Raw genomic sequence first — 57,671 nt, 5'->3', positions numbered from 1 at the left:
GGACCGTCAGCGAACATCTGGACAGCATCCTGGGCCAGCTCGCCCCGCTCGACCCGATCGAGCTGCAACTGCTCGACGCCCAGGGGTGCGTCCTCGTCGAGGACGTCAGGGTGCCGGTCGCGCTGCCACCGTTCGAGAACAGCTCCATGGACGGATACGCGGTGCGGGTCGCCGACACCCAGGCGGCGACCGCCGAACACCCCTGCGTCCTCGACGTGATCGGTGACGTGGCGGCGGGCAGCGGCGACCTCCCCACGGTCGGCCCCGGCCAGGCCGCCCGGATCATGACCGGCGCCCCGCTGCCGCCCGGCGCCGAGGCGGTCGTCCCCGTCGAATGGACGGACGGCGGCACCGGCGGCGGGCCGGCCACCACCATGACGGCGCACAGCGTCGACCCCGCGGGCGCGGCGGGTGAGGTGCGGGTGCACCGCTCGCCGTCGGCCGGACAGTTCGTCCGGTCCCGGGGGAGCGACGCCGCCGCCGGTGAGCTGGCGCTGCCGGCCGGCACCGTACTCGGGCCGCCGCAGATCGGGTTGCTGGCCGCCATCGGCCGCGGCACGGTCACCGTGCGGCCGCGGCCCAGGGTGGTGGTGCTCTCCACCGGCAGCGAACTCGTGCAGCCGGACGAGGAGCTCGGCCCCGGCCGGATCCACGACTCCAACAGCTTCGCCCTCACCGCCGCCGCCCGCGACGCCGGGGCGATCGCCTACCGGGTCGGCGCGGTCACCGACGAGGTCGAGACGCTGCGCGCCACCATCGAGGACCAGCTCATCCGCGCCGACGTCATCGTCACCAGCGGGGGCGTCAGCGTCGGCGCCTACGACGTCGTCAAGGAGGCGCTGTCGTCGCTCGGCGACTCCTTCGGCGACGACGCGGTGGCCGCTGCGGGGCAGGTCGAGTTCCGCACGCTGGCCATGCAGCCGGGGAAGCCGCAGGGATTCGGGCGGATCGGCCCCGACCGCACGCCGCTGCTCGCCCTGCCGGGAAACCCCGTCAGCGCCTATGTGTCCTTCGAGCTGTTCGTACGACCGGTGATCCGCACCTTGATGGGAGTGGGCCCCGTCCACCGGGATGTGGTCCGGGCGGCATGCGTCGTCGCGGTCGAGCACTCACCCGAAGGAAGACGCCAGTATCTGCGCGGACACTACGACCGGACGTCCGGCACGGTCACCGCGGTGGGTGGGGCCGGCTCCCACCTGGTCAAGGCGCTCGCCTACTCCGACGCGCTGATCGTCGTACCGGAGGAGACCACCTCGGTCGCGGCCGGCGAGGAGGTCGACGTGGTGCTGCTGGGCTAGCTGAGGTGACCGGTACGGGGGCCCGGCCTGCGGGCCCGGGGTCCGTACGTACGCGCGGGCCGGTACGGTGTCTGCCCAGGAGACCGCACCGGGAGAACGATGAGCAGCGCCCAGCAGCACTTCACCCACCTGAACGAGGCGGGCGCCGCCCGCATGGTCGACGTCTCCGCCAAGGACGTCACCGCCCGCACCGCCCGAGCCACCGGACGCGTTCTCGTCGCCCCGCGCGTCGTGGAGTTGCTGCGGGGTGAGGGCGTGCCCAAGGGCGACGCTCTCGCCGTCGCGCGTGTCGCCGGCATCATGGGCGCCAAGCGCACCCCCGAGCTGATTCCGCTGTGCCACCCGCTGGCCGTCTCGGGGGTGACGGTCGATCTCACCGTCGCCGACGACGCGGTGGAGATCACCGCGACGGTCCGGACCACCGATCGCACCGGCGTCGAGATGGAGGCCCTGACGGCGGTCAGCGTCGCCGCGTTGACGGTCGTCGACATGGTGAAGGCGGTCGACAAGGGCGCGGTCATCACCGACGTCCGCGTGGAGGAGAAGACCGGCGGCAAGTCCGGCGACTGGCGGCGGTCATGAGCGGGCGGCCCGCGCCCCGGGCGCTCGCCGTCACCGCCTCCAACCGCGCCGCGGCCGGCGTCTACGAGGACAGCGGCGGGCCGCTGATCGTGGCGGGCCTGGCGGAGTTGGGCTTCACCGTGGACGGCCCCCGGGTCGTGCCGGACGGCGACCCGGTGGGGCAGGCGCTGCGCGAGGCGATCGCCCAGGGCTACGACGTGGTGATCACCACCGGTGGCACCGGTATCTCACCGACCGACCGCACGCCGGAGGTCACCCGCGCGGTGCTCGACTTCGAGATCCCGGGTATCGCGGAGGCGCTGCGCGCCGCGGGCCGCGAGAAGGTGCCGACAGCGGTGCTCTCCCGTGGCGTCGCGGGGGTCGGTGGCCGCACCCTGGTGGTGAACCTGCCCGGTTCCACCGGCGGGGTACGGGACGGGCTGGCCGTTCTCGCACCCCTGCTGGCGCACGCCGTCGACCAGCTGCGCGGGGGCGATCATCCGAACAACGCACCGGGGGACCGCCCGTACGATGAATCCCATCACCACCAGCCGCCCCACGAACCGCACGGCCGGTCGGACGGCGCGGCCGAGCCGCCGCCGCACGGCCGATCACCTGACCAACCCGACGATCATCCGAACTCCGTCACGGGGAGACCGAGCTGAACGGGTCCTGGCCGGTTGAGCTGGTGGACGGTGACATCACCCTCCGCCCGATCCGGATGCGTGACCAGCGCGCCTGGCGCGAGGTCAACCGCCGCAACCGCGAGTGGCTGCGGCCCTGGGAGGCCACCGTCCCGCCCGCGCCGCCCGGGCACATCGCCCAGCGGCCGACCTATCGTCAGATGGTCCGCCATCTCCGCGGCGAGGCCCGCTCCGGCCGGATGCTGCCGTTCATCATCGAGTACCAGGGGCGGCTGGCCGGTCAACTCACCGTCGCCGGCATCACCTGGGGTTCGATGTGCTCCGCCCATGTCGGCTACTGGGTCGACGAGGCGGTCGCGGGGCGCGGGGTGATGCCCACCTCGGTGGCGCTCGCCGTGGACCACTGCTTCCGCCGGGTGGGCCTGCACCGGATCGAGGTGTGCATTCGCCCCGAGAACGGTCCGAGCCGGCGGGTGGCGGAAAAGCTCGGCTTCCGGGAGGAGGGGCTGCGTCCCCGCTACCTCCATATCGACGGCGGCTGGCGGGACCATCTCGTCTTCGCGCTGACCGCGGAGGAAGTCCCGGAGGGTCTGCTGCACCGCTGGCGGCGGGCGCGGCCGGGTACCCCTCGGTAATAAAACAATAGTTCGAAATTCAGCGTAATCCGAAGAAATACTCGGCATATCAGCCAGATCGTGCGACACACCGAGCCGAATTGCCTATGGCGTGTCGCGATCACCCCTACCGTGTATCGCGTGAGCAGTAGTGGCCTCATCTACGCAGTCATCGTCGGGGCCTGGGCTGCCTATTTGGTGCCGATGTGGCTCCGTAGGCAGGATGAGCTCAACGAAGCGCGTCCGACCGAACGCTTCAGCACCGCCATCCGGCTTCTGTCCGGACGAGCGGCGATGGAGCGGCGGGTCGCGAAGGCGCGAGGCGAGAGCTTCGACCCCGCAGCCGACGAGCCCGGGTCCCCCGGATCCCCCGGATACGCGGACGACACGGACTTCGCGGGTCCGGTGGATGTCCGCGGCCTCGCCGTGCCCGCGACCGAGGTACGGCGCCCGCCGGCCCGGGCCGGTGCCTCGCCGTCCAACGGGGCCCATGGGGTCAACGGGTCCAACGCGTCCGGCGGTTCCGGCGGTTTCGCCGCTGGGCACGCGCCGATCGGCAGCCCCCGAGCGAAGGTGCTGGCCCGCCGGCGCCGCACCATCACGCTGCTCTTCCTGCTCTTCACCGTGGGCACGATCGTGGCGGCGGTCGGCGGTATCGCCCTGCTGTGGGTGCCGGCCGTGCCCGCCGTACTCCTCACCGCGTACATCGGTCAGATGCGCCGCCAGGAGCGCCGGCGGTACGAAGTCCGGCTCGACCAGCGGCACGCGGCCGAGGCGGCCCGGCGGCTGCGGGCCCGCTCCGAGGCGCCGGCCGCCGCGCCCGCCGCGCAGCACGACGAACGCCAGGCCGCGCCTGCCCGCCAGGGCGCAGCCGCTCGCCAGCCCGCCCCGGCCCGTCAGGCGCCGTCCTCGATGCCCGCCGCGCAGGCCGGGCCCACCCCTGCTGTACGGCCCGCCCCGGCCGTACGGCCGCCCTCGCCGCGTACCGCCGACCGCCGCGCCCTGGTCGAGCAGACCGACCACGCCGAGTGGGTGGACCAGCAGCGTGCCCAGCAGGGCGCCGAGGACGGCTGGGACCCCGTCCCGGTGCCGCTGCCCACCTATGTCACCGCCCCGGTCGCCCCGCGCACTCCGGGCGGTGTCGACGTGGGCGCGGTCGACACCTGGAGTTCGGCCCGCTCCGGTACGACGCCGACCGACCCCGCGGGGTCCCGCGAGCCGCGTGAGGCGCGCGCCGCGCGGGACGGCGAGGCGCGGCCGCGGGGCGGCCGGCCGCGCACCAGCCGGACCCCGCTCTTCGACCAGTACGCCGAGGGTGACCGCCCCCGCGCGGCCAACGAGTAGCAGCCGGCAACTGAGCGCCGTACCGGTCGATCCCGCGCGGACCTGCCGAAATCGCGTTCACGATCACCCTTGCCGGGATGCTAGAGTTTTCCTCGTCGCAAGGGCCTGTGGCGCAGTCCGGTAGCGCACCTCGTTCGCATCGAGGGGGTCAGGGGTTCGAATCCCCTCAGGTCCACACGGCGAGAAGGCGAGTCTTGTCCGCGGAAAGCGCGGACGGGTCTCGCCTTTTCTTTTTGCTCGGCTTCGCCTCGCGCGGCGGGGGCTTCGCCACCCGCACCCCCGCGTCGGTGGGCGCCGCTCGCCCGCATCCCCGAGGCGGGGCGGGGCGGAGGTCCGAGGGGGTGGGCCGGAGGTTCGAGGGGGGCGGCGTCCACCCGCGGCCGTCGGCGTGCGTCCGGCGCCCGGCGCCCGTATCCGTACCAAGGTCCGCGTCCCGATCCGCTTCTGACGGGAGACGTGTTCGGCTCCGGGCGCTGTGACTGCGGGCCGCAGGTGCGGGAGGCGGTGGAGCACATCGCCGGCACTGGCGGCTACCTGCTGTACCTGCGGCGGGAGGGCCGCGGTATCGGCCTCAACGCCAAGCTCGACGCCTATGCGAGTCGCGGCAGCTCGCGGAGCTCGGTGTCATGGTGGTCGAGCACGTGTCGACCGCTGGCCACGTGTCGCCGTCCAACGTGCGCTACCTGCGGTCGGAGGTCAAGCACACCGGACACACGCTGGCGCTTCCGGCTTGATCGCGGCGCGGCGTTGACGGCATGATCACCACGTGATGAGGCCCACGATCGAAACGGTGGCGTTTCGATTGTGGGTCGTCTAGTCTTATGTGTACGGGACCGTTTCGATCGCAGACAGGAGACAGGACATGACTCCTGAGGCGGCTGCCGCGCGGAGGACCCGCCTGACCCCCGAGCGGGAGCGCGAGCTCTACCAAGCGGTGATCGAACTGCTGCGGGAGGTCGGCTACGAGGCGCTGACCATGGACGCCGTGGCCGCCAGGACCCGCGCCAGCAAGGCCACCCTCTACCGCCAGTGGAAGGGCAAGCCGGAACTGGTCGCCACCGCGCTGCGGCACCACAAGCCGGGCTCGCTCGCCGACATCGACACCGGGTCGCTCCCTGGCGATCTGCACGAACTCGTCAGGTTCCACGACGAGAGCGAGGTCAAGCGCGACCAGGAGCTGATGCGCGGGCTCGCCCACGCCGCCTTCCGGAACGAGGACCTGTTCCGCGCGCTGCGCGAGCTGCTGATCGAGCCGGAGCTGGTCAATTTCCGCGATCTGGTGCAGCGGGCCGTGGACCGCGGTGAGCTGGCCGCCGACAGCCCGGCCGGCGAGTTCCTGCCGCACATGCTCTTCGGCGCCGCGCTGGCCCGCCCGATCATCGAGGGCGTCGATCCCGACCCGGAGTACAGCCACCGGTTCATCGACGCCGTGGTCGTGCCCGCGCTGCGGCTCTCCTGACGGGTCATGACACCCCCCGGACCCCTTGTTAACCGCCACGTCGGTCGGAGGACACCATTCCGTCGGACAGGACTGCCTGACTGTCGGTGACCGAACGGGCCCGCTGGTGGGCGCGGCGGCGTGACGGGGGAACTCATGGCATCCGAGAACGTCGCCCGGCTCCGTACGGCGCTGCTGGCCGCCGGGCTGACCGCGGTCGCCTTCTGCCTCGGGGACGCGGTGGCGCGGCAGTATCCCTTCGGGTCACGGACCCGGGACGTGAGCGACCTCGGCAATCAATACGTCCCCTTCCACGCCCACTTGTGGGATCTGCTGCACGGCGCCGCGGCCGGCGGGTGGCTGCTGAACTGGCAGTCCGGCTACGGCAGCAGCTTTCTGCCCGACTACGGGACGTATCTGTCGAGCCCGTTCGCGCCGCTGGTGGCACTTTTTCCACGTCATGACATCGATCTCGCCGTCTACGTGGTGACCGTGCTGAAACTGGCGTCGGCCGCCGCGGCGATGGCGGTGCTGCTGCCGGAGCTGCGCCCGGGACCGCGGTGGGCGGCCGCGATGCTCGGCGTCTCGTACGCGCTGTGCGGCTGGACGCTGATGCTGGCGTCCTACAACCCGATGTGGCTCGACGGCCTGATCGCCTTCCCGCTGCTGTGCCTGGTCGGCGAGTGGGCGCGGAAGGGGCGGCGGCCCGTGGCCGGCGTCCTCGTCGTCGCCGTCTGCTGGTTCGCCAACTTCTACACCGCCTACATGGCCACGATCGGCGCGGCCCTGGTCCTGCTGGCCCGCCTTCTCACCGAACCCGAAACCGAACCCGGGCCCGAACCCGGGCCCGAACCGGAACCTGGAGCCAGGCCCGGCGCCGCCGCCGTCCTGGCGCTCGGCCGGGCCGCCCGCACCACCCTGCTCGGTATCGGCCTCACCGCGCCCCTCCTGCTCACCGTCGTCAAAGGCACCGGCCTCGCCTACCCCGGCTCGCGGGCCGCGTTCGAGCCGCACGCCTTCGGCGACCTGCTGACGCGGATGCTGCCGGGCACGTACGGCTTCGGCACGCCCTCCACCTACCTCGACACGGCGGCGCTGCTGCTCGCCTTCGTGCTGCCCTTCCACCCCGCGGTGCCGCGCCGGACCCGCACGGTGTGGACGGTGCTCGCGGTCGTGGTCGCCCTGTCCTTCCGGTGGAAGCCGACCCACCTGATGTGGCACGGCTTCGCCACGCCCAACGGCAGCCCGTACCGCGAGACCTTCGTGCTCAGCGGGATCATGGTGATCGGCGGCTGGCTGGCGCTCGCGCACCGGCTGCCCGGACCGCGCCAACTCGGCTACGGCGCGGGGACGATGGGCGCTCTGATCGCCGTCGGGGTGCTCAGCGGGGATCCCGGGCTGACCGGGCGGGGTACGTATCCGCTGGCCGTGGTGGGTCTGCTCGCCGTGTTCTGCGCGCTGCTCGTCCTGTGGCGGCAGGAAGGGCCACGAACCGCCGGGTCGCGGCTCGGCGTGCCGGCGGTGATGGCCGTCGGGGCGCTGCTCGCCGCCCAATTGGGCCAGTCAGCGCTGAGCAACGCCTGGATCGACCGGAAGCGGCCGCCGCTGCTCGGCCATTCCGCGGTGTGGGGCCCTCGGCAGGCAACGGAACGCGCCACGATCGCCGGCGTGGACCACTGGCCGGACTACCGGACCGAGCCCGGCCGTGCGGAGACGGTCGCCAACGACCCACTGGCGGTGGGCGGGCAGGGCGCGCAGTACTACAGCAGCCTCACCGCCGACGTGTGGAGCCGCACCCTCGAAGCGCTGGGCGGCGGCTGGAGCTCACACGGCCGGTCGCTCCAGAGCCTGGACAACCCGGTCACCGACGTCATCTTCTCCGTCGGTGCCCGGCTGCGCTCCCAGGCGGTACCCCGGCCGCAGGACGCCGCCGGTCAGCCCGCTCCGCAGCCCACGGTGACCCGCCGCGCGGTACCGCCGCTGGTCACCGTACGCGCCGCCGCGCCCGCCACGGGGTACGGGCCGTCGCCGTACGCCAACCAGGAGTTGCTGCTCGGCAGCCGCGTCTACACCGCGGGGCGCATCGCCCAGGTCGCCCAGGACGGCGGGAAGCCGCTGCGGGCGCGGCACGGCAGCTTCTACGCCGCTCCGGGCGCGCCCGGCGGTCAGCCCCGTGTCTACCGGGCCGTCGTCTCCTGCCCGGCCGGCAGCCGGCCGTACTTCTGGGCGCCCGACTTCGACGGCTCGGCGCGGACCGCCGGGCAGGATCCGGTCCTCTACCGTGGCCGCCCGGCACGGGGGCAACGGGCGCCCATGGCACCGCTGGGAAACACCGCGCCGCGAGGAGGCCGGTTCTCCGTGCTGCTGCACCCGATGCGGGGCAGCGGCAGGGTGCCGGCCGACGCGGTCGGCTGCCTGGACACGGCACGGCTGGCCGCCGCGCAGCGGCGCCTCACCGCGACCGCCGCGACCCGGGTAGCGGTGACCGCGGACGGCGTCCGCGCTCAACTCCCGCCAGGATCAAGCGGATTCGCGGTGATCGCGGCGCCCGCGATCACCGGGTGGAACTGCTCGGCCGACGGCGGCCCGTCCCAACCGGCGTCGTCCTACCTCGGGTTGGTGTCGGTACCGCTCAGCGGCGGTACGGGCGAGGTCTCGTGCGCCTTCACCCCGCCGGGGCTCAGGACCGGCGAGGCGGTGGGTGGTGCGTCGCTGCTCGGCGTCGCGGCGCTCGCCGGGTACGGGTGGTGGCAGCGGCGGCGCCGGCGGAGTGGCCGGGGTGGCGCCGACGTGCCGGTGGGGCCGCTGGGACCGGCCGTGACACCGGCCCGACCCGGGCCGTGAAGCCGTTCACGACCGGGGCCGTGAGCCGTCCGCGCCCTGACGTCAGCCGCGCGGGGTCACATCAGGGTCGGCTGGGTGCCGCCGCGTTCGAAGTCGAGCAGCCAGCGCTTGCGGTCGAGACCGCCGCCGTAACCGGTCAGGCTCCCGTTGGCGCCGATCACCCGGTGGCAGGGGACGATGATGCTGATCGGGTTCTTGCCGTTGGCCAGCCCCACGGCGCGTGAGGAGCCCGGCTGCCCGAGGGCCGCGGCGAGTTCGCCGTACGACACGGTCCGGCCGTAGGGGATGTCGTTCAGCGCCGACCAAACGCGCTGCTGGAAGGGCGTGCCCGCGACGGTCATCGGGATCTCGAAGCGGGTGAGGTCGCCGGCGAAGTACGCCGCCAACTGCTCGGAGACATCGGCGAGTACGGAGATCTCGTCGGCCTCGACGTAAGCGCCGAAGCTCTCCGGGGCCGGGCGGTGCCGGTGGTCGGTCATGTAGAGCCCGGCGATGCCGTCGCCGCTGGCCACGAGGGTCAGCGGGCCGCAGGGGCTGTCCACCTGTGTGTGGACGGGGGTGGTCATCGTGAAGCACCCTTCTTGCTCGGGGAGGTGGCTGCCGGACGGGCGGTGGGCCCGCTCGGCGGAAGGACGTTGACGGGATGGTCGCCGGTCGCCCACAGGTACTGCGTGGCGTACGACCGCCACGGCTGCCAGGCGGCGGCGTGGCGGAGCAGCGCCGCGGGGGTGGTCGGCAGCCCCAGCGCGCGGGCCGCGTACCGGATTCCGAGGTCGGTGGGGAGGAAGGCGTCCGGGTCGCCGAGCGCCCGCATCGCGATCGTCTCCACCGTCCACGGCCCGAAGCCGGGAAGCTCGGCGAGCCTGGCCCTGGTCCGCCGCCAGTCGCTGCCGACGTCGAGGTCCAGCTCACCGTCCACCAGGGCCCGTACGAGGCCCGCCAGGGTCGCCTTGCGGGACTGCGGCATGGCCAGTTCCGCGGGGTCGTGGTCGGCGAGGGCTTCGGCGGAGGGGAAGAGGTGGGTGAGGCCGCCGGCCGGGTCGGTCACCGGCTCGCCGTACGCGGTCACCAGGCGGCCGGCGTGGGTACGGGCCGCCGCGGTGGAGATCTGCTGGCCGAGCACCGCTCGCACCGCGAACTCCGGCCCGTCCGCGACCCGCGGCACCCGCCTGCCCGGTGCCTTGGCGACCAGCGGCGCCAGCAGCGGGTCCTGGGAGAGCAGCGCGTCGACCGCCGAGGGGTCGGCGTCCAGGTCGAGCATGCGGCGGCAGCGGCTGATCGCCTGGGCCAGGTCCCGCCAGTCGGCGAGCCACAGCTGGCAGCCGATGTGGTCGGGCCGGGGCCGCAGGGCGACGATGCCGGTGCCGTGCGGGAGCCGCAGGGTGCGGCGGTACGCGCCGTCGTGCCATTCCTCGACGCCGGGGACGGCGGTGGCGGCGAGATGCCCGAAGAGGTTGTCGGGGGTGAGGGGGCGGCGGAACGGCAGCCGCAGGGTGATCATCCCGGTGGTGGCCGCCGGACGGCCCTTGGCGACGCGGGCCCGCAGTTCGCCGGGCGACAGCGCGAAGACCTCGCGGACGGTCTCGTTGAAGGTGCGGATACTGGCGAAACCGGCCGCGAAGGCCACCTCGCCCATCGGCATCGTGGTGGTCTCGATCAGCAGCCGGGCGGTCTGCGCGCGCTGCGCCCTGGCGAGGGCGAGCGGGCCCGCACCCAGCTCGGCGCGGAGCTGGCGTTCGATCTGGCGCTCGCTGTAGCCGAGGCGGGCGGCCAGGCCCGGGACGCCGGCGCGGTCCATCACCCCGTCGGCGATCAGCCGCATGGCGCGAGCCACCAGGTCGGCGCGCTCGTTCCACTGCGGTGAGCCGGGGCTGGCGTCGGGGCGGCAGCGCTTGCAGGCGCGGAAGCCGGCCTGCTGGGCGGCGGCCGCGCTCGGGTAGAACGTCATGTTCTCGACCTTCGGCGGCACGACCGGACAGCTCGGGCGGCAGTAGATGCGCGTGGTCAGCACCGCCGTGAAGAACCACCCGTCGAAGCGGGCGTCCTTCGACTGGACGGCGCGAACGCAGGTGTCGAAGTCCGTGTGCACCTCTCCAGCATCGCGCGTCGTCAGGGCGTCGGTCTGGCGAGAATCCGACATGGAGGTCGGGCGGCGGCGAGGTGGGGTGTGCCCCGTCCGGGCGCGGGTGTCGGCGGGGGCGCGGACAGGGCGCGGACAGGGTGCGGGCGGGCGGACCGGGCGGGATGGGGCGCCCACCCCCGCCCGGTGTGTGCCCCGAGAAAAACTAGTCGCTCACCCGGCTGCTCGGCTCGAAGCACAGCTCCTGGTACTCGGGGTGCCGTTCGATCCACCCGGCGAAGAACGGGCAGATCGCGACCACCCGCAGGCCTTGGGCGCGGGCTTCGTCGAGCGCGGTGCGGGCCAGCGCCGACCCCACGCCATGGCCTTCGTACCGGCCCTCGACCTCGGTGTGGACGAAGGCGATGATGTCCGGCGTCCGCATGTAGACCGAGAAACCGGCGGGATGACCGCCGATGGTCGCCTCGTAGCGGCGCGTCGCCGGCACGTCCTTCACCACGGGCTTTTCTTCGGTCCGGCCGGACCGGCCGGTGCGCTCACCGTCGCCTGGGGCGGCCGCCGGGCTGGCGTTCACGACCGGTAGTTCTCGACGGTCGAGGAGGGCCGGACCCGCGCGCTGCCGGGGTCCTCGCCCGCGTCGGTCAGGGCGCGGCGCTGGCGCAGCAGGTCCCAGCACTGGTCGAGCTCGCGCTCAAGCGCGGCCAGGCGCTCCTTTTCGGTCTCGCCGTCGATACCGCCGTCGGTCAGCAGATCGCGCAGGAGCTTCTCGTCGGCGACCATTTTGCTGATCCGGCCGAGGATGGCGTGTTCGGCGCCGGCGTCGTTGGGCTGTTGCACGGGAACCTCCGGGTCGGATGATGCGGCCACGCGATGGTGCTCTTTCAGTATTTCCACTCTTGCAGGTCGGGCGGTGGAATGCGCGGGGTGGGGGTCATTTCTCCGGCCCGCCCGGTTCCGCGCCCGCCCGCATCCATCCGTCGATCTCCCGGCGTACCCGGCGGTCCATCGCCAGCGACATCTCGGCGTCCACGATGTTCTTGGCCAGCGGACGCAGCCGCTGGAGCGACTCGGAGACGCGGTGCGCCTCGCCCGGCGGCAGGGCGTCCAGTGGGCCGATGACGTGCGTCTTTATCACCTGGGTGAAGAGTTCGGCCAAGGCGTCGGCGTGCTCCCGTACGGCGCGGCCCGCCGCGAGCACGGCCGTCAGGGGTACGCCTTCGCGGACCAGCGCTGCCGAGGCGTCGAGCAGCCGGCGGCTGACGTGCACGACGTCCTCGCCGTCGACGGCGATGTAGCCGATCTCAAGAGCTGTGGTGAGGTTGTCCGGGCTGACGTCCTCGCCGAAGTGGTCGGCGAGTTCCTGGGGGGTCAGCCGGACCGGGACCTCGTCGGACCAGGGGGTGGTGAGGGCGCCTTCGAGGCCGAGGTGTTCGGCGACGCCGTCGAGGGTGCGGCCGTGCTCCCAGGCCGCGATGAGTTCGGCGATGCCGCCGAGGGTGTGGCCGCGTTCCAGCAGGGCGGCGATGGTGCGCAGCCGGGCCAGGTGGTCGTCGGTGTACCAGGCGATGCGGCCTTCGCGGCGCGGGGGCGGGAGCAGGCGGCGCTCGCGGTAGAAGCGGAGGGTGCGGACGGGGATGCCGGCGGCCTCGGCGAGTTCCCCGACGCGGTATTCGCGGGGGGCGGGGGCCGCGGGGGCGTGGGTTCCGTTGTCGTCCACGAAGGCCACCTTATGCGGGGGCGCGAACGGCTCGTCCCTGGTGGGCACGGCCTGGTGCGGCAACCACGGCAACCACGGCCCCCACGGGCCGACCCCCTTCCTGCTGCCCGGTCGTTGATGCGGTGCGACCCCTACCGCAGGTAACCCGAATGCCCTAGAGTCCGATCCACGGACCGTGCCAGTGATTAGTGGCGCGGTTGGCCCGATCGGCGCGGCGGGCGAGCGGGACACCACAGCGGCACGGCGACACAGCGAAGGGCGGGTGCCATGGACGACGGACTGCACCACGTACGAGTGGCGGTGATCGGGTCCGGCTTCAGCGGTTTGGGGGCCGGGGTACGGCTACGGCGGGAGGGAATCACCGACTTCGTGATCCTGGAACGGGCCGACGCGGTGGGCGGCACCTGGCGCGACAACAGCTACCCGGGCTGCGCGTGCGATGTGCCCTCCCACCTCTACTCGTTCTCCTTCGCGCCCAATCCCGACTGGCCGCGCGCCTTCTCCGGTCAGGAACACATCCGCGACTACCTCGAAAGAGTGACCGACACCTTTGGGCTGCGGCCGCATCTGCGGTTCGGCGCCGAGGTGCGGCAGGCGCGCTGGGACGGGAACGCCCGGCGCTGGCGGCTGGATACGGCGGCCGGCGAACTGACCGCGGATGTGGTGGTGTCGGCGACCGGGCCGCTGTCCGATCCGAAGATCCCGGACATTCCGGGGATCGAGGGCTTCCCGGGGCCGGTCTTCCACTCCGCGCGCTGGGACCACGACGCCGACCTCAGGGGCAAGCGGGTGGCGATGGTCGGTACGGGCGCCTCGGCGATCCAGATCGTGCCGTCGATCCAGCCCGAGGTGGCACGGCTGACCGTCATCCAGCGGACGCCGCCCTGGGTGCTGCCGCGGGTGGACCGGCCGATCGGCCGGGTGGAACGCCGGCTGCACGCGACGGTGCCGGGCTCGGCGAAGGCGCGCCGGGGCGTGCTGTGGCTGATCAGGGAGTTCCAGGTCGGCGCCTTCGTGAAGCGGCCGGGACTGATGAAGGCGGCGGAGCGGATCGCCCGCGCCCACCTTCGGCGTTCGATCAAGGACCCGGGGCTGCGGGCCCGGCTGACCCCCGACTACACCATCGGCTGCAAGCGCATCCTGCTGTCCAACACCTACTATCCGGCGCTCGCGCGGCCGAACACCGAGGTGGTGACGTCGGCGCTGACCGAGGTGCGGGGGTCGTCGGTGGTCACCGCGGACGGCACCGAGCGGGAAGTCGACGCGATCGTCTTCGGCACCGGCTTCCATGTCACCGACATGCCGATCGGCGATCGGATCATCGGGGCGGACGGGCGGACGCTGCACGAACACTGGGCGGGCGGTATGGCGGCGCTGCGCGGCTGTACGGTCGACGGATTTCCCAACTTCCTCTTCATCGTCGGGCCCAACACCGGCCTGGGGAACAGTTCGATGATCCTGATGATCGAATCGTCGCTCAACTATCTGGCCGGCTATCTGCGCACGCTGGCCGGTACGGGAGGCGCGGCGCTGGACGCCAAGCCGGCCGCGGTGGCCGCGTGGAACGCGCGCGTGCGGCGCCGGGCGGCCGGCACCGTGTGGAACACCGGCGGCTGCGAGAGCTGGTATCTGGACGCCAACGGCCGCAACACCACCGCCTGGCCCGGGACGACGGCCGAATTCCGGCGGGCGACACGGGTGCTGGATCCATCGGAGTACGAGGTGCTCGCGGCGGTCGACGCCGTCGCGCCCGCCGTGGAGGTGGTCTCATGAGCCTGCCCTACGAGGCGGTGCCGGCGCGCCGCGAGGCGACCGCCGTCTCCGCCGACGGAACCCCTGTGCACATCGAGGAGTACGGGCGCGGCGACGGACCCGTCATCGTCCTGTCGCACGGCTGGACCTGCTCGACTCTCTTCTGGGCCCCGCTCGTCCGGCTGCTCGCCGACGACTACCGGGTGGTCGCGTACGACCAGCGCGGCCACGGTCGCAGTGGCGGGCCGGCCACCCGCAAGGGGTATGGCACCCACGCTCTCGCGGATGATTTGGAAGTCGTACTGGACACCGTCGTCCCCGAAGGTGAACGGGCGCTGCTGGTCGGGCACTCGATGGGCGGTATGACGATCATGGCGGCAGCCGGCCGGGACTCGGTGCGGGCCCGTACCGCCGCCGTGCTGCTGGCCAGCACCGGCAGCGGCCGACTGCTCGGGTCGACGGAGGTGCTGCCCACAAGGTTCGGATCACCGCGGCTGCGGCGGCTGTTCCACCGGCAGTTGCTGGTGTCGCGGTTGCCGCTCGGCCCGGTGACCCCGCTCTCCAAAGCGGCACTGAAGTACGGGATCCTCGGCCGGAACGCGTCACCCGAACAGGTCGACTTCACCGCGCGGATCGTGCACGCGTGCCGGGCCCGGCAGCGGTCGGCGTGGGGCCGGGTGCTCGCCGAACTCGACCTGGACGCCCAGGTGGCCCAACTCGTCGCGCCCACGGCCGTGCTGGTCGGCACCGCCGACAAACTCACCCCCGCGGCGCACGCCCGCGGCCTGATCGCCGAGGTGCGGCGGCCGGTCGGGCTGACCGAGCTGCCGGGTCTCGGGCACATGACCCCGATCGAAGACGCGCCCGCCGTCGCACGGGTGGTCAGGGAACTGGCGGTCGCCCATCTGACGGGCGGCGCGTCCGACGCGTCGGACGGTCGTACCGGCGATCAGGAGAGCGCGGCGGCCTCGGCGCCGACACCCGCGGTCGTCACGGAGACGGAGGGGAAGAGGGCATGAGCGGATCGTCGTTGGCGGGTCAGGTCGTGGTGGTCACCGGCGCGGCCCGCGGGGTGGGCGCGCTGCTGGCCCGCAAACTCGCCGCCCGTGGGGCCAGATTGGCCCTGGTGGGCCTTGAACCCGATGAGCTGGCGAACGTCACCGCGGCGATCGGCGGGGACGCCGCCTGCTGGACCGCGGACGTCACCGATCGCCCCTCGATGACGCGGGTCGCCGAGGAGGTCGCCGCACACTTCGGCCGGATCGACGTCGTGGTGGCCAACGCCGGTGTCGCCACCGGCGGTCCGTTCCTCGACTCGGACCCGGACGTCTTCGACCGGGTGATCCAGGTCAACCTGCTGGGCAGCGTCGCCACCGCCCGTGCCTTCCTGCCGGCCCTGGTCGCCTCGCGTGGCTATCTGCTCCAGATCGCCTCCCTGGCCGCCCTCACCCCCGCGCCGCTGATGGCGGCCTACTGCGCCAGCAAGTCGGGCGCGGAGGCGTTCGCGCACAGCCTGCGGGCGGAGTTCGGGCATCAGGGCGTCAAGGTCGGTGTCGGCTACCTGAGCTGGACCGACACCGACATGGTGCGCGGCGCCGATCAGGACGAGGCGTTGCGGGAGATGCGCGCCAAACTGCCCTGGCCGACGAACCGCACCTATCCGCTGGAGCCGGCCGTCGAGCGGATCGCGGCCGGCGTCGTCCGACGTGCGCCCCATGTGTACGCGCAATGGTGGCTGCGCGGGATGCAGCCCGTCCGCGGGCTGCTGCCGTCGGTCATCGGCGGTGCGCTCGGCCGGCGCGAGATGCGCCGCGCGCAGCCGGCGCTGGCGCGCGGCGCGGGCGTGCCGCGCGGTCTCGTCGGCAGCGGCGGGGCCGCCGACCAGGCGGGACGAACGGCCGCCCATCACACACGGTCACGGTAACCACACGTTGACCTGGGGTTATTCTCCCAAGATGCGGGGGTCATCGGGGCATGTAAATCTGGTCGAGGCCCCATCCCCCCAAACTCCAGGAGGAGTCATCATGGGTGCTTTCGACCAGTTCGAGGACCAGGCCGAGGACCGCGCCGGCAAGGCCAGGACCGCTGTCGGCAACAAGCGGAACAAGTCGGCCGCCCCGGAGAGCCGGGAGCAGATGGAGCGTCGTCTGCGGCAGGAGGAGCAGGAGCGCAACTCCCCCTTCGACGACGGGATGGGCGAGCGCATGGACGCCGAGCGGGACGAGCGGGACCGCCGCCGCGCCTGACGCCTTCTTGAGTGGAGGCGGGTGCGGACGCGGGCACGGCGCTCGCGCCGACGCCGCCACCGTGCGCGTGAAGGGGCACCCCCTGCCGGGGTGCCCCTTCTTCGTCGTGCGCGCCCGGGTGCGGTGATCCGGGCGGGGCGGGCGCGGCGGGCGGGTACGCGAGGGCCGTAAGGCCGTTCGCGTGTGGGGCGGGGCTCTTGCGGCAGTTGGCATGTTACGGACATCATTGTGCCGTGGGTGTGTCTACCCGCATAGATCCGGCTCCATCCTGAACGCCCCCGTCTGTCGCCCGGCCGCCCACGAAGCAGCCGCGGCAACGCCTCCAGGAGGAACCTCCGTGCAGTTAACCGCCGCCCGGCGCGCAGCGATCGTCCTCGCGCTCAGTGCGACCGCCGCCCTCACCCTTCAGGGCCTCGCCCTGCCCGCCGCCCACGCCTCGACCGCCGCTTCGACCGCCGCCGCGCCCGCGGCAACCGTCGCCGGCATCGAGGCGGCCACCGCACGTACCCTCGCCGCCTCGCTCGCCGACCCCGCCTGGCGCGCCCAGGTCCGTACCGCCGCCCTCGGCTCCCGGCAGGTGGAGTTGAGGACGCTGGCCGGCCGTACCGCCGCGCCGGCCGGACTCGACGCGACGGTCACTGCCGCGGACCGCCGGATCGCCGCCGCCAAGGGCCTGGCGCCCGGGACCGGTTCGCTGCTCCGGCTGCGCCTCGGCGCCGACGCCATGCGCGACGCGCTGACGCCGGGCACCCTGCCGCTGGTCGCCGCCGCCACCTCCGACGACTCCGCTTCCGCCGACGACGCCGCCACCGTCACCGCCTACGACAGCGCGGGCCGGGCCCACCCGCTCAGCGCCGCCAAGGCGCCGCGGCAGGCGGTCTACGTGGTCGACATCGACGTGTCGAAGGCGGTGTCCGCCGGACTCGCCCAGGTCGACAAGGCGTTCGCCAAGGCCGGCCTGACCACCCCCGGCGCGGTCACCCCGAACACCGGCGGGTTCTGGACCACCCGGGTCGACTCGGTCTACCTCAACGACGACGAGGAGCCGTGGATCCTGGGTGACGCGGAGATCTTCTCGATCGTCAGCGGCTTCGGGCTCGACGGCAAAGTGCGGGTGGACACCGTCGACATGCCGTACCTCGACGACGACCACACCACCTACTACCCGAACCAGATTCTCGTCAACTGGTCGAACTACAAGTACAACCTGGCCGACGTCGTGATGATGGAGGACGACGGCGACACCAACTACGCGACCCTGGCCAAGGCCCTCGCCGACGCCCTGCTCACCATCACCGACCAGGGCGCGTACATCCCCCTCGTCGACGCGATCCTCGCCGCCATCCCCGCCTCCTGGTACACCAACGACGCGGATTACGTGGATTCCTGGTACACGCTCGCCCGGACCTCCAGCGGGCGACTCAATGGTGCCCGCGGGAACGGCTGGATGTCGGTGTCCCCGTACTTTGTCGGAGCACTCTGACCGACAGCCGCCGGTAAGGGGCACCCGACATGGGTGGGTGCCCCTTACCGGACCTCAGCGCGGCGGAAGTTCGGGACGGGCCCGGTTGGGGCGGTCGGCGAGGTCCGGCGGGACGGCGGCCGGGTGGTCGCCGAGCAGCGAGAGGGCGGTGCGGACGGCCACGTCGAGCTGGCCCTGGCGGCCCTCGGCCCAGTCGAGCGGACCGCGCAGGCATGCGATGTCGGGGGTCACGCCCTGGTTCTCGATGGACCAGCCGTAGGCGTCGAACCACGAGGCGTTCATGGGCACGGTGATCACCGTGTTGTCGCCGAGCCGGTGGCGGCCGGTGATGCCCACGACACCGCCCCAGGTGCGCAGCCCCACGACGGGTCCGAGGCCGAGGAGTTGGAAGGCCGCGGTGATCATGTCGCCGTCGGAGGAGGTGGCCTCGTCGGCGATGGCGACGAGCGGGCCGCGCGGCGCGTTGCTGGTGTACGAGACGGGCTGCGCGTTGCGGGTCAGGTCCCAGCCGAGCACCCGGCGGCTGAGCGTCTCGATGACGAGTTCGCTGATGTTGCCGCCGGCGTTGCCGCGGACGTCGACGATCAGGGCGTCGAAGGCGACCTCCTTGCGCAGGTCGCGGTTGAACTGGGCCCAGCCCGAGCCGCCCAGGTCCGGGATGTGCAGATAGCCGCAGCGACCGCCGCTGAGCCGCCGGACGACCGAGCGGCGCCTGGCCACCCAGTGCTGGTAGCGCAGCGGACGGTCGTTGACCAGCGGGACGACGGCGACCCGGCGGGGCGCGCCCCGGCCGTCCGGCGAGTCGAAGGTGAGCTCGACCGTGGTGCCGCCCGCCCCGTCCAGCAGCGGGGAGGGCCCGGTCAGCGGGTCCACCGGTCGGCCGTCGACGTGGGTCAGAACGGCACCCTCGCGCACGCCGGTGCCCGCCAGCGGCGAGCGGGCCTTGGAGTCGGAGGACTCGCCCGGCAGGATGCGGGCCACCGTCCAGGTGCCGTCCTTGTTGTGCCGGAAGTCGGCGCCGAGCAGGCCGATCGGCCGCTGGTAGTGGGGCGGCCCCTCGCTGCGGCGGGCGGGCTGGACGTAGGCGTGCGAGGTGCCGAGTTCGCCGAGCACCTCGCGCAGCAGGTCGGCGAACTCGTCGGGGGTGGCGACGCGTTCGACCAGCGGCCGGTACTGGTCGAGGACGGCCGGCCAGTCAACCCCGCACATGTCCGGCGCCCAGAAGAAGTCGCGGATCAGCCGGCCGGCCTCGGCGTACGCCTGGCGCCACTCGGCGGTCGGCTGGACCTCGTGCAGGATGCGCCGCATGTCCACGTAGACGGTGGAGTCGTCGTCGCCGCGTTCGGTGGCCGGCAGGACGGCGAGCTCGCCCCGGTCGAAGACGGCCAGCCGCAGCCCGTCGCCGCTCACTTCGTACCAGTCCATGTGGCGGACCAGTTCGGTGCGCCGGACCTTGCCGAGGTGGAAGAACTCGAGGGTGGGGCGGGAGGAGGGGTCGGTGGGGTTGGCGAAGGTCTCGCCGAGGGCACCGGAGATGGGCCAGCGCAGCCAGACCAGCCCGCCCTGGACGGGGCTCAGCGAGGAGTACTTGGACGCGGAGACGGGGAAGGGCGTCACCCGGCTCGGCAGCCCCTCGGCCTCCACCACCACCGGGCCGCCGACCATCTCCGCCGGATCCAGGCCCTCGCCCACCGGACCGCCTTCGACCCGGAGGGCGAACGGCGAGGGCGTCGCCGAGCTCAGCGGGACGAGATAGGGGCGGCAGCCCAGCGGGAACGACAGGTCGCCGGTATGGACGTCGTACACCGGGTCGAAGCCGCGCCAGGAGAGGAACGCCAGGTAGCGGCCGTCGCGCGTGAAGACCGGCTGCTCGTCCTCGAAACGGCCGTTGGTGACGTCGATGATCGTACGGTCGGCGAGCCGGGCGATCTTGATGGAGCGCAGTGAGCGGCCGACGCCCGGGTGCGACCAGGTGAGCCAGCCGGAGTCGGGGGAGAAGGCGAGGTCGCGCACGGGCCCGTTGGTGGAGCGGATCAGTTCCACGACGTCGCCGGGCGATGGCGGGCTGATCCGGCCGTTGGCGGTACGGACGGTCGCGTCCTCCGTGTCGCCGGCTCCGACGTCGTCCGGGCCGGGCAGATCGTCGGACGGCAACTCGGCTGCCCTGTCAGCCTGGTAGGTCGATCGCTCGTACGACGACTCGCCGTAGGACTCCGCGTACGACGCGTCGTCGTACGAGGGAACGTCGTCGGCGGCGTAGGACAGGAAGGACGATCGCTCCGGCGGTGGTTCACCGAAGCCGGTGGTGACCAGCAGCAGCCGGCCGTCGTGGGCGGCGACCGCGAGGGTGCCGCCGTCGGGGGAGGAGACCAGCTCCAGGACCCGGCCGAGCCGGCCCGCGGCCAGCAGGGTCAGCGAGTCGTCGATGGCGGTCGCCCCCTCGTCCTCGGCCGCCGCGACGGGGCCGCCGGGCGACGCCGGGCGTGGCCGGTCCGAGGTGTCGTACTGGCTGGGGTGCGGCGGCCCGCCGCCCGCCGCCCGCGCGGCGCCCTCGGGTCCGGGCGGCGCGCCCGCCTCGCCGCCGGGCTCCGACCCCGGTGCCGGGCCGGCCTCGGCTCCGCCGGCGGCCCGGTCATCGGCTCCGCCGGCTTCCTCGGCGGCTTCCTCGGTGGCTGTCTCGGTGGCTGCCTGCCCGGATCGCTCGCCCCACCGGGTCGACCCGGTCCGCGCCCCGGCGCCCACCGGTGTCAGGTCGCCGTCGAGGTCGGCCGTGGACAGCTCCCCGGCCGCTTCCGCCGCCAGCTCGTCGTCGCCGGTCAACGCCCGTCCGGGCAGCGGCGCGAGTTCGACGCCGTCCTCGCCGGCCGCGTCGGTGACATAGGCGACCAGCCCCGTGTCGCCCAGCATCTCCGGCAGCCGGACCCGGGCGCCGGGGACGTCGGCGAGGGTACGGGCGGGGCCGTCGCGGTGGGTGAGCCAGTAGAGGCCGCCGCGGACGCACACGGCGCTCGCCCGGCCGGTGCGGTCCATGGCCAGGCCGTCGAGGTTCGCGGCGGCAGGCACCTGGTAGGGGCGGCGGCCGCTGCGCGGGCCGCCGAGCCGTATCTCCAGTCGGCGCGGCCGGGAGTCGGCCGTCAGCTCCTCGACCGTCCAGAGTTCGCCGGCGCACTGGTACACCACGCGCCGCCCGTCGGTGGCGGCGTTGCGGGCGTAGAAGTCGGCGTGATCGGTGTGCCGGCGGAGGTCCGAGCCGTCGTACCGGCAGGAGTACAGGTTGCCGATGCCCTCGTGGTCGGAGAGGAAGGCGATCCGGTCCGCCACGAACATCGGTGAGTGGAGGTGGCCGCGGAGTTCGGGGACGAGGCGCCGGCCGTGCAGCCACAGGCGGCCGGTGGCGCCGCCCCGGTAGCGCTTCCAGGCGTGCGGCTCGTGCGGCGGGGTGCCTGTGAGCAGCAGGGTTCGGTGTTCGCCGTCGTGGCAGTCGTGCACGGCGATGTCGGAGACCGGGCCCCAGGGCAGCGGGCCGCCGGGACCGCACCGCCGGTCGACGGGCACGCTGTGCGCCCAGGTGTGATAGGCGAACGGCTGGCTGTGGGACGACACCGCCAGCACCTGCCCGTCCGGCGACCACGAGCACACCCGGGTGTCGGAGCTGCCCCAGTAGGTGAGGCGGGACGGGGCGCCGCCGCTCACCGGAACGAGGTACACCTCGGGATCCAGGCTGCGCCAGGTGGTGAAGGCGATGGTCCCGCCGTCGGGGGAGAAGCGCGGCGCTCCCACCCGGGTACGGTCCGCCGTCACCCGCCACGCGCGCCCCGGTGTCCCGTCGGGCGGCCCGAGCGGGGCCACCCAGATGTCGTCCTCGGCGGCGAAGCAGAGCAGGTCGCCGTTCAGGTGCGGGAACCGGAGGTATGCGGCATCGCTCACCTGTCCCATGGTTCGGCGCCCCCGCCGCGCCAGCAACTTTTCACCGCCTTACGGGCCCGGCACCGTCCCCGAAACCGGCCGTCCAGGAACCGCTGCTAGGGAACCCCTGCTCAGGAACCACTGCTCGGGAAGCTCCCGCCCAGGAACCCCTGCTCAGGAAGCTCCCGCTGCCGCCAGCCGCCGCTCCGCCGCCGCCAGCCGCGCCAGCGTCCGCTGCCGCCCCAGCACCACCAGGGACTCGAAGAGCGGCAGCCCCACCGTGCGGCCCGTGACCGCGACCCGGATCGGCGCCTGCGCCCGCCCCAGCTTCAGACCGTGCTCGGCGGCCACCGACTCCAGCGCCTCCTTCAGCGGTTCCGCGGCCCACACAGGCGCCGCCGCGAAGACCGCCGCCGCCCCCCGCAGCAGCGAGGGGGCGTCCTCCTTCATGGCCTTCGCCCAGGAGGCCTCGTCGTGGACCGGCTCGGCCAGGAAGAGGAAGTCGACATAAGAGGTGATCTCGGAGAGCAGCGCCAGCCGGGTCTGGGCCAGCGGCGCGACCGCGGCGAAGACCGAGGGGTCGTAGGAGGTGAGCGGCCAGGGCGCGTGCGGGGCGGCCAGCCAGGGCGCGCAGGCGGCGGCGAAGGCGGCCGGGGAGAGCGCCCTGATGTACTCGCCGTTGAAGGCGGTCAGCTTCTTGACGTCGAAGAAGGCCGATGAGGCGTTGACGTCCTCGATCCGGAAGAGCCGTTCGAGCTCCGGATAGGGCAGGATCTCGCGGTCGCCGCCCGGCCCCCAGCCCAGCAGCATCAGATAGTTGACCAGCGCGTCCGGCAGATATCCCTCGGCGACGTAGTCCTCGAGCGCGACCTTGTCACGGCGCTTGGAGAGCTTCTGGCGCTTCTCGTTGACGATCACCGGCAGGTGCGCCCACACCGGGGGCACCGCGTCGAGCGCCTGCCAGAGCAGTTGCTGCTTGGGGGTGTTGGACAGGTGCTCCTCGCCGCGGATGACCTGGGTGATGCCCTCGTCGAGGTCGTCGACGACATTGGCGAGCAGGAAGACCGGCGAGCCGTCACCGCGGGCGATCACGAAGTCCTCGATCGCGCTGTTGGGGAAGGCCGGTTCGCCGCGGACGAGGTCGACCACGACCGTCTCACCCTCGTCGGGGGTGCGGAACCGGAGCGCGCGCCCGGGCTCGTAGGACAGGCCGCGGGTGCGGCAGAAGCCGTCGTAGCCGAGGTGCTCCGAACCGGTGCGCAGCGTCAGCGCCTCCCGGGTGCAGTCGCAGTAGTAGGCGCGCCCGGCTTCGTGCAGGGACAGGGACGCCTCGCGGTGGCGTGCCGCGTTGGCGGACTGGAAGTACGGGCCCTCGAAGGCCGGGTCGGCGGCGGAGACGCCGATGGCGGCGAGCGCGCTCACGATGCCGTCGATCCACTCGGGCTTGTTGCGGGCCGCGTCGGTGTCCTCGATCCGCAGCACGAAGGTGCCGCCGGACTGCCGGGCCACCGCCCAGTTGTAGAGCGCGGAACGGGCCCCGCCGACATGGAACATACCGGTCGGTGAGGGGGCGAAACGGACACGGGTCGCGGCGGTGGACATGCCGCACAGCCTAGCGAGCCGATCTCGTGCTGTCCGACCCGCTGACCTGTGGCGCCCGCTCGCGTAGCCTGCCTACCGGCGAGTTGGACCGACCGGTAGGTATCACCGACCAACAACCGGCGCAGGGCTTCCGGCCGGTGGGCGAGGAGCGGGTGGATGGCGGCGCTGGACGCGGATGTCGTGGTGGTGGGCGCGGGGCTGGCCGGGCTGGTCGCGACCGTCGAACTGGCCGACGCGGGGCGGAAGGTGATCCTGCTCGACCAGGAGCCCGAGGTCTCGCTGGGCGGCCAGGCGTTCTGGTCCTTCGGCGGGCTGTTCCTGGTGGATTCGCCGGAGCAGCGGCGGCTGCGGATCAAGGACAGCGCCGAACTCGCCTGGCAGGACTGGCTGGGCACCGCCGGCTTCGACCGCCCGGAGGACCACTGGCCGCGCCGGTGGGCGCAGGCCTACGTGCACTTCGCGGCGGGCGAGAAGCGGGCCTGGCTGCGCGAGCGGGACGTGGCGTTCTTCCCGGTGGTGGGCTGGGCGGAGCGCGGCGGCTTCCTGGCCACCGGTCCCGGCAATTCGGTGCCGCGCTTCCACATCACCTGGGGTACGGGCCCCGGCGTCGTCGCGCCCTTCGTCCGGCGGGTACGGGAGGCGGTCGCGCGCGGCCGGGTCGAACTGCGCTTCCGGCACCGGGTGACCGGGCTGACCAGGAGCGCGGGCGCGATCGACGGCGTGGCCGGCGAGATCCTGATACCCAGCGACATCGAGCGCGGGCAGGCCAGCTCCCGGGAGACCACCGGGGAGTTCACCCTCAGGGCGCAGGCGGTGATCGTCACCAGCGGCGGCATCGGCGGCAACCACGAACTGGTGCGGGCCGCCTGGCCGGAGCGGCTCGGCACCCCGCCGAAGAAGCTGCTGTCCGGCGTGCCGGCGCACGTCGACGGCCTGATGCTGGGCGTGGCGGCGGCGGCCGGTGCCTCCGGCGTCAACGGCGACCGGATGTGGCACTACACCGAGGGCATCGAGAACTGGAACCCGATCTGGGCCCGCCACGGCATCCGCATCCTGCCCGGACCGTCCTCGCTGTGGCTGGACGCCACCGGACGGCGGCTGCCGGTGCCGTACTTCCCCGGCTTCGACACGCTCGGCACCCTCGAACACATCATGCGGACGGGTTACGAGTACACCTGGTTCGTCCTCACCCAGAAGATCATCGAGAAGGAGTTCGCGCTGTCGGGCTCCGAGCAGAACCCCGATCTGACCGGCCGGAGCGTACGCCAGGTGCTGAAGCGGGCGCTGCCGGGCGCGCCGGGACCGGTGGAGGCGTTCATGCGGCAGGGCGCGGACTTCGTGGTCGAGAGCCGGCTGGACGCGCTGGTGGAGGGGATGAACGCGATCACCGGTGGGCGGCTCATCGACGCCGCCGCTCTGCGAGGCGAGATCGAGGCGCGCGACCGGGAGATCGCCAACACCTACACCAAGGACCTCCAGGTCACCGCCATCCGCGGAGCCCGCAACTACCTCGGCGACAAACTGGTCCGCACCGCGGCGCCGCACCGGCTGCTCGATCCGAAGGCGGGCCCGCTGATCGCGGTACGGCTCAACATCCTCACCCGCAAGTCGCTCGGCGGCCTGGAGACCGACCTCGACGGGCGGGTGCTCGCGCCGGCCACGGGGGAGTCGCGCGGCGCGCCGCTGCCCGGCCTCTACGCGGCCGGTGAGGCGGCCGGATTCGGCGGCGGCGGCATGCACGGCTACCGGTCGCTCGAAGGGACGTTCCTGGGCGGCTGCCTCTTCTCCGGCCGTACGGCGGGGCGGGCCGCGGCGCGCGCGACCGCCTGAAGCCGCCGGGCGCCCGTCGCCCCCGAACACCCCGAGCACCTCCGCAATCCCGGAGTGCCCGGCGGCACTTCCGCCCTCTCTTGCTTCGAGCATTGACAGGAAGTGGGCGTCTGCTCACTATGGGAGCGCTCCCACATTAAGTCTGTGTAACCCGCGAATGTACGTCCGAGTACCACCGCACCACCTCCCTTGACGCCACGGGGCGGCCGAGCAGCCGTGTCCCCGGGGTCCATCCCCCCTATGGAGGTAGCCCGCACATGGCAGTCCCGATCGTCCGACGCAGAACAGCCGCACTGGCCGCAGGCGCCCTCGTGGTCGCCGCTGGCGGGGTGGTTGCCGCCATGAACGCCCCGTCCGCCTCGGCGGCCACCACCGGCTGTTCGGTGCAATACGCCGTGCAGAGCCAGTGGAACAACGGTTTCACCGCCTCGGTGACCATCACCAACACCGGCAGCGCGCTGACCAGTTGGAACCTCGGCTGGTCCTTCGCCGGCGACCAGCAGGTCACCCAGGGCTGGAGCGCGCAGGTCAGCCAGTCCGGCCACGCGGTCACCGCGGCCAGCCTGTCCTACAACGGGTCGCTGGCCACCGGCGGCTCCACCAACTTCGGCTTCAACGGGTCCTACAGCGGCACGAACACCTCGCCGACGGCCTTCACGCTGAACGGCGTGGCCTGCGGCGGTGGCGGCACCACCACGACGCCGCCGACCAGCCCGCCCACATCACCTCCCACCAGCCCGCCCACATCACCCCCCACCAGCCCGCCGACCACGCCGCCGCCCGGACAGCGGGTCGACAACCCATACTCGGGCGCGAAGGGCTACGTCAACCCGCTGTGGTCCGCCGAGGCCGCCGCGGACGGCGGTCAGGCGATCGCCAACCAGTCCACCGCGGTATGGCTCGACCGGATCGCCGCGATCCAGGGCGTCAGCGGCGGCATGGGTCTGAAGGCGCACCTCGACGCCGCGGTCCAGCAGGCGGCGGGCAAGCCGCTCACCGTTGAGTTCGTCATCTACGACCTGCCCGGCCGGGACTGCTCCGCGCTCGCCTCCAACGGTGAGCTGGGCCCGACGGAACTCAGCCGCTACGAGACCGACTACATCGACCCGATCGCGTCGATCATGTCGAACTCGAAGTACGCCGGTCTGCGGATCGTGAACGTCATCGAGCCGGACTCGCTGCCGAACATCACCACCAACGCGGGCGGCTCCGCGGGTTCGACGGACGCCTGCGCGGTCATGAAGGCGAACGGCAACTACGAGAAGGGCGTCGGCTACGCGCTCAACAAGCTGGGCGCGCTGCCGAACACGTACAACTACATCGACGTCGCGCACCACGCCTGGCTCGGCTGGGACTCCAACTTCGTGCCCGCCGCGCAGGAGTTCCTGAAGGCGGCGACGAGCAGCGGCGCCACCGTCAACAACGTGCAGGGGTTCATCACCAACACGGCGAACTACAGCGCGCTGACCGAGCCGTACTTCAAGGTCACCGACAGCGTCAACGGCACGACCGTGCGGCAGTCCAAGTGGGTCGACTGGAACAACTACGTCGACGAGCTGACCTACGCCCAGGCGCTGCGCAGCGAGCTGGTCTCGATCGGCTTCAACTCCAACATCGGCATGCTGATCGACACCTCGCGCAACGGCTGGGGCGGCAGCGCCCGTCCCACCGGCCCGGGCGCCAAGACCGACGTGGACACCTACGTCAACGGCGGCCGGATCGACCGGCGCATCCACGCCGGCAACTGGTGCAACCAGTCCGGAGCCGGTATCGGCGAGCGGCCGACCGCGGCCCCGCAGCCGGGCATCGACGCCTACGCGTGGATCAAGCCGCCGGGTGAGTCCGACGGTTCGAGCACCGCGATCGCCAACGACGAGGGCAAGGGCTTCGACCGGATGTGCGACCCGACGTATACGGGCAACGCGCGCAACGGCAACAACCCGACCGGCGCGCTGGCGAACGCGCCTCTCGCGGGCCAGTGGTTCTCCGCGCAGTTCCACCAGCTCGTGCAGAACGCCTACCCGCCGCTGTCGTAGCACCTCTCGTACACAGGGAGGCGCAGGCAGCGGACCCCCCACCGGGCCCTTGACGGGGGCCGCGCCCGGCCAGACGGCCGGGTCGCGGTCCCCGTCGCGGGCGTCCGGGGCTGTCCAGGGCCGTCCGCGCCCGGACGCCGCCCGGCCCCGCGGGCCGCTGCCGGGGGCGCGCACCGGATGCCGGCGGCGTCGGGCACCATGGGTGCGGGAGAGTCCGTACGGCAGGAGGCAGCACTGATGGACCAGCGGGGAGACGTGGGCGGGGCGGCGGGCGCGGGCGCCGCCGTCGGCGGCAGCGCCTTCGCACCCGTCCGGGCGCGGGAGCCGGTCCGCGACCCGATCCAGCACCCGAGCGAGGAGCCGGTCCAGCACCCCGACCACGACTCGACCCACGGCCCGATTCACGACCCGATCCACGACCCGGTCGAGGTCCGGGGGACGGTCGAGGACGGCTGGGAGCCGGTCAGGACCGCCTTTGCGGCCAACTTCTCCCGCCGGGGCGACCGGGGCGCGGCGGTCGCGCTCTACCACCAGGGCCGCAAGGTGGTGGACCTGTGGGCCGGGTCCGCCGACTACGACGGAGCGGTGGCCGGCGCACCCTGGGCCGAGGACTCGGTGCACACCGTCCGCTCGGCCGGCAAAGGCGTGGCCGCGGCCTGCCTGCTCCTGCTCCACCAGCGCGGCCAGCTCGACCTGGACGCCCCGGTCGGCGCCTATTGGCGGGAGTTCACCGCGCTCGGCAAGGAGCGGGTGACCGTACGGCAGCTCCTGGCCCACCGGGCGGGGGTGCCGGCGCTCGACACCCCGCTGACACCGGCCGAGGCCCTGGACGGCGTGTCCGGGCCGCGCGCGGTGGCCGCGCAGGCGCCGCTCTTCCCGCCGGGCGCCGCGCACGGGTACCACGCGCAGACGTACAGCTGGCTGCTCGGCGAGCTGGTGCTGCGGGCCTCCGGGCGCACCATCGGCCGCTTCGTCGCCGAGGAGATCGCCCGCCCGCTCGGGCTCGACCTGTGGATCGGGCTGCCCGCCGACCAGGTCCACCGGGTCGGCCGGATCGGCGGCACCCCCACGCCGGAACCCGCCTCGTCCGGCGGGCTGCGGGCCCGTCCCAAGCAGTCGGTGCACGACGCCTACGCCGACCCCGGCTCCCTCACCCGCCGCGCCTTCGCCGCGATCACCCCGGAGCCGGACGAGAACGATCCGGCGTACCGGGCGGGCGAGCTGGCCGCCTCCAACACCATGGCCACCGCCCGCTCGCTGGCCCGCTTCTACGCCGCGCTGATCGGCGAGGTGGACGGCGGCCGGCGGCTGTTCGTACCGGCCACGCTCACCGCCGCCCGTACGGTGGAGTCCGAGGGACCCGACCGGGTGCTGATCGTCAACACCCGTTTCGGCCTCGGCTACATGCTGAACGGACCGGCCTCCCCGATGCTCGGCCCCGGCGGCTTCGGCCATCCCGGGCGCGGCGGCTCGCTCGCCTTCGCCGATCCCGGCACCGGCATCGGCTTCGGTTACGTCACCAACGGCCTCCAGAAGAGCGTCACCGCCGATCCCCGTGCCCAGACCCTGGTCAGGGCCGTCCAGGAGTGCCTACGCTGACCCGATGACGGCACGGTTCGACACATACGGCGTGGTGGTGACGGGTGCGGCCCGCGGGATCGGGGAGGCGACCGCCCGCCGGTTCGCCGCCGAGGGCGCGGCGGTGCTGATCGCCGACATCGACGCCGAGGCCGGCGCGGCGACCGCGGCCGCCATCCGCGCCGACGGCGGCCGCGCCGAGAGCCGCGCCTGCGACGTCGCCGACCGCGCGTCGGTGGACGCGGCGATCTCGTACGCCGCCGACACGTTCGGCGGCCTGGACGTACTGGTCAACAACGCCTACTCGTGCAGCCTCCATCAGGAGGACTTCACCGAGGAGAGCGACGAGGACTGGCGGCTCGACCTCGACATCTGCCTCACCGGCGCGATGCGCTGCTCGCGCGCCGCCCTCCCGTATCTGGCGCAGGCCCCGGGCCGCCGCGGCGCGATCGTCAACATCGCCTCGGTCAACGGCCTGTCGTACTTCGGGAATCACGCCTACAGCGCGGCCAAGGCGGGGCTGATCTCGCTGACCCGCACGCTGGCCGTCCACGCCGCGCCGACCGGCGTCCGCGTCAACTGCGTGGCCCCCGGCACGATCCGTACCCCGGCGTGGGACGGCCGCGAGGCGGTGCTCCGGCAGGCGGCCCGCTCCTACCCGTTGGGCCGGGTCGGCGAGCCCGCGGACATCGCGGCGGCGGTCGCCTTCCTCGCCTCCCTGGACGCGGCGTGGATCACCGCTGTCACGCTGCCGGTGGAGGGCGGGATCCTGTCGAGCAACGCGTCCTTCACGGACGCGCTGGCCGTCGAGCCGGACTGAGGCCCCCGACTGCCCCCGCCCGCCCCCGGTCGTCCCCCGGCCCGCGGTCAGGCGCCGCCCGGCCAGGGGACGTCGGTCTCGACCGGCCGGTCGTAGTCGACATCGGGCGCGGCGAATCCGTACAGCCGCTGGATCTCCGCGCGGAACCAGCCGAGGTCGGCGAGTTCGGTGATCGTGCCGTTCTCCGCCGCCGCCCAGCGGTCGGCGACCTCGGACTGCACCTCGTCGGAGAGCTCCCACAGGTCGAGCCGGACCCGGCCGGACGCGTCGGTCTCCAGCGGGCGGGCGCCGGTGAGCTGGTCCCACAGCTCGGCCAGTTGGGCGACCGGTGGGACCAGGCGTTCGCCGAGGGCGCCGCGCAGCAGCCCGGTGTAGAGCGCGATGCCGGGGATCGCGGTCGACGACTGGGTGACCGCCGCCGCGTTCACCGAGGTCACCGCGCGTCCACCGACGAGTTTGCCGAGCCGGTCGTCCAGGGTGCGGGCGGTGGCCTCCAGATGGGCCTTGGCGGCGCCGATGGTGCCGTTGCGGTAGATCGCGGCGGTCAGCGGCGAGCCGATGTAGGTCAGGGCCGCGGTGGTGAAGCCGTCGGCGAGCAGGCCGTCGCCGGCGAGCCGGTCGATCCAGCGCTCCCAGTCGGCGCCGCCCATCACGTTCACGGTCTGCTCGATGTCGTCGTCCGTGGCCGGCCCGGTCTCGACCTCGCGTACGTCGGGGACGCCCTCGGCGTCGAAGACCAGGGTCTTCGTCCGGTGCGGGGCGCCGATCGGCTTGAGCACCGAGGCGTAGGCGGCGCCGGTGTCGGGGTCGACCCGGCGGGGCGCGGCCACCGAGTAGATCAGGTAGTCGAGGCGCCCGCCGAAGCGCTCCCGCAGCACGTCGGCCACCTGGTCCTTGGCCTCGTCGGAGAAGGCGTTCGCGTTGAGCCAGACCATGTCCCGGCCGGCCTCGCGGGCCAACTCGGCGGTGGCCGCGGTCCGGTACCAGCCGGCGGTGCCGGTACGGCGTTCTGTGGGCGCCTTCTCCAGGCACAGGCCGATGCCCCGGATCCCGACCCGGGCCAGGCCGGCGACGGTGGCCGCCAGGCCGTAACCGGCCGAGGAGCCGATCACCAGGGCGACCGGGCCGGATTCGGCCGGCGCGGCGGCCGGCAGGTCGGCGCCCGGCAGCTCGGCGGCGGAGCGCCACATGCCCTCGACCAGACGCCGGCAGCCCTCCGGGTGGGAGTCCAGGAAGAGGAACCCGCGGTTGCGGGGGGCGATCACGCGTTTGCTCATGGGACTGTCCTCGGTTCGTGGCGGTGCTCGGAGGTGCCGGTGGTCGCCGGTGGTCGCCGGTGGATGCCGTTGGGCGCCGGTCCGGGTCGGCCGGGGCTCGGGTTTGTGCAAGCCCGCGCCCGGCCCGCGCCGGTGGGCGCCGGCCCTCGCGTGGCACGCGTCAGCGCTGCCACACCCGGCCCGACCTGGGAAAGGCTCGCACCGGCCGCCCGTCGGCGTCCAACCGGGGTGCCCCTGTCACCCTTCCGGGTCCAGGTCCGGTGGCGGTGGGGTGCCGGGTTCCGGATGCCCCGCACCCGGGCGGTGGTCCAGACTTCCGGTGGGCAGGCAGCTCGCGGGACGGGAAGGTGCGCGTGGAACAGGTGGACAGGTCTCCTCAGGGTCGTCCGTTCGAGGAGTGGCGGGGCATTCACGACTGGCTGGACGCGATCCGGCTGCGGCCGGGCATGTGGGTGCCCGACGGTTCGCTGCGGGAGCTGTCGGCGCTGCTCTTCGGGTACTACGTCGCGTTGCAGATCCATCAGGTCGCCGAACCCTTCGAGTTCCGGCCGGCCGCGGGCGGGTTCGCCGACTGGTTGCGGCGCAGCCGCGGCTGGTCGACGGCGCTCGGCTGGGACGGCGCGATCACGGCGAACTCGTTCGGCGAGCCTCCTTTGGAGGTGTTCTTCCGACTGCTGGACGAGTACCGGGCAAGCTCCCGGTCGGCGGTCGCCGTCCGCGGCCGGGACTGAGCCGCGGCGGCCGGCCGCTCAGCGGCGGGGTCAGCCCGGGTGGAGCATCAGGGCGATGCCGCCCACCACGAGCACCGCGGCGATGAGGCGCGGGCGGCCGAAGCGTTCGTGGAAGAAGAGGGTGGCGATGGCGGCGCCGGCGATGACGGAGGTTTCGCGCAGGGCGGCGACGGGGGCCAGGTCGGCGCGGGTCTGGGCCCACAGGACGAGACCGTAGGCGGCGAAGGAGAGGGCGCCGCCGAGCAGCCCGCGGGCGGCGACCGGGCGGAGCGCGGTGAGGAGTTCGCCGCGGCGGGCCGCGAAGGCCGCCGCCGGGATGACGAGCCCCTGGAGGATCAGCAGCCAGCCGATGTAGCCGAGCGGGGAGCCGGCGTCGCGTACGCCCACCCCGTCGACGACGGTGTACGCGGCGATGGTCAGTCCGGTGCCGACCGCGGCGGCCAGCGCCGGCCAGTTGGGCCGGCGGCCCCACATGCCCCACAGGGCGACCCCGCAGAGGCCCGCCGACGCGACCAGTACGCCCACCGTCTGCCACGCGCCGGGCCGTTCGTGGACGAAGAGCGCGGCCAGCACGGTCACCGCCACCGGGGCGACGCCGCGCGCGACCGGATAGACCTGGCCGAACTCACCGAGCCGGAACGCCCGCATCAGCAGGAACTGGTAGGCGAGATGGATCAGGACCGAGCCGGTGAGATACGGCCACGCCCGGCCGTGCGGCGCGGCGGCGAAGGGCAGCAGGGCCGCCGAGCACAGCGCGCCGCCTCCACCCACCAGGGTGAAGGCGACGAGCTGGTCCTTGATGCCGTGCGCGATGGCGTTCCAGGCGGCGTGTGTGACGGCGGCCAGCAGCACCGCCCCGGCGACCAGCGGGGTCAACGCCGGCCCGCGGTCCGCCGCGAAGCTCCGGGGGCCCGCTCGCCCGGGCCGTCAGGGCGGCGGCACCTCATGACGCGCCCAGCACGGACGCCACGATGGGCCCCGCCGAATCGCCGCCGTGGCCGCCCTGGAGCACCATCGCCGCGGCCGACACATGGTCGCGGTAGGCGGTGAACCAGCCGTTGGGCTGGACCGTGCCGGCCTCGGCCGAACCCGTCTTCGCGCCGAGCTTGCCCGACAGGCCGCTCATCGCCTTCGCCGCGGTGCCCTCGGTGACGGTGCCGCGCATCATCCGCTGGAGGTCGAGCTTGACGCCGTACGGCAGCGGGCTGGTGCTGATGGCGGTGCGCTTGGCGATCAGAGCGGTGTCCTGGAGCAGGGTGGGCTGGCGAAAGGTCCCCTCGCGGACGGTCGCGGCGACCGAGGCCATGTCCAGCGGGCTCATCTGGACCGTGCCCTGGCCGATCATCGCCGAGGTGAGGTCGTCGCCGGTGCCGTCGGGGATGCTGCCGTCGACCGTGCCCGTGCCCACATACCAGGCCGGGCCGAGCCCGAAGTACCGCGCGCCCGTCTGCGACAGCGTGGTGGGGCCGATGTGATGGGCCTGCTTGATGAAGCCGGTGTTGCAGGACTCCTCGAAGTCCCACTGGAGCGTCGCGTCCGGGTTGTCGCCGCTGACGTTGGTGTACTCCTTGCCGTTGTCGATGTTGTCGGGGCTGTGGCAGGGGGACTTGGTGGCGGGCGTCAGGCCGGCGTTCAGCAGCGCGGTCGAGGTCACGATCTTGAAGGTGGAGCCGGGGGCCTGACGCGTGCCGAGCGCGAGGTCCTGGCCGGTTGGCGGGTTGAAGGCGACCGCGAGGATGCCGCCGGTCTCGGTGTCGAGCGCGGTCACCCCGGCCTTCTCCTTCGCCCTGGCCACCGCGCGCTCGGCGGCGGCCTGGATGCCGGCGTCCAGGGTGGTCCGCAGCTTGGCGTTCGTCCCCTTGCGCAGGATGTCCAGCGTCTTGGTCTGGCTGCCGTCCGAGCCCTCGATGTACGTCTCGATGCCGGGGGTGCCGCCCTTCACCTGGGCGGCGTAACGGTCGCGCAGATCGTCGAGGATCCCGGTCAGCGAGGGGTAGGCGGTCGGGGTCAGCACCTTGCCGGCGCGGTCCACGATGTCCAGCTCCGGGGTCTCGGCCGGACCGGTGACCAGGGTGTCGCCGTCCTGGAGGTCCGGGTGGAGCACCGAAGGGGCCCAGGTGACGGCCGGCTTGCCCTGGTCGTCGCGGGCGACGCCGAGCGTCCCGCTGTACGACCACGGTGTCGCGGCCAGGCCCGGGTAGGTCAGGGTGGCGTTCACGGTGAACGGCACCTTGGTGAGGGCCGCCGTGCCCGGCACGATCTTCACCGCCGTCACATGCGCCCGCGTCCGGTAGGCGGTGAGCGCGGCCGTCGCCGTCCGCGGTGAGTCGGTCAGCTTCGCGGCCGCCGCGATGTCCCCGGAGGACCAGGCGGTGAGGAAGTCGGTGGCGGTGTCGGAGACCTGTTCCGGCGTCAGCGGGGTGTTCACCGGCGTCGCCACGGCTTGGCTGTTGCCCCCGCCGCCGCCCGCGCCGCCTCCGGTCCCGCTGTCGAGCGCGGAGTAGATGTTGTAGGCCCCGAAGCCGGCGACCGACAGCATGCCGACGGCGACCGTTGTGATGATGCCGGTTTTGACACCCCGTGATATAGGCACCTGACCCGCTCCCTCCCCTTGAACGCGTTCAACTAACGCGCCTCCGGGACTCTACGGGACGCCCACAAGGCCAAAGGTCTCGATCGGGCCACGGCTTTGTACTGACTCGACGGCGACCGGAACCCCCGCCTCCACCTGGCCGTCCGGCCCATTCGCACGGCCCCGCAACCACGCCCGGACACCTCAGAAGCGGGCCGACACTCGGCCCAGAGCCCGATCTGTCCGGCTAGATCCAGGAGTCGAGCCACATTCGGGCTTGCCAGGAGGTATAGGGGATGGTCTGGCCGGTGTAGATCGGGAAGAAGTAGATGAAGTTCCAGATGATGAGCAGCACCAGCGTGCCCGCGCCCACCGCTCCCCACATGCGGCGGCTTTCGGTGGCCGCGGGTGGGCCGAGGAACGCGCCGAGCATCATCGCCACCGCCAGGCAGAGGTAGGGCACGAAGGCGACGGCGTAGAAGTAGAAGATCGTACGGTCCTGGTAGTGGAACCAGGGGAGGTAGCCGGCGCCCGCCGCGCAGAGGATCGCGCCGGCCCGCCAGTCGCGGCGCAGCGCCCAGCGGTAGAGCAGGTAGACGAGGGCGAAGCAGGCGGACCACCACAGCAGCGGCGTGCCGAGGGCGAGGATCTCCTGGGAGCAGCCGGCGGTGGCGTGGCAGCCGCTCTGGCCGAGCTTGGGGGACTCGAAGTAGTAGGAGACCGGGCGGCCGAGGACCAGCCAGCTCCACGGGTTGGACTGGTAGGGGTGCGGCGTGTGCAGGCCGACGTTGAATTGGTAGACCTGGTACTCGTAGTGCCACAGGCTGCGCAGCGGCGCGGGGATGAAGGACCAGAACCCGCCGCGGTCGTCGGCCCAGTGCCGGTTGTAGGCGTTGTCGGAGGCGAACCAGCCGGTCCAGGTGACCAGGTAGGTGACCAGGGCGGTGCCGACGACGGAGAGCACCGACCAGCCGAGGTCCTTGCGGAACACCGCCCACCGCGGCCTGCGGGCACCGGCCAGCCGGCGGGAGCCGACATCCCACAGCACCGTCATGATCATGAAGAAAGCCAGGAAGTACAGGCCGTTCCACTTGCTCGCCGCCGCGAGACCCAGGAAGAAGCCGGCCGCGATCCGCCACGGCCGCCAGCCCATGCCGACCCGGTCGCCGGTGCGCGCGTCCGGTCCCGCGAAGCCGTCCTCGTCCACCGGCAGCGCCGCCGCCAGCCTGGCCCGCGCCCAGTCCCGGTCCACCAGCATGCAGCCGAAAGCGGCGAGTGCGAAGAACATGATGACGAGGTCGAGCAGCGCGATCCGGCTCATCACGTAGTGCAGTCCGTCGACCGACATCAGCAGGCCGGCCAGACAGCCCAGCGCGTTGGAGCGGAAGAGCCGGCGCCCTATCCGGCACAGCATCAGCACCGACAGCGTGCCGAGCAGCGCCATCACACAGCGCCAGCCGAAGGGGTTCAGACCGAAGATCCACTCGCCGGCCGCGATCATCCACTTGCCCATCGGCGGATGCACCACATAACCGGGGGCGTCCGACAGCGGGATGACCTGGGGATGGGCGAGGATCTGCGGATTGGAGACCTTGCCGTCCGTCCAGGTGCCCTCGTAGCCGAACTTCAGCAGCGACCAGGCGTCCTTGGCGTAATAGGTCTCGTCGAAGACCACCGCGCGCGGGCTGCCGAGATGCCAGAAGCGGATGATCCCGGCGAAGAGCGAGACCAGGATCGGCCCGAGCCAGCCCGACCACCTAGCGAGCCGGTGGGAGAGCACCGGGCCGAAGCCGAACATCTCCCACATCCGCGTCCCCGGCTCCGGGAACGGCGGGACCAGGCGCTCACGGGTGTCCGTACGGGGCCGCTCGGCATAGCCGAACCTGCGCAGCCGCCGCGCCCAGGGGCTCGGCTCCGGCTCGGGCCGGACGTCCTCGTCGGCACGGTCCTGGGTAGCGGTCTCACTCGTCACCGGCCCATCGTAGGGAAAGGGTCTGAGAATGCGATGTGCATGTCGATCCCCGCCCGCTTTTGTCCCGTATCTGCGAGCGGATCGGCCGCCGGGTGGCGGAAAGGCCGGCCCGGCCGGCCCCGACCCGGCCGGATGGGAAACTGGACCGGTGACCAGCTCTCCCGCAGGCGTCCTCGTACTGGCCGGAACCCCGATCGGCGATCCCGCCGACGCGCCACCCCGGCTGGGGGTGGAGCTGGCCGGGGCCGATGTGGTGGCCGCCGAGGACACCCGGCGGTTCCGGCGGCTCGCGCAGGCGCTCGGCGTCGAGGTGACCGCCCGGGTGGTCTCCTACTTCGAGGGAAACGAGGCCGGCCGGACCCCTGAGCTGGTGGAGGCGCTGGAAGGGGGCGCCCGGGTGGTGCTGGTGACCGACGCGGGGATGCCGTCGGTGTCCGACCCCGGGTACCGGCTGGTGGCCGCCGCCGTGGCGCGCGGCATCAAGGTGACGGCGGTGCCCGGCCCGTCCGCCGTGCTGACCGCGCTCGCGGTGTCGGGGCTGCCGGTCGACCGGTTCTGCTTCGAGGGCTTCCTGCCGCGCAAGGCGGGGGAGCGTCTCGCCCGGCTGCGCGAGGTGGCCGCCGACCGGCGGACGTTGGTGTACTTCGAGGCGCCGCACCGGATCGACGACACGCTGGCGGCGATGGCCGAGGTCTTCGGTGCGCAGCGCCGGGCGGCGGTCTGCCGGGAGTTGACCAAGACGTACGAGGAAGTCAGGCGGGGCCCGCTGACGGAGTTGGCCGACTGGGCGGCAGAAGGGGTCCGCGGCGAGATCACCGTGGTCGTGGAGGGAGCCCCCGAGCCGGGTCCTTCAGCGCTGACCCCGGCCGAACTGGTCGCCCGGGTGGCGGTACGGGAGGCGGCCGGCGAGCGCCGCAAGGAGGCCATCGCCGCGGTGGCGGTCGCGGTCGGCCTGCCCAAGCGGGAGGTCTTCGACGCGGTGGTGGCGGCCAAACACGGCGTGGGCAACGACTCTGCGTGACGGGTTCGTTCGCGTCGGCGTCCCTGCGTAAACCCGGTCCCTGGCAAAGCAATACCGGCTAATTTCCATATAGGCCTCAAATCATCACCAAGAGTCCGCTCTGCTGCTGCGCGCGGGGGCGATGAGGCGTTCGCTGGAGAGCGGAAGACCGGTCCGGACGCGCTGTCCGGAGGGCACACAGGAGCTGCCGTGAGCTTTGCGGAACCCAATGTCACCGAGGCCTATGCCTTCGCCTGTCTGAACTGCGGTCACGGGTGGGAGCAGAGTTACGAGATAGAGCACCGCACCGACTCGTCCGGGCGCCCCTTCGTCACCTATCTGGCCGACGGCGCCAAAGTGCCGTCGCCACTGACCCGCCCCACCTGCCAGAACTGTGACGGACATCTCGTCCGCATCATGCGCGCGGGCCAGGTGTCCGGCTCGGCCGCCAGGCCCCGGCGGACCGATCATCCGACCGAGCGCCTCACCGATCACCTCGCCGAGCACCTGAACGAGCAGCCCGCACCCCGCCGGCCGCACCGCTCCGCCCGGAACTTCCTGCGGCGCAGGCAGGGACCGCCCGGCGCGGCGCAGGCACCGACCGAGCAGCACTGACCGCACCGCGGGCACCTCGGGAAAGCCGGTACCTCCGGCGGCCCGGGATCTCCATGAACTCCGCGAACTCCGCGACAGGGGCCCGTAGGACCCCGTAGGAACAGCGCCACCAGCCAGGGCCCGCACGCGGGGCCCCAGGTCCAGGGACCAGTCCCCGTCCCTAGGATCGGACCCATGGCGACGAAGAAGGACCAGGACAGCCGCAAGGCCGACGAGAGCCGTAAGGCCGACGAGAAGAGCCGGGCCGACCGGCAGGACCGGGCCGAGGGCAAGCGCCGGGCCGACCAGCGCGACAGGAGTACGGCCCCGCCCGCGCCCGAGCCGCTCCGGATCCCGGTCGCCGATTCGCACACCCACCTGGACATGCAGTCCGGCACGGTCCCGGAAGCACTCGCGCAGGCCGCCGCCGTCGGTGTCGACACCCTGATCCAGGTCGGCTGTGACCTCAACGGCTCCCGCTGGGCCGCGAGCACGGCCGCCGAGCACGAGAACATCTGGGCCACCGTCGCCCTGCACCCCAATGAGGCGCCCCGGATCGCGCACGGCGACCCGGCGGGCTCCGCCCGCCAGGGTGAGCGCCCGGCAGCCGGCCTGGCCGCCCTCGACGCCCAGCTCGACGCCATCGCGGAACTCGCCGCCCTTCCCCAGGTCCGGGGCGTCGGCGAGACCGGGCTCGACTACTTCCGCACCGGGCCCGACGGGGTCGCCGCCCAGCAGCACTCCTTCCGCCGCCATGTCGCCATCGCCAAGCGGGAGGGCAAGGCCCTGGTCATCCACGACCGGGAGGCCCACGAGGACGTGCTGCGGATCCTGCTGGAGGAGGGCGCGCCCGAGACGGTGGTCTTCCACTGCTTCTCCGGGGACGCCGCCATGGCGAAGGTGTGCGCCGAGCGCGGCTACCACCTCTCCTTCGCCGGCACCATCAGCTACAAGAACGCGCAGAACCTGCGGGACGCGGTGGCGGTGGCGCCGCGGGAGCTGCTGCTGGTGGAGACCGACGCGCCTTTCCTCACCCCCGTGCCGCACCGCGGCCGCCCCAACGCGCCCTACCTCATCCCGCTCACCCTCCGCGCGATGGCCGCGGCCCGCGGCGACGACGAGGACACGCTGGCGGCGGCGATCGCGGCCAACACCGCCAGGGTCTTCGGCTACTGAGCGAGCCGGCAGCTTGAGGGGGGCCCGGAAGCGGGAGAGCCGGGGGAGACCTGAGCGGACCCGGGGGGACCCCCAGGGGACCCGGAGGGACCCGGGCGGGCGGGAAGAGCCGCCCTCCCCGGCGGTTAGCCTTGCCGGTGTGAGTACGACAGACCCCGACGCCCTGCTGGGGCCGGCCGACATCCGCGAGCTGGCCGCCGCGCTGGGCGTCCGCCCCACCAAGCAGCGCGGTCAGAACTTCGTCATCGACGCCAACACCGTACGGCGCATCGTGCGCACCGCGGGAGTGGGCCCCGAGGACACCGTCGCCGAGGTCGGGCCCGGGCTCGGGTCGCTCACGCTCGCCCTGCTCGAAGTCGCCGACCGGGTCACCGCGATCGAGATCGACGACGTACTGGCCGCCGCGCTGCCCGCCACGGTGGCCGCACGGCTGCCGGACCGGGCGGCCCGCTTCGCCCTCGTCCACAGCGACGCGATGCGGGTGACCGAGGTGCCGGGGCCGCCGCCGACCGCGCTGGTGGCGAACCTGCCCTACAACGTGGCCGTACCGGTGCTGCTGCACATGCTCGCCACCTTCCCCACCATCGAGCGGACGCTGGTGATGGTGCAGGCGGAGGTCGCCGACCGGCTCGCCGCCCGGCCAGGCAACAAGGTGTACGGGGTGCCCTCGGTCAAGGCGAACTGGTACGCGGAGGTGAAGCGGGCCGGCTCGATCGGCCGCAACGTCTTCTGGCCCGCGCCCAACGTGGACTCCGGCCTGGTCTCGCTGGTACGCCGCGACCCGCCGCGCACCACGGCGTCGCGGCAGGAGGTGTTCGCGGTGGTGGACGCGGCCTTCGCGCAGCGCCGCAAGACGCTGCGGGCGGCGCTCACGGGGTGGGCCGGGTCGCCGGGCGCCGCGGAGGCCGCGCTGGTCGCCGCAGGTGTGTCACCGCAGGCCCGCGGCGAGGCGCTGACGGTGGAGGAGTTCGCGGCCATCGCCGAGCACAAGCCGGCTCAGGCCGGAGCGGCGGCCTCCTAGACCGGGATCAGGCCGGGCTCGGGCCGCGGCCGCGCCCGCCGGCTTGTTACGTTGAGCCCACCGCGGGACCGCCGGTCCCCCGCGCGCCGCGACCCGCCCCACCTCCACCCGATGAACCCGCTGAGCCGTTCCACCCGATGCGCCCGATCCACCCGATGACTTCGAGGAGCCCCCGCCCGTGACCGCCGTCACCGTACGCGTGCCCGCCAAGGTCAACGTCCAGCTCGCCGTGGGCGGGCGCCGGCCGGACGGTTTCCACGACCTGGCCAATGTCTTCCTCGCGGTCGGGCTCTTCGACCGGGTCACCGCGACGGCCGCCGACGAGCTGACGATCACCGGGGAGGGCAGGGACATCGCGGCCGTGCCCCTCGACGGCTCCAACCTGGCGGCGAAGGCGGCGGTCGCGCTGGCGAAGCTGCACGGGATCGAGCCGCGGGTCCGGCTGCACATCGAAAAGGACATTCCGGTGGCCGGCGGCATGGCGGGCGGCAGCGCCGACGCGGCCGGTGCGCTGCTGGCCTGCGACACCCTGTGGGGGCTCGGCTCGTCCCGCGAGGAGCTGCTCTCGCTGTGCGCGGAACTCGGCAGCGACGTGCCGTTCTCCCTGGTCGGCGGGGCCGCGCTGGGGGTGGGGCGGGGGGAGCTGCTGACCCCGCTGGAGGTCGGCGGCACCTTCCCCTGGGTGTTCGTGGCGGCGACCGGAGGGCTGTCGACGCCGGCCGTCTACCGCGAGTGCGACCGGCTGCGCCGGGAGGAGGGCGCCGGCGACACCATCGCGGACATCCCCGCACCGGTGGCCGATCCCGCGCTGCTGGCCGCCCTTCGCGGTGGTTCGCCGGCCGCGCTGGCCGCCGTCCTCACCAACGATCTCCAGCCCGCCGCGCTGTCCCTGCGCCCGGATCTGGCTGCCACCCTGGCCGCGGGCACCGCGGCCGGCGCGCTGGCCGCGCTGGTCTCGGGCTCCGGTCCCACCTGCGCCTTCCTCGCCGAGGACACCGACGCGGCGACCCGTATCGCGGTCGCCCTCGGCCCCGCGGCGAGGGTCGCCACCGCCCCGGCCCCCGGGGCCGTCGTCCTGCGCTGACCGGCACCCGGAGGGTGACCCCCGGGGAGCGGACTACGCTGGGCAGCCGTACCTCGTCCCAGTCCTCAGCTCCCCAGCCCCCCAGCCCCCTCAGCCCCGAGCCCCCATGCCCCGGCGGCACCGGGGCAGCACCCGCGCCGCCCCCGGCGGTACCCGCCGCACCCGGAGAATCTGGAGAACACCGCACGTGGCCGTGAATCTCGTCAACGTCGAAGCCGTCGGCAAGACCTACGGCACGCGCACCCTGCTGGACGCGCTGAGCATCGGCGTCTCCGAGGGCGACCGGATCGGGGTCGTCGGGCGGAACGGGGACGGGAAGACGACGCTGATCCGGCTGCTGGCGAAGCTGGAGGAGCCGGACCGCGGCCGCGTCACCCATCAGAGCGGACTGCGGCTCGGGGTGCTGACCCAGCACGACGCGCTCGACCCGGCGGCGACCATCCGGCACGAGATCGTCGGCGACCGCCCGGACCACGACTGGGCCGGGGACGCCAAGATCCGCGATGTGCTGACGGGGCTCTTCGGCGCCCTGGACATGCCCGGGTTCGCCGACGGCCTCGACACCGTGATCGGCCCGCTGAGCGGCGGCGAGCGGCGCCGTATCGCGCTGGCGCAGCTGCTCATCGACGAGCAGGACCTGCTGGTGCTCGACGAGCCCACCAACCACCTCGACGTGGAGGGCATCGCCTGGCTCGCGGGCCACTTGCGGGCACGCCGCTCCGCGCTGGTCTGCGTGACGCACGACCGCTGGTTCCTCGACCAGGTGTGCACCCAGATGTGGGACGTGCAGCGCGGCACCGTCTACGAGTACGAGGGCGGCTACAGCGACTACGTCTTCGCGCGCGCCGAACGCGAGCGGATCGCCGCCACCGAGGAGAGCAAGCGGCAGAACCTGGTCCGCAAGGAACTCGCCTGGCTGCGGCGCGGCGCCCCCGCCCGTACCTCCAAGCCGCGGTTCCGGATCGAGGCGGCCAACGCGCTGATCGAGGACGTACCGCCGCCGCGGGATACCGCGGAGCTGATGAAATTCGCCAACTCCCGCCTCGGGAAGACCGTGTTCGAACTTCAGGACGTCATGGTCACCGCCGGGCCGCGGGAGTTGCTGAAGCACATCACCTGGCAGCTCGGCCCGGGCGACCGGATCGGCCTGGTCGGCGTCAACGGCTCGGGCAAGACCTCCTTCCTCAGGTCGCTGGCGAACGCCGCCTTCAGCGACGGCGACACGCAGCCGGCCCACGGCAGGGTCGTCGTCGGCAAGACCGTGAAGCTCGCCTATCTCTCGCAGGAGGTCGCCGAGTTGGAGCCGACCCAGCGGGTGCTCCAGGCGGTGGAGTCGGTACGGCAGCGGGTGGACCTCGGCAAGGGCCGGGAGATGACCGCGGGCCAGTTGTGCGAGAAGTTCGGCTTCACCAAGGAGAAGCAGTGGACGCCGGTCGGCGATCTGTCCGGCGGTGAGCGGCGCCGGCTGCAATTGCTCCGGCTGCTGATGGACGAGCCGAACGTGCTCTTCCTCGACGAGCCGACCAACGACCTCGACATCGAGACGCTGACCCAACTGGAGGACCTGCTCGACGGCTGGCCCGGCTCGATGCTCGTCATCAGCCATGACCGCTACTTCCTCGAGCGGACCACCGACCGGGTGTTCGCGCTGCTCGGCGACCAGGCGCTGCGGATGCTGCCGCGCGGGGTGGACGAGTATCTGGAGCGCCGGCACCGGATGGTGGAGGCCGCCGCGCCCCCGCCGCCGCCCGCCAAGGAGAAGCAGACCGGCGACACCCGGGCGGCCAAGAAGGAACTCCAGCGCATCGAGCGGCAGTTGGACAAGATGGGTGACCGGGAGAGCAAGCTGCACGGCCAGATCGCCGAGCACGCCACCGATTTCGCGAAGGTCGCCACTCTCGACGCGGAGCTGCGGACGCTGCGCGAGGAGCGCGAGGAGCTGGAGATGCGCTGGCTCGATCTGGCCGAGGACGCCTGAGCCCGCGGGGCCGCGACGGACGCGTGAGGTGTGAGGCGCGACGCGTGACCCGTGAGGCGCGATCCGCGACGGACGCCGGCACCCCCGGAGCACCCGGGGCCGTCCCCGGATCGGTGGGCCCGGCGACACCCCCGTCCCCTCGGACCTGCCGGGCTGCCGTCTGCCGGCCGGACCGGAGCGCAATTGCCGGGGTCTTCTGTTCGGTTGGGCGCACGCGGGCTCCGGTGAGCGTGTAGCTTCGCGGCCTAAGCGGGAGGGGCCCCGGCGTGGAGGCGCGGTTCGGACCGGTCCCGCGGCGGTATGACCAGGGCACGGGACCGGCCAAGCGGTCCGGGCCCGCTGGGGGGATGGGGGATACCCGAATGGGCGTACGACTTGTCGTGGTCGACGACCACCGGTTGCTGGCCGAGGCGTTGGCCTCGGCGCTGAAGCTGCGCGGACACCGGGTGCTGGCCGCGGCCGCCCCGGCCGGTGGCGCGGCCGAACTGGTACTGAGCAGGTCGCCCGAGGTGTGCCTGTTCGGCACCGCGGCGCCGGCCGAGCCCGGCGCGTTCGAGGCGGTGGCGCGGATCAAACGGGAGCGGCCGGGGGTGGCCGTGGTGGTGCTCGGCCCGGTGCCGGATCCGCGCGGCATCGCGGCGGCCTTCGCGGCGGGCGCCTCCGGCTACGTACGGCACGACGAGCGGATCGAGGGTGTCGAGCGGGCGATGGCCAAGGCGCGGACCGGTGAGGTGGCCATCGCCCAGCCGTTGCTCCAGGGTGCCTTCGCCGAGCTGCTCAACCCGGCGCGGCAGCCGGACGACGAGGGCGCGCGGCTGCTGGAGATGCTCACCCCGCGCGAGATCGAGGTGCTGGTGCGGGTGGCCGAGGGCGAGGACACCCGGCTGATCGCGGCGGGTATGCGGATAGCGCCGAGCACCGCCCGTACGCATGTCCAGCGGGTACTGATGAAGCTCGGGGTCGGCTCCCGGCTGGAGGCGGCGGCTCTGGCGGCCCGCACCGGGCTGCTGGACCGCGCGGCGGGCGAGAGCGCGGCCGGCTCCGCCTAGGGCCTCCGGTACCCGCGGAATCGTCTCTGCGCGGTGCCTTCCGATGCCGCACCGGTGCGGCTTGGGTGCCGCCGTATCGGTCTTGTCGGGGGCGGCCCCGCACCGCCCGGCGGCGGGCGTCCCCTGACGGATCCGAGGCGGCTCCCGTGACGGGCGGGCGCGCGGCGGTCGTGGACCCCGCGCGCCCAGATCGGACGAGTCCGGTGCGCAGAGCGGCCATCGGGTGTCCCACCTGCCGCCATCTGTTCGGCTTTGTTTGGTTACCTCACTTCGCCCCACGGGCGCCCGCGCCGGAGCATGGTGAAGTTCACCACGCCACTCGCATTGACTGGGCTGTTCTGTTGTGGTTCATTGTGTGCGGTTCTGTTGGGAGATTGTGGTGTGAGGTGCCGCAGGGTGAAGAAGACGACGACCCGGCTCGCGGACGGCCGCGAACTGATCTACTACGACTCCGCCGATTCGGTGGTGCGCGACGCCGTCGACCTGCGCCCGCTGGAGCCCGTCGCCACCACCTCGGAGGTGCGTGACGACCGGCTGCTCGGCGACGCGGTGGCGGTCGCGTCCTACCGGCAGGGCCGTACCTACCACCCGCCGGCCGACCAGTGTCCGCTCTGCCCGTCCAGCGAGGGCCGGCTCAGCGAGATCCCGGACTCGGACTACGAGGTGGTGGTCTTCGAGAACCGCTTCCCCTCGCTGACCGGCGACAAGGGCCGCTGCGAGGTGGTCTGCTTCACCTCCGAGCACGACTCGTCCTTCGCCCGGCTCACCCCCGCCCGCGCCCGCCTGGTGCTCGACGCGTGGACCGACCGCACCCAGGACCTCTCGCAGCTCCCCGGTGTCGTCCAGGTCTATCCGTTCGAGAACCGCGGCGAGGAGATCGGCGTCACCCTCGGCCACCCGCACGGCCAGATCTACGGTTATCCGTTCACCACCCCGCGCACCGCGCTGATGCTGCGCTCGCTCGCCGAGCACCGCGAACGCACCGGTGGCCGCAACCTCTTCGACGACATCCTCGCCGACGAGATCGCCGACGGCCGCCGGATCGTGCTGACCGGCGAGCACTGGACGGCGTTCACCCCGTACGCGGCGCACTGGCCCTACGAGGTGCACCTCTACCCCAACCGCCGGGTGCCCGACCTGCTCGGCCTCGACGAGGACGCCCGCGCCGAGTTCCCGCACCTCTACCTGGAGCTGCTGCGCCGCTTCGACCGGATCTTCGGCGACGACCAGCCACCGACGCCGTACATCTCCGGCTGGCACCAGGCGCCCTTCACCGCTCCCGACCGTCGCGACTTCGCGCTCCACCTGGAGCTTTTCACCATCCGGCGGACTTCGGGCAAGCTGAAGTTCCTCGCGGGCTCCGAGTCGGGCATGAGCGCTTTCGTCAATGACGTGCCACCGGAGTCCGCTGCGACGCGACTGCGAGAGGTAGCGACACAGTGAGCACCCTGCGGAAGAAGCTGCTGGTCACCGGCGGAGCCGGTTACATCGGCGGCGTGGTGGCCGCCCATCTGCTGGAGGCCGGGCACCAGGTGGTGGTGCTCGACGACCTGTCCACCGGCTTCCGGGCGGGCGTCCCGGAGGGCGCCGAGTTCATCGAGGGCCGGGTCCAGGACGCCGCCAAGGTGCTGGACGCGTCCTTCGACGCGGTGCTGCACTTCGCCGCGTCCTCGCAGGTCGCCGAGTCGGTGGCCAACCCGGAGAAGTACTGGCGCAACAACGTGGCCGGCACCCTCGAACTGCTCGCCGCGATGCGGGAGTCCGGGGTGCGCACCCTGGTCTTCTCCTCCACCGCCGCCACGTACGGCGAGCCCATCGCGACCCCGATCACCGAGACCGCGGCGACCGCGCCCACCAATCCGTACGGCGCCACCAAGCTCGCCGTCGACCATATGATCAGCGCCGAGTGCGCCGCCCACGGCCTGGCCGCGGTGTCGCTGCGCTACTTCAACGTGGCCGGGGCGTACGGCCGGCACGGCGAGCGGCACGACCCCGAGTCGCACCTGATCCCGCTGATCCTCCAGGTCGCCCAGGGCCGGCGGCCCGCGATCTCGGTCTACGGCGACGACTACCCGACGCCGGACGGCACCTGCCTGCGGGACTACATCCACGTCGCCGACCTCGCCGAGGCGCACCTGCTGGCCCTGGACAAGGCGCCGGCCGGCGAGCACCTGATCTGCAACCTGGGCAACGGCACCGGTTTCTCCGTCCACCAGGTGATCGAGGCGGTCCGCGAGGTCACCGGACACCCGATCCCGGCCACCGTCGAGCCCCGCCGGGCCGGTGACCCCGCGGTGCTGGTGGCGTCCGCCGACCGCGCCCGCGAGCGGCTCGGCTGGCAGCCGAGCCGCGCCGACCTCACCGGGATGGTCCGCGACGCCTGGACCTTCGCCCAGGCGCTGGAACTGGACCGGCAGCAGGGGGAGTCACGATGACGGAAGCGGCATTCGATACCTCGGCGACCTCGGCCGCTCAGGTCACCTCTGCCGTTCAGGGCACCCCGGCCGCTCCGGCCGGTGTCCCGGCCGACGCGTCCGCCCACGAGGCGCCGGACCCCGACGCCGAGCGTGCCTTCCGCGACGCCTTCCAGGACGTCTTCGGCCGGCCGCCGGAAGGCGTCTGGGCGGCGCCCGGCCGGGTCAACCTGATCGGCGAGCACACCGACTACAACGACGGCTACGTGATGCCGTTCGCGCTGCCGCACACCACCCGCGCGGCGGTCGCCCGCCGCGACGACGGCGTGCTGCGGGTGCACTCCGCCAACATGCGCGGTGGCGAGGGCGGCGTGGTGGAGTTGGCGGTCGACAGCCTCGCCCCGGGCGCCACCGAGGGCTGGGCCCGCTACCCCGCGGCCGTGCTGTGGGCGCTGCGCGAGAGCGGCCACCCGGTCGGCGGAGCCGACCTCCACTTCGCCAGCACGGTCCCGGTCGGCGGCGGGCTCTCCTCGTCGGCCGCGCTCCAGGTCGTCACCGCGCTGGCGCTGAGCGAGCTGCACGGGGTCGAACTCGGCCGGCAGGAACTGGCGCTGCTCTGCCAGCGCTCGGAGAACGTCTACGTGGGCGCGCCGGTCGGGGTGATGGACCAGACCGCCTCCGCCTGCTGCACCGAGGGGCACGCGCTGCACCTGGACGTGCGGACGCTGACGCAGCGGCAGGTGCCCTTCGACCTGGCCGCCGAGGGGCTGCGGCTGCTGGTGGTGGACACCCGCGTCAAGCACGCCCACGCCGACGGCGAGTACGGCAAGCTGCGCGCCGGCTGCGAGGCCGCCGCGGCGGCCCTGGGGCTGCCCGCGCTGCGGGACGTGGCCTATGACGGGCTGGACGCGGCGCTGGCGGCGCTGCCGGACGAGCGGCTGCGCCGGCTGACCCGGCACATCGTCACCGAGAACCACCGGGTCGAGGAGGTCCTCGCGCTGCTGGACGCGGGCCGCACCCGCGACATCGGCCCGGTACTCACCGCCGGTCACGCCTCGCTGCGCGACGACTTCCGTATCTCGTGCCCCGAACTCGACCTGGTGGTGGACACGGCGCTGGCCGAGGACGCGCTCGGCGCCCGGATGACCGGCGGCGGCTTCGGCGGCTCGGCGATCGTGCTGCTGGAGGAGGCGGACGAGGAGCGGATCGGCGCGGCGATCGCGCGGGCGCTGCCGCGGTCACGGCAGTTCGTCACCACCCCGGGACCGGGGGCGCGCCGCCTGTCCTGACGGCGGAGCGCTGGCTGGGGCGCGGTGCATTTGCGCCGCCGGGCGCGCGTTTTCGCCATCGGAAGCCCGCCCGGCGCCCGACGGCGGTGTTCCCAGTGGACTCATCACACTCCTGCGTCACTTCCGCCCCTCCCGTAACAGGTCGGCGGCAATTGCACGGCGCGTCCGGCCGGTAACTTCCGCTAAGACGGTTCCAATCGACGGTTGAACGCCTACGCTTTTCCCACGACGCCGGTGGGGGCCGGTGTCCATCAGGGGGCGAGACGCAAGGGGTTCGGCATCCGGCCGGGGCGGCGGTCCCGGCCGGATGCCGAATCCCACGCGAATGACGCCCCGCAGCCACTGGGGGAGTGCCCTGTTACGGGAGTGGTGTCCGTGGGACGAATCCGCGTTCTCGTCGTCGATGACCATCGCATCTTCGCCGAGTCGCTTGCCGCCGCCCTCGCGGCGGAACCCGACGTCGACGTCTCGGCCGCGGGGAGCGGTCCCGCCGCGCAACGCTGCCTGGACCGGGCGTCGGTGGACAATCGGCGCTACGACGTCCTGCTGGTCGACGCCGACCTGGGCTCCGGCCCGCGGCAGCCGGTGACGCTGGCCGCGGTGCCGTCGCTGTCCGGCGCGGACCAGCGGACCGCGGAGTACCGGGCCGCCGAGTACCGGCCGGCCGACGCGCGGCAGCCCGAGCGCCGTCCGCAGGCCGAGTCGCGCGAGCCGGCGCTTGACGGCCTGGCCCTGGTGGAGCGGGTGCGCTCCGACTACCCGGGCACCCGTACCGTCGTGCTGGCCGAGCGGGACGACCCGGTACGGGCCGCCCGCGCGCTCCAGGCCGGCGCCTCCGGCTGGGTGGCCAAGGACTGTTCGCTGTCGCGGCTGCTGGCCGTGGTCCGCGGCGTGCTGCGCGACGAGACCCATCTGCCGCCGGCGCTGCTGACCGGGGTGCTTCGGGAGCTGACCGCGGCGCGCCGGCACCGTACCGAGAGCGAGCAGCTCGTGGAGTCGCTGACCCCGCGCGAGCAGGAGGTGCTGCGCTGCATGGTCGCGGGCCTCGGCCGCAAGGCGGTCGCCGAGCGGCTGTTCCTCTCCCCGCACACCGTCCGTACGCACATGCAGAACGTGCTCGGCAAACTGGGCGTCCACTCCACCCTGGCGGCGGTGGCGCTCGCCCGGCGGGCCGGCGTCGGGCCGGTCGAACTGGTGCCGTCAGCCGGGGATGTTGTCGAACGGCGCGGTCAACTGTCGTAGCAGCGAGGCGAGTTCGCCGCGCTGCCGATCACTGAGCTCGCCCAGGATGGACCGCTCCTGGGCGAGCAGTCCGGCCAGCGCCTGATCGGCGCGCTCCTGCCCTTCCGGGGTGAGCCGGACCAGGACCCCGCGCCGGTCGCTGGGGTCCGGCAGCCGCTCGACCAGTCCGCGCTGGGCGAGCCGGTCGATGCGGTTGGTCATGGTTCCCGAGGTGACCAGGGTCTGGGTCAGTAGCTGGCCGGGCGAGAGCTGGTACGGCGCGCCGGTGCGGCGCAGCGAGGTCAGCACGTCGAACTCCCACGGCTCCAGGCGGTGCTCGGCGAAGGCCAGCCGCCGGGCCCGGTCCAGATGCCGGGCGAGCCTGCTGACCCGGCTGAGCACCTCCAACGGTTCCACGTCGAGGTCGGGGCGCTCTCGGCGCCATGCAGCGACCAGCCGGTCGACCTCGTCCTCCATGCGATCAGTGTAGTAGGTCTGTCGATATGAAGTCTCTTGACATCAAGATATTACCGGGGGAGTCTGAGGCGATGCGAGAGACTCCGACGTGGGATCCCGGGCAGTACCTCCGGCACACCACCCACCGCACCCGCCCCTTCCACGACCTGCTCAACCGGATCACCGCGCTGCCCGGCGGCGCCGCGCCCCGGATCGCCGACCTCGGCTGCGGTCCGGGAAACGTCACCCTGCTGCTCGCCGACCGCTGGCCGGCCGCCCGGATCACCGGCTTCGACAACTCCCCGCAGATGCTGGCCGCGGCGGCGCCCTCGGCCGGGCCCACCCCCGGCGGCGGCGAGCTCGACTTCCGGCACGCCGACGCGGCCGGCTGGACCCCCGAGGAGCGCTTCGACCTGATCGTCTCCAACGCCGCGCTGCAGTGGGTGCCGGGACACGCCGACCGCTTCCCGGACTGGCTGGGCCGCATCACCCCCGGCGGGGTGTTCGCCTTCCAGGTGCCGGGGAACTTCGACTCCCCCAGCCACACCCTGCTCACCGGCCTCTGCGAGAGCGCCGCCTGGCGGGAGCGGCTCGGCGGGCTCGGCGCCCGCCATGGCCACGTCCTGGAACCGGACGCGTACCTGGAACGGCTCACCACGCTGGGCTGCGCCGAGGTCGACGTCTGGGAGACCACCTATATGCAATTGCTCCAGGCCGGCGGCGCCGGTGAAGGGACCGAGGACCCGGTACTCGAATGGGTCAAGGGCACCGCGCTGCGGCCGGTGCTCACCGCGCTGGAAGGGGACCCGGCGGCGACCGCGGAGTTCGTCGGGCAGTACCGGGAACTGCTGCGCGAGGCGTATCCGCCCGGCCCGTACGGTACCGTCTTCCCCTTCCGCCGGATCTTCGCGGTCGCCAGAACCGCGGCCCACGCCTCGTAGGAGCCCGCGGCTGATCACCGCCCTCGACCACATCCAGCTCCCCGCCCCGCGGGCACCCCCAGCCAGGCGAAGGGCAATTGTGCGCGAGGACAGAGCGGCAGCGGGTCAGAGGGTCAGGAAGGCCGCGCCGAGGAGGGCGCCGCCCAGTGTGGCCAGGGCCCAGGCGATTCGGGAGTTGCGCAGGCCGCCGGCGACGATGAGGGCCGCGAGCAGCAGGGCGCCGCCGAACGGCACCCAGGCGAAGAGCAGTCCGCCGACGCCGGCCCGTACCCCGACATCCGTACCGGGCTCCATCACCACGTCCACCCGGTCACCCACATGGTGACGTACCGGCAGGTTGACGGTGACCTCCGGCCGGGCGGTCGCCGACCCCTTGGGGGTGAAAGGGCCGGTGCAGTCGTCGGAGGTGTCGCAGGAGTCCAGCGTCACGGTGCCCTGGTCGCGGCCCTTGGTCAGCACCACGTACTGGGCGGTCTGCCAGGAGTTCCAGCCGGCCGCCACCAGGAGCAGCAGCGCCAGCGCCCCCGCACCCACCAGCCGGGCGAACAACCCGAACCCCGACGGGCCTTCACCGCTCCCTTTGGCCATGGAGGTGATCTTTGGCCATGGCGTGGCGTCAGGTCAACTCGGCTGCTCGGGACGGTGTGATCAGCTGTTGAAGCCGCTCTGCGCCCGCTCCAGGCCCTCGGCGACCAGGGCCTCCACCGCGTCGGCGGCCCGGTCCACGAACCAGTCGAGCTCCTTGCGTTCGGTGGCCGAGAAGTCCTTCAGCACGAAGGCCGCCACGTCCATCCGGCCCGGCGGCCGGCCGATGCCGGCCCGCACCCGCAGATAGCCGGGGCCGAGCGACTTGGTGATCGACTTCAGCCCGTTGTGCCCGTTGTCGCCGCCGCCCAGCTTGAGCCGCAACGTCGGGTAGTCGATGTCCAGTTCGTCGTGGACGGCGATGATGCGCTCGGTCGGGACCTTGTAGAACTCCTTCAGCGCGGTCACCGGCCCGCCGGACAGGTTCATGTACGTCATCGGCTTGGCCAGCACCACCCGGGTGCTCGCCGGTCCCGGCGGGCCGAGGCGCCCCTCGACCACCTGCGCCTGTGCCTTCTGCGCCCGCTTGAACTTTCCGCCGATCCGGGCCGCCAGCAGATCCGCCACCATGAAGCCGATGTTGTGCCGGTTGCCCGCGTACTCGGGCCCGGGGTTGCCCAGGCCGGCGATCAGCCAGGGCCCTTCGCTGTTGGTCATCGGTGGCTCATCCGTCGCTCTTCGGTCGGTCGGTCATCCATCGGTCGTCCGTCTTCCGGTCGGAATATCGGCGGTCATCCCAACGGCAGCAGCCGCCGCCGCACCCCAGAGGGTACGACGGCGGCCGGGTGCCGTGGAGCGCGGTGGCCGGATCAGGCCTCGGCGCCGGCCTCCTCGGTGACCACGGGAGCGGCTTCCTCGCCGCCCTCCTCGGTCTCCGAGTCGGCGGCCTCGGCCTGGGCCGAGACGACCTGGATGACGACCGCGTCCTCGTCGACGGCGAGCGTGGTGCCGCGCGGCAGCTCGATGTCCTTGGCGAGGATGGCCGCGCCGGCCTCCAGACCCTCGACGGAGACGGTGACGCCCTCGGGGATGTGGGTGGCCTCGGTCTCGACCGGCAGGGTGTTGAGTACGTGCTCGAGCAGGTTGCCGCCGGGAGCCGGCTCACCCTCGACGTTGACCGGGATCTCGACGGTGACCTTCTCGCCGCGCTTCACGGAGAGCAGGTCGACGTGCTCGATGAAGCCCTTCAGCGGGTCGCGCTGCACAGCCTTCGGGATGACCAGCTCGGACTTGCCGTCGATGTCCAGGGCGATCAGCACGTTGGCGGTGCGCAGCGCGAGCAGCAGCTCGTGGCCGGGGACCGTGACGTGCTGCGGGTCGGCGCCGTGACCGTAGATGACGGCGGGGACACGGCTGGCGCGGCGCACCCGGCGGGCGGCACCCTTGCCGAACTCGGTCCGCGCCTCGGCGGCGATCTTGACCTCGGCCATGATGATCAGCTCCTCGTAATCAGGGAAGGACGGTGGTGACGGTCGCCCGACCCACGACGGGCCGTTCCACTTTTACGAGGAGCGCGTCGATAACGGAGGCACGGGCCGGACAGACGTCCGGGGCCTCCCTCGCCGAGCAACGCGGACAGCGTAACCGGCGGGAAGGCCCCGGACGAAATCGTCTGTGCCCCTGCCCTGCCGCGGCGGTACTTCCGAACCGTGCCGTCGGCGGGCGGTGACCGTCAGTGGGCGTCGTCCTCGAAGAGGCTGGTCACCGAGCCGTCCTCGAACACCTCGCGCACCGCGTTGGCGATGGTCGGCGCCATCGACAGCACGGTGATCTTGTCCAGGTTGATCTGGGCGGGCGTCGGCAGCGTGTCGGTGAGCACGAACTCGCTGACCCGGGAGTTCTTCAGCCGGTCGGCGGCGGGCCCGGAGAGCACCCCGTGGGTGGCGGTCACGATGACGTCCTCGGCGCCGTTGGCGAAGAGCGCGTCGGCGGCGGCGCAGATCGTGCCGCCGGTGTCGATCATGTCGTCCACCAGGACACAGACCCGGCCCTTGACGTCACCGACCACCTCGTGGACCTTGACCTGGTTGGCGACATCCGGGTCGCGGCGCTTGTGCACGATGGCCAGCGGCGCCCCCAGCCGGTCGCACCAGCGGTCCGCGACCCGGACCCGGCCGGCGTCCGGCGAGACGATGGTCAGCTTGGAGCGGTCCACCTTCGAGCCCACGTAGTCGGCGAGGACCGGCAGCGCGAAGAGATGATCGACCGGGCCGTCGAAGAAGCCCTGGATCTGGTCGGTGTGCAGATCGACGGTGAGGATCCGGTCGGCGCCCGCGGTCTTGAAGAGGTCCGCCATCAGCCGGGCCGAGATCGGCTCCCGGCCGCGGTGCTTCTTGTCCTGCCGGGCATAGCCGTAGAAGGGCACGATCACGGTGATGCTCCGCGCGGAGGCCCGCTTGAGGGCGTCCAGCATGATGAGCTGTTCCATGATCCACTGGTTGATCGGACTGGTGTGGCTCTGGATCAGAAAGCAGTCCGCGCCGCGGGCCGATTCCTCGAACCGCACATAGATCTCGCCGTTGGCGAAGTCGAAGGCCCTGGTCGGCACCGGATCGACCTCGAGCTGCCGAGCCACCGCCTCCGCCAGATCGGGGTGGGCGCGGCCGGAGAAGAACATCAGCTTCTTCTCACCGGTCGTCTTGATCCCGGTCACTGCACCGTCTCCTTGGTATTCGACTGGTGTTCGACACAGCGGCGCCCGAGGTTGGGCGAGCTGGCGGAATTGTGTGCAACGCACACGGTACGCCCCCTCCAGTGTGCCTGTGCACCTCTGAAGGGGGCGATGAGACGACCCTCACTCCGCTTGCGTACCCGCCGGCCGCTGCGCGCGTTCGGCCGCTTGAGCGGCGGCGCTGCCGGGGCGTTTGCGGGCCACCCAGCCGTCGATGTTGCGCTGCTGACCGCGCGCGACGGCGAGCGAGCCGGCCGGGACGTCCTTGGTGATGACCGAGCCGGCCGCGGTGTACGCGCCGTCGCCGACCACGATCGGCGCGACGAACATGTTGTCGGAGCCGGTCTTGCAGTAACTGCCGATCGTCGTGTGGTGCTTGGACTCCCCGTCGTAGTTCACGAAGACGCTGGCGGCACCGATGTTGGTGTAGTCGCCGATGGTCGCGTCCCCCACGTAGCTGAGATGGGGCACCTTGGTGCCCTCGCCGATGGCGGCGTTCTTCATCTCGACATAGGTGCCGGCCTTGGCCTTCGGGCCCAGCCGGGTGCCCGGCCGCAGATACGCGTACGGGCCGACGGTGGCCTGGTCGCCGACCTCGGCCTGGTCGGCCACGGTGTTGGAGACGCGGGCGCCCGCGCCCACCGCGGTGTCGGTGAGCGTGCAGTTGGGGCCGACCTCGGCGCCCTCGGCGAGGCTGGTGGCGCCGAGCAGTTGGGTGTTGGGGTGCACCAGCGCGTCCGGCGCGAAGGTGACGCCGATGTCGACCCAGGTCGAGGCGGGATCCACGATGGTGGCGCCGTCCAGCATCGCCCGTACGAGCAGCCGGTCGTTGAGCACCCGGCGGGCCTCGGCGAGCTGCACCCGGTTGTTCACCCCGGCGATCTCCCGGTGGTCGGCGGCGACGAACGCGCCCACCCGGTGGCCCGCCTCGCGCAGGATCGCCAGGGTGTCGGTCAGATACTCCTCGCCCTGGGAGTTGTCGGTGGTGATCTTGCCCAGCGACTCGGCGAGCAGCCGCGCGTCATAGGCGTACACACCGGAGTTGATCTCGGCGATGGAGCGCTGGGTCTCGGTGGCGTCCTTCTGCTCCACGATCGCGGTGACGTCGCCGCCGGCGCCGCGGATGATCCGTCCGTAGCCGGTCGGGTCGGGGACCTGGGCGGTGAGGACCGTCACGGCGTTGCCGTCGGACTCGTGCGCGGACACCAGGGTGGCGAGGGTCTCGGCGGTGAGCAGCGGGGTGTCCCCGTAGGTGACGACCACGGTGCCGTCCAGGGCGACGCCCTGCCCGGTCAGCTCGTCGAGGCCGATCCGGACGGCGTGGCCGGTGCCGTTCTGCTCGTGCTGTACGGCGGTCAGCGCCGCCGGGTCGAGTCCGGCGAGGTGGCCGGCCACCTGCTCGCGGGCGTGGCCGACGACCACCACGAGGTGAGCGGGCTCCAGCGCGCGGGAGGCGGCGACGACATGGCCGACCAGCGAGCGGCCGCAGAGGGTGTGCAGAACCTTGGGGGTCGCCGACTTCATGCGGGTGCCCTCACCCGCGGCGAGGATGATGACGGCAGCCGGTTGCTTGGGGCTCACGGGGGAGACTCCTCGGCTTCGGGTGTTGGACACCCGCAGGATACCGACGGACACCAACGGATACTGACGGGCCAGACCATGGACGTATTCTGCTCCGCCGCCAGGACTCGAACCCGGACTTAAGGCACCAAAAGCCCCAGTGCTGCCATTACACCACGGCGGATCAACCCGAAGCCCGAGGTCCGCGATCGGGACCGACGGGCTGGTCACCACCATCATGCCGTACGAGCCCCGGTGCTCGCGACGGTGAATCCCCGCCCCGTCCGATCTTCTCGGAGTGAAAAGCCGATCATCGGGGAAGAAGGAAAGGCAACCCTTACCCCGGCTGGTCCTGTTGCCCCGACCGGCGCCGCTGCAATACTTACGGAGCCGTAGGTTACGGGCGTAACCACCGTAACCAGTCGTCCACCGCCTCGGAGGTACCCCGCGTACCCCGACCCACCCCCTCATCACCGCCGACCCAAGGGACAACTATGACCACTCAGACAGACGTGTACACCGAGGCCAGGGAGCCCGGGTCAACCGGGGAGGAACCGCCGGCGCCGCTCGCCACCCTCGGCGGCGAGAGCAAGCGCACGGTCGAACAGATCGCGCTGCTCCTCTTCATCTGCATCCCCTTCGTGGCGCTGGTCGCCGCGGTGCCGCTGGCCTGGGGGCACGGCCTCTCCTGGCTCAATGTCGGCCTGATGGCCGGTATGTACTACCTCGGCTGCCACGGCATCACCATCGGCTTCCACCGCTACTTCACCCACGGCTCGTTCAAGGCCAACCGCGTGCTGCGGGTGACGCTGGCGATCGCCGGCTCGATGGCGGTCGAGGGCCCGATCGTCCGCTGGGTCGCCGACCACCGCAGGCACCACAAGTTCAGCGACGCCGAGGGCGACCCGCACAGCCCGTGGCGGTACGGCGAGACCCTCCCCGCGCTGATGAAGGGTCTGTGGTGGGCCCACATGGGCTGGCTCTTCGACGAGGAGCAGACCTCGCAGCAGAAGTACGCGCCCGACCTGATCAAGGACAACGACATCCGCCGCGTCTCCAGGGACTTCTGGGCGTACACCGCGATCTCGCTGCTGCTGCCCGCCCTCATCGGCGGCCTGGCCACCATGTCCTGGTACGGCGCGTTCACCGCGTTCTTCTGGGGGTCCCTCGTTCGGGTGGCCTTGCTGCACCACGTGACCTGGTCGATCAACTCCATCTGCCACGCGGTCGGCAAGCGCCCCTTCAAGTCCCGTGACCGCTCCGGCAACGTGTGGTGGCTGGCCGTCCTCTCCTGCGGCGAGTCGTGGCACAACCTCCACCACGCCGACCCCACCTCCGCCCGGCACGGTGTGCTGCGCGGCCAGGTCGACTCCAGCGCCCGGATCATCCGCTGGTTCGAGCTGGCGGGCTGGGCGACCGACGTCCGCTGGCCCTCGCCGGAGCGGATCGACTCGCGCCGCCAGGACAGCATCGAGGAGAGCGTCAAACAAGCGGCATGATGGACAGGTGAACGACCGAGGCGGCCCCAGCGACGACGGAGACGGCAGGAACAGCGGGGCCGGCGCAGCCGGGAGGGACCGCCGCGCGAGCGGCGACGGGTATGACGGGGACGGCCGGAAGGGCCCCGCGGCGATCACCGGTACGGCCGGTGTCGCCGCGGGGCCGACGGCCCGGCGCACGCGGCGGGTCAGGATGACCGGCACGGAGCGGCGCGAGCAACTGCTCGCCATCGGCCGCACCCTCTTCGCCGAACGCGGGTACGAGGGCACCTCGGTGGAGGAGATCGCCCACCAGGCGGGCGTCTCCAAGCCGGTGGTCTACGAACACTTCGGCGGCAAGGAAGGGCTCTACGCGGTCGTCGTCGACCGCGAGACGCAGCGCCTGCTCGACATGGTGACCGGAGCGCTAACCGGCGGGCACCCGAGGGAACTCCTGGAAGAGGCCGCGTTCGCGCTGCTCGACTACATCGAGCAGTCCACCGACGGCTTCCGGATCCTGGTCCGCGACTCCCCGGTGGCCCAGTCCACCGGCACCTTCGCCTCACTGATCAGCGACATCGCCACCCAGGTCGAGGACATCCTTGGCCATGAGTTCGAACAGCGCGGCTTCGACGCCGGACTCGCCCCCCTCTACGCCCAGGCGCTGGTCGGCATGGTGGCCCTCACCGGCCAGTGGTGGCTCGACGCCCGGCACCCCAGGAAAGCGGACGTCGTCGCCCACCTGGTCAACCTCTCCTGGCACGGCCTGTCAGGCCTGGAGCCGAGCCCGCGGCTGATCGGCCACCGCA

At 72.7% G+C, this 57,671-nt stretch carries 48 protein-coding genes, 2 tRNA genes and 1 pseudogene (2 of these 51 cut by a window edge); 33 read left to right on the top strand and 18 right to left on the bottom strand.

What is annotated here, in order from left to right; genetic code table 11:
• From glp to OG519_RS12450, 9 genes and pseudogenes are all read left to right on the top strand, one after another.
• A protein-coding gene (gene glp, locus OG519_RS12490) for a gephyrin-like molybdotransferase Glp (RefSeq protein ID WP_405582563.1) crosses the window boundary here: on the top strand, positions 1-1,298 show its 3' portion. The gene continues 25 nt to the left of window position 1, outside the view; only the last 1,298 of its 1,323 coding nucleotides appear in the window; its start codon lies beyond the left edge, outside the window; the stop codon is at positions 1,296-1,298.
• 99 nt (positions 1,299-1,397) lie between these two features.
• Complete coding sequence (gene moaC / locus OG519_RS12485; protein ID WP_405582561.1) at positions 1,398-1,880, top strand: cyclic pyranopterin monophosphate synthase MoaC; 483 nt, start codon at positions 1,398-1,400, stop codon at positions 1,878-1,880.
• Positions 1,877-2,377 (top strand): annotated as a pseudogene (locus OG519_RS12480) (molybdenum cofactor biosynthesis protein B); the annotation flags it as partial. The gene moaC and the pseudogene OG519_RS12480, both read left to right, overlap by 4 nt.
• Before the next feature lie 143 nt (positions 2,378-2,520).
• Positions 2,521-3,138, top strand: a complete 618-nt coding sequence (locus tag OG519_RS12475; RefSeq protein WP_405592683.1) for a GNAT family N-acetyltransferase — start codon at positions 2,521-2,523, stop codon at positions 3,136-3,138.
• Positions 3,139-3,258: 120 nt separating this feature from the next.
• Entirely contained in the window at positions 3,259-4,461 is a 1,203-nt protein-coding gene (locus OG519_RS12470) for a hypothetical protein (RefSeq protein ID WP_405582560.1), read from the top strand.
• Between the two features lie 101 nt (positions 4,462-4,562).
• Positions 4,563-4,636 (top strand) — tRNA-Ala (locus OG519_RS12465).
• A 281-nt stretch (positions 4,637-4,917) separates the two neighbouring features.
• Positions 4,918-5,220: a hypothetical protein gene (locus OG519_RS12460; protein WP_405582558.1), complete on the top strand. Its 303-nt coding sequence runs from the start codon at positions 4,918-4,920 to the stop codon at positions 5,218-5,220.
• 103 nt (positions 5,221-5,323) lie between these two features.
• Positions 5,324-5,920, top strand: coding sequence for a TetR/AcrR family transcriptional regulator (locus OG519_RS12455; protein WP_405582556.1), 597 nt, complete (start codon positions 5,324-5,326; stop codon positions 5,918-5,920).
• A 135-nt stretch (positions 5,921-6,055) separates the two neighbouring features.
• On the top strand, positions 6,056-8,743 hold the full coding sequence (locus tag OG519_RS12450; protein ID WP_405582554.1) for a YfhO family protein: 2,688 nt from the start codon (positions 6,056-6,058) through the stop codon (positions 8,741-8,743).
• A gap of 56 nt (positions 8,744-8,799) precedes the next feature.
• On the opposite strand, the gene OG519_RS12445 is transcribed toward OG519_RS12450, so the two are convergent.
• The 5 genes from OG519_RS12445 to OG519_RS12425 form a co-directional block, all read right to left on the bottom strand.
• Entirely contained in the window at positions 8,800-9,309 is a 510-nt protein-coding gene (locus OG519_RS12445) for a methylated-DNA--[protein]-cysteine S-methyltransferase (protein ID WP_405582552.1), read from the bottom strand.
• Positions 9,306-10,832: an AlkA N-terminal domain-containing protein gene (locus OG519_RS12440; protein ID WP_405582550.1), complete on the bottom strand. Its 1,527-nt coding sequence runs from the start codon at positions 10,830-10,832 to the stop codon at positions 9,306-9,308. The genes OG519_RS12445 and OG519_RS12440 overlap by 4 nt, the downstream gene beginning before the upstream one ends.
• 196 nt (positions 10,833-11,028) lie before the next feature.
• The gene (locus OG519_RS12435; RefSeq protein ID WP_405592681.1) at positions 11,029-11,319 is read right to left on the bottom strand and encodes a GNAT family N-acetyltransferase; all 291 of its coding nucleotides are present in this window, start codon (positions 11,317-11,319) and stop codon (positions 11,029-11,031) included.
• A gap of 74 nt (positions 11,320-11,393) precedes the next feature.
• Complete coding sequence (locus OG519_RS12430) at positions 11,394-11,660, bottom strand: DUF2630 family protein (RefSeq protein ID WP_405582548.1); 267 nt, start codon at positions 11,658-11,660, stop codon at positions 11,394-11,396.
• Between the two features lie 94 nt (positions 11,661-11,754).
• Positions 11,755-12,540 (bottom strand): MerR family transcriptional regulator, encoded by a 786-nt coding sequence (locus OG519_RS12425; protein ID WP_405582545.1) that lies wholly within the window; start codon positions 12,538-12,540, stop codon positions 11,755-11,757.
• Positions 12,541-12,807: 267 nt separating this feature from the next.
• Here OG519_RS12425 and OG519_RS12420 point away from each other — a divergent pair, with 267 nt between their 5' ends.
• From OG519_RS12420 to OG519_RS12400, 5 genes are all read left to right on the top strand, one after another.
• A complete protein-coding gene (locus tag OG519_RS12420; RefSeq protein WP_405582543.1) occupies positions 12,808-14,313 on the top strand; it encodes a flavin-containing monooxygenase in 1,506 nt (501 codons plus the stop codon).
• A complete protein-coding gene (locus OG519_RS12415) occupies positions 14,310-15,311 on the top strand; it encodes an alpha/beta fold hydrolase (RefSeq protein WP_405582541.1) in 1,002 nt (333 codons plus the stop codon). Before OG519_RS12420 ends, OG519_RS12415 begins: the two co-directional genes overlap by 4 nt.
• Complete coding sequence (locus tag OG519_RS12410) at positions 15,308-16,216, top strand: SDR family oxidoreductase (RefSeq protein WP_405582539.1); 909 nt, start codon at positions 15,308-15,310, stop codon at positions 16,214-16,216. Before OG519_RS12415 ends, OG519_RS12410 begins: the two co-directional genes overlap by 4 nt.
• A 100-nt stretch (positions 16,217-16,316) precedes the next feature.
• The gene (locus OG519_RS12405; protein WP_405582536.1) at positions 16,317-16,538 is read left to right on the top strand and encodes a hypothetical protein; all 222 of its coding nucleotides are present in this window, start codon (positions 16,317-16,319) and stop codon (positions 16,536-16,538) included.
• A 337-nt stretch (positions 16,539-16,875) separates the two neighbouring features.
• Positions 16,876-18,021: a DUF3103 family protein gene (locus OG519_RS12400; protein ID WP_405582533.1), complete on the top strand. Its 1,146-nt coding sequence runs from the start codon at positions 16,876-16,878 to the stop codon at positions 18,019-18,021.
• Positions 18,022-18,075: 54 nt separating this feature from the next.
• Here OG519_RS12400 and OG519_RS12395 read toward each other — a convergent pair whose 3' ends face one another.
• Complete coding sequence (locus tag OG519_RS12395; RefSeq protein ID WP_405582530.1) at positions 18,076-21,957, bottom strand: S41 family peptidase; 3,882 nt, start codon at positions 21,955-21,957, stop codon at positions 18,076-18,078.
• A gap of 144 nt (positions 21,958-22,101) precedes the next feature.
• Positions 22,102-23,481 carry a glutamate--tRNA ligase gene (gltX, locus tag OG519_RS12390; protein ID WP_405592679.1) on the bottom strand — a complete coding sequence of 460 codons (1,380 nt, stop codon included), beginning with the start codon at positions 23,479-23,481 and terminating at the stop codon, positions 22,102-22,104.
• A 204-nt stretch (positions 23,482-23,685) separates the two neighbouring features.
• Between gltX and OG519_RS12385 the strand changes: the two genes are divergently transcribed.
• The 4 genes from OG519_RS12385 to OG519_RS12370 all read left to right on the top strand — a co-directional run bounded on the left by OG519_RS12385 (position 23,686) and on the right by OG519_RS12370 (position 29,793).
• Positions 23,686-25,359 carry an FAD-binding dehydrogenase gene (locus tag OG519_RS12385; RefSeq protein WP_405582527.1) on the top strand — a complete coding sequence of 558 codons (1,674 nt, stop codon included), beginning with the start codon at positions 23,686-23,688 and terminating at the stop codon, positions 25,357-25,359.
• Positions 25,360-25,616: 257 nt separating this feature from the next.
• Positions 25,617-27,395, top strand: coding sequence for a glycoside hydrolase family 6 protein (locus OG519_RS12380; RefSeq protein WP_405582524.1), 1,779 nt, complete (start codon positions 25,617-25,619; stop codon positions 27,393-27,395).
• Positions 27,396-27,632: 237 nt separating this feature from the next.
• The gene (locus OG519_RS12375) at positions 27,633-28,994 is read left to right on the top strand and encodes a serine hydrolase domain-containing protein (RefSeq protein WP_405582521.1); all 1,362 of its coding nucleotides are present in this window, start codon (positions 27,633-27,635) and stop codon (positions 28,992-28,994) included.
• A 4-nt stretch (positions 28,995-28,998) separates the two neighbouring features.
• On the top strand, positions 28,999-29,793 hold the full coding sequence (locus OG519_RS12370; protein WP_405582518.1) for an SDR family NAD(P)-dependent oxidoreductase: 795 nt from the start codon (positions 28,999-29,001) through the stop codon (positions 29,791-29,793).
• Positions 29,794-29,840: 47 nt separating this feature from the next.
• Here OG519_RS12370 and fabV read toward each other — a convergent pair whose 3' ends face one another.
• Positions 29,841-31,070, bottom strand: coding sequence for an enoyl-[acyl-carrier-protein] reductase FabV (gene fabV, locus OG519_RS12365; protein WP_405582515.1), 1,230 nt, complete (start codon positions 31,068-31,070; stop codon positions 29,841-29,843).
• Between the two features lie 362 nt (positions 31,071-31,432).
• Here fabV and OG519_RS12360 point away from each other — a divergent pair, with 362 nt between their 5' ends.
• Positions 31,433-31,801 carry a hypothetical protein gene (locus OG519_RS12360; RefSeq protein ID WP_405582512.1) on the top strand — a complete coding sequence of 123 codons (369 nt, stop codon included), beginning with the start codon at positions 31,433-31,435 and terminating at the stop codon, positions 31,799-31,801.
• Positions 31,802-31,831: 30 nt separating this feature from the next.
• Here OG519_RS12360 and OG519_RS12355 read toward each other — a convergent pair whose 3' ends face one another.
• From OG519_RS12355 to OG519_RS12345, 3 genes are all read right to left on the bottom strand, one after another.
• Entirely contained in the window at positions 31,832-32,677 is an 846-nt protein-coding gene (locus OG519_RS12355) for an EamA family transporter (protein WP_405582509.1), read from the bottom strand.
• A gap of 67 nt (positions 32,678-32,744) precedes the next feature.
• Entirely contained in the window at positions 32,745-34,394 is a 1,650-nt protein-coding gene (locus OG519_RS12350; protein WP_405582506.1) for a penicillin-binding transpeptidase domain-containing protein, read from the bottom strand.
• 226 nt (positions 34,395-34,620) lie between these two features.
• Positions 34,621-36,345: a dolichyl-phosphate-mannose--protein mannosyltransferase gene (locus tag OG519_RS12345; RefSeq protein ID WP_405582504.1), complete on the bottom strand. Its 1,725-nt coding sequence runs from the start codon at positions 36,343-36,345 to the stop codon at positions 34,621-34,623.
• Between the two features lie 148 nt (positions 36,346-36,493).
• Between OG519_RS12345 and rsmI the strand changes: the two genes are divergently transcribed.
• The 11 genes from rsmI to OG519_RS12290 all read left to right on the top strand — a co-directional run bounded on the left by rsmI (position 36,494) and on the right by OG519_RS12290 (position 49,192).
• Entirely contained in the window at positions 36,494-37,366 is an 873-nt protein-coding gene (rsmI, locus tag OG519_RS12340) for a 16S rRNA (cytidine(1402)-2'-O)-methyltransferase (protein ID WP_405582501.1), read from the top strand.
• A gap of 189 nt (positions 37,367-37,555) precedes the next feature.
• Complete coding sequence (locus OG519_RS12335; RefSeq protein WP_405582498.1) at positions 37,556-37,960, top strand: hypothetical protein; 405 nt, start codon at positions 37,556-37,558, stop codon at positions 37,958-37,960.
• Between the two features lie 174 nt (positions 37,961-38,134).
• Positions 38,135-39,115 (top strand): TatD family hydrolase, encoded by a 981-nt coding sequence (locus OG519_RS12330; RefSeq protein WP_405582495.1) that lies wholly within the window; start codon positions 38,135-38,137, stop codon positions 39,113-39,115.
• Positions 39,116-39,254: 139 nt separating this feature from the next.
• Positions 39,255-40,136, top strand: a complete 882-nt coding sequence (rsmA, locus tag OG519_RS12325; protein WP_405582493.1) for a 16S rRNA (adenine(1518)-N(6)/adenine(1519)-N(6))-dimethyltransferase RsmA — start codon at positions 39,255-39,257, stop codon at positions 40,134-40,136.
• Between the two features lie 178 nt (positions 40,137-40,314).
• On the top strand, positions 40,315-41,220 hold the full coding sequence (locus OG519_RS12320) for a 4-(cytidine 5'-diphospho)-2-C-methyl-D-erythritol kinase (RefSeq protein ID WP_405582490.1): 906 nt from the start codon (positions 40,315-40,317) through the stop codon (positions 41,218-41,220).
• Between the two features lie 187 nt (positions 41,221-41,407).
• A complete protein-coding gene (locus OG519_RS12315) occupies positions 41,408-43,198 on the top strand; it encodes an ABC-F family ATP-binding cassette domain-containing protein (protein WP_405582487.1) in 1,791 nt (596 codons plus the stop codon).
• 362 nt (positions 43,199-43,560) lie between these two features.
• A complete protein-coding gene (locus OG519_RS12310) occupies positions 43,561-44,247 on the top strand; it encodes a response regulator transcription factor (RefSeq protein ID WP_405582484.1) in 687 nt (228 codons plus the stop codon).
• Positions 44,248-44,643: 396 nt separating this feature from the next.
• Positions 44,644-45,690 carry a galactose-1-phosphate uridylyltransferase gene (galT, locus tag OG519_RS12305; RefSeq protein WP_405582481.1) on the top strand — a complete coding sequence of 349 codons (1,047 nt, stop codon included), beginning with the start codon at positions 44,644-44,646 and terminating at the stop codon, positions 45,688-45,690.
• A complete protein-coding gene (gene galE, locus OG519_RS12300; protein WP_405582478.1) occupies positions 45,687-46,682 on the top strand; it encodes a UDP-glucose 4-epimerase GalE in 996 nt (331 codons plus the stop codon). Before galT ends, galE begins: the two co-directional genes overlap by 4 nt.
• Positions 46,679-47,950, top strand: coding sequence for a galactokinase (gene galK, locus OG519_RS12295; protein ID WP_405582475.1), 1,272 nt, complete (start codon positions 46,679-46,681; stop codon positions 47,948-47,950). Before galE ends, galK begins: the two co-directional genes overlap by 4 nt.
• Before the next feature lie 375 nt (positions 47,951-48,325).
• Positions 48,326-49,192, top strand: coding sequence for a LuxR C-terminal-related transcriptional regulator (locus OG519_RS12290; protein WP_405582473.1), 867 nt, complete (start codon positions 48,326-48,328; stop codon positions 49,190-49,192).
• Here the strand turns inward: OG519_RS12290 and OG519_RS12285 are convergent.
• Positions 49,151-49,648, bottom strand: coding sequence for a MarR family winged helix-turn-helix transcriptional regulator (locus OG519_RS12285; protein WP_405582470.1), 498 nt, complete (start codon positions 49,646-49,648; stop codon positions 49,151-49,153). The genes OG519_RS12290 and OG519_RS12285 overlap by 42 nt on opposite strands.
• A 71-nt stretch (positions 49,649-49,719) precedes the next feature.
• Here OG519_RS12285 and OG519_RS12280 point away from each other — a divergent pair, with 71 nt between their 5' ends.
• Positions 49,720-50,568, top strand: coding sequence for a trans-aconitate 2-methyltransferase (locus OG519_RS12280; protein ID WP_405582467.1), 849 nt, complete (start codon positions 49,720-49,722; stop codon positions 50,566-50,568).
• A gap of 105 nt (positions 50,569-50,673) precedes the next feature.
• On the opposite strand, the gene OG519_RS12275 is transcribed toward OG519_RS12280, so the two are convergent.
• The 6 genes from OG519_RS12275 to OG519_RS12250 all read right to left on the bottom strand — a co-directional run bounded on the left by OG519_RS12275 (position 50,674) and on the right by OG519_RS12250 (position 55,568).
• The gene (locus OG519_RS12275) at positions 50,674-51,156 is read right to left on the bottom strand and encodes a hypothetical protein (protein WP_405582465.1); all 483 of its coding nucleotides are present in this window, start codon (positions 51,154-51,156) and stop codon (positions 50,674-50,676) included.
• 60 nt (positions 51,157-51,216) lie between these two features.
• A complete protein-coding gene (pth, locus tag OG519_RS12270) occupies positions 51,217-51,810 on the bottom strand; it encodes an aminoacyl-tRNA hydrolase (protein WP_405582463.1) in 594 nt (197 codons plus the stop codon).
• Positions 51,811-51,962: 152 nt separating this feature from the next.
• Positions 51,963-52,583: a 50S ribosomal protein L25/general stress protein Ctc gene (locus OG519_RS12265; RefSeq protein WP_405582460.1), complete on the bottom strand. Its 621-nt coding sequence runs from the start codon at positions 52,581-52,583 to the stop codon at positions 51,963-51,965.
• Between the two features lie 242 nt (positions 52,584-52,825).
• Entirely contained in the window at positions 52,826-53,806 is a 981-nt protein-coding gene (locus OG519_RS12260; protein ID WP_405582458.1) for a ribose-phosphate diphosphokinase, read from the bottom strand.
• A 141-nt stretch (positions 53,807-53,947) separates the two neighbouring features.
• On the bottom strand, positions 53,948-55,405 hold the full coding sequence (gene glmU, locus OG519_RS12255; RefSeq protein WP_405582455.1) for a bifunctional UDP-N-acetylglucosamine diphosphorylase/glucosamine-1-phosphate N-acetyltransferase GlmU: 1,458 nt from the start codon (positions 55,403-55,405) through the stop codon (positions 53,948-53,950).
• A 92-nt stretch (positions 55,406-55,497) separates the two neighbouring features.
• Positions 55,498-55,568, bottom strand: a tRNA-Gln gene (locus OG519_RS12250).
• Between the two features lie 310 nt (positions 55,569-55,878).
• On the opposite strand from OG519_RS12250, the gene OG519_RS12245 reads away from it, so the two are divergent.
• On the top strand, positions 55,879-56,883 hold the full coding sequence (locus OG519_RS12245) for an acyl-CoA desaturase (protein WP_405582454.1): 1,005 nt from the start codon (positions 55,879-55,881) through the stop codon (positions 56,881-56,883).
• Positions 56,884-57,016: 133 nt separating this feature from the next.
• A protein-coding gene (locus tag OG519_RS12240; protein ID WP_405592677.1) for a TetR family transcriptional regulator crosses the window boundary here: on the top strand, positions 57,017-57,671 show its 5' portion. The gene runs 8 nt beyond the window's last position; the window shows 655 of its 663 coding nt (coding positions 1-655); its start codon is at positions 57,017-57,019; the stop codon falls past the right edge of the window.

It is taken from the genome of Streptomyces sp. NBC_01190, assembly GCF_045039895.1.
Lineage (GTDB): Bacteria > Actinomycetota > Actinomycetes > Streptomycetales > Streptomycetaceae > Actinacidiphila.
Note: the sequence above shows the minus strand (reverse complement) of the source record. Positions and strands in the feature narration are given on the sequence as shown.

Excerpts from the sequence above, each read along its gene's own strand:
- OG519_RS12420 (WP_405582543.1), top strand. The coding sequence starts at position 12,808 with ATGGACGACGGACTGCACCACGTACGAGTGGCGGTGATCGGGTCCGGC.
- OG519_RS12375 (WP_405582521.1), top strand. The coding sequence starts at position 27,633 with ATGGACCAGCGGGGAGACGTGGGCGGGGCGGCGGGCGCGGGCGCCGCC.
- OG519_RS12275 (WP_405582465.1), bottom strand. The coding sequence starts at position 51,156 with ATGGCCAAAGGGAGCGGTGAAGGCCCGTCGGGGTTCGGGTTGTTCGCC.
- OG519_RS12410 (WP_405582539.1), top strand. The coding sequence starts at position 15,308 with ATGAGCGGATCGTCGTTGGCGGGTCAGGTCGTGGTGGTCACCGGCGCG.
- OG519_RS12280 (WP_405582467.1), top strand. The coding sequence starts at position 49,720 with ATGCGAGAGACTCCGACGTGGGATCCCGGGCAGTACCTCCGGCACACC.
- OG519_RS12265 (WP_405582460.1), bottom strand. The coding sequence starts at position 52,583 with ATGGCCGAGGTCAAGATCGCCGCCGAGGCGCGGACCGAGTTCGGCAAG.
- OG519_RS12405 (WP_405582536.1), top strand. The coding sequence starts at position 16,317 with ATGGGTGCTTTCGACCAGTTCGAGGACCAGGCCGAGGACCGCGCCGGC.
- OG519_RS12450 (WP_405582554.1), top strand. The coding sequence starts at position 6,056 with ATGGCATCCGAGAACGTCGCCCGGCTCCGTACGGCGCTGCTGGCCGCC.
- OG519_RS12415 (WP_405582541.1), top strand. The coding sequence starts at position 14,310 with ATGAGCCTGCCCTACGAGGCGGTGCCGGCGCGCCGCGAGGCGACCGCC.
- OG519_RS12285 (WP_405582470.1), bottom strand. The coding sequence starts at position 49,648 with ATGGAGGACGAGGTCGACCGGCTGGTCGCTGCATGGCGCCGAGAGCGC.
- OG519_RS12380 (WP_405582524.1), top strand. The coding sequence starts at position 25,617 with ATGGCAGTCCCGATCGTCCGACGCAGAACAGCCGCACTGGCCGCAGGC.
- OG519_RS12370 (WP_405582518.1), top strand. The coding sequence starts at position 28,999 with ATGACGGCACGGTTCGACACATACGGCGTGGTGGTGACGGGTGCGGCC.
- pth (WP_405582463.1), bottom strand. The coding sequence starts at position 51,810 with ATGACCAACAGCGAAGGGCCCTGGCTGATCGCCGGCCTGGGCAACCCC.
- gltX (WP_405592679.1), bottom strand. The coding sequence starts at position 23,481 with ATGTTCCATGTCGGCGGGGCCCGTTCCGCGCTCTACAACTGGGCGGTG.
- fabV (WP_405582515.1), bottom strand. The coding sequence starts at position 31,070 with ATGAGCAAACGCGTGATCGCCCCCCGCAACCGCGGGTTCCTCTTCCTG.
- OG519_RS12455 (WP_405582556.1), top strand. The coding sequence starts at position 5,324 with ATGACTCCTGAGGCGGCTGCCGCGCGGAGGACCCGCCTGACCCCCGAG.
- OG519_RS12245 (WP_405582454.1), top strand. The coding sequence starts at position 55,879 with ATGACCACTCAGACAGACGTGTACACCGAGGCCAGGGAGCCCGGGTCA.
- OG519_RS12385 (WP_405582527.1), top strand. The coding sequence starts at position 23,686 with ATGGCGGCGCTGGACGCGGATGTCGTGGTGGTGGGCGCGGGGCTGGCC.
- OG519_RS12445 (WP_405582552.1), bottom strand. The coding sequence starts at position 9,309 with ATGACCACCCCCGTCCACACACAGGTGGACAGCCCCTGCGGCCCGCTG.
- OG519_RS12395 (WP_405582530.1), bottom strand. The coding sequence starts at position 21,957 with ATGGGACAGGTGAGCGATGCCGCATACCTCCGGTTCCCGCACCTGAAC.
- OG519_RS12330 (WP_405582495.1), top strand. The coding sequence starts at position 38,135 with ATGGCGACGAAGAAGGACCAGGACAGCCGCAAGGCCGACGAGAGCCGT.
- moaC (WP_405582561.1), top strand. The coding sequence starts at position 1,398 with ATGAGCAGCGCCCAGCAGCACTTCACCCACCTGAACGAGGCGGGCGCC.
- OG519_RS12310 (WP_405582484.1), top strand. The coding sequence starts at position 43,561 with ATGGGCGTACGACTTGTCGTGGTCGACGACCACCGGTTGCTGGCCGAG.
- galK (WP_405582475.1), top strand. The coding sequence starts at position 46,679 with ATGACGGAAGCGGCATTCGATACCTCGGCGACCTCGGCCGCTCAGGTC.